The 56,691-nt window shown below is 63.6% G+C and carries 51 protein-coding genes and 3 tRNA genes (2 of these 54 running past the window's edge); 29 read left to right on the top strand and 25 right to left on the bottom strand.

All coding sequences use genetic code 11. The features are described from left to right. Both rph and rdgB read left to right on the top strand, forming a co-directional pair. On the top strand, positions 1-718 hold the 3' portion of the coding sequence (rph, locus tag LRQ04_RS17495; RefSeq protein WP_011775233.1) for a ribonuclease PH. The gene continues 41 nt to the left of window position 1, outside the view; 718 of the gene's 759 nt are visible here — the last part of the coding sequence; its start codon lies off the left edge, out of view; its stop codon occupies positions 716-718. Further along, on the top strand, positions 715-1,374 hold the full coding sequence (gene rdgB / locus LRQ04_RS17490) for an RdgB/HAM1 family non-canonical purine NTP pyrophosphatase (RefSeq protein ID WP_235521582.1): 660 nt from the start codon (positions 715-717) through the stop codon (positions 1,372-1,374). Before rph ends, rdgB begins: the two co-directional genes overlap by 4 nt. Positions 1,375-1,458: 84 nt before the next feature. Here rdgB and LRQ04_RS17485 read toward each other — a convergent pair whose 3' ends face one another. Beyond that, positions 1,459-2,220 carry a DedA family protein gene (locus tag LRQ04_RS17485; protein WP_235521629.1) on the bottom strand — a complete coding sequence of 254 codons (762 nt, stop codon included), beginning with the start codon at positions 2,218-2,220 and terminating at the stop codon, positions 1,459-1,461. 153 nt (positions 2,221-2,373) lie between these two features. Between LRQ04_RS17485 and LRQ04_RS17480 the strand changes: the two genes are divergently transcribed. Beyond that, the gene (locus LRQ04_RS17480; RefSeq protein WP_235521581.1) at positions 2,374-3,384 is read left to right on the top strand and encodes an exonuclease domain-containing protein; all 1,011 of its coding nucleotides are present in this window, start codon (positions 2,374-2,376) and stop codon (positions 3,382-3,384) included. A 66-nt stretch (positions 3,385-3,450) separates the two neighbouring features. After that, positions 3,451-4,002, top strand: a complete 552-nt coding sequence (locus LRQ04_RS17475; RefSeq protein ID WP_235521580.1) for a DUF4395 domain-containing protein — start codon at positions 3,451-3,453, stop codon at positions 4,000-4,002. A gap of 9 nt (positions 4,003-4,011) precedes the next feature. Here LRQ04_RS17475 and LRQ04_RS17470 read toward each other — a convergent pair whose 3' ends face one another. Continuing rightward, positions 4,012-5,082, bottom strand: a complete 1,071-nt coding sequence (locus tag LRQ04_RS17470; RefSeq protein ID WP_235521579.1) for an ADP-ribosylglycohydrolase family protein — start codon at positions 5,080-5,082, stop codon at positions 4,012-4,014. A gap of 81 nt (positions 5,083-5,163) precedes the next feature. On the opposite strand from LRQ04_RS17470, the gene LRQ04_RS17465 reads away from it, so the two are divergent. From LRQ04_RS17465 to LRQ04_RS17440, 6 genes are all read left to right on the top strand, one after another. Then, on the top strand, positions 5,164-5,520 hold the full coding sequence (locus LRQ04_RS17465; RefSeq protein WP_308194992.1) for a DUF202 domain-containing protein: 357 nt from the start codon (positions 5,164-5,166) through the stop codon (positions 5,518-5,520). Between the two features lie 28 nt (positions 5,521-5,548). Continuing rightward, a complete protein-coding gene (locus LRQ04_RS17460) occupies positions 5,549-5,899 on the top strand; it encodes a DUF202 domain-containing protein (protein WP_235521577.1) in 351 nt (116 codons plus the stop codon). 152 nt (positions 5,900-6,051) lie between these two features. Next, complete coding sequence (locus LRQ04_RS17455; protein WP_374198976.1) at positions 6,052-6,993, top strand: MIP/aquaporin family protein; 942 nt, start codon at positions 6,052-6,054, stop codon at positions 6,991-6,993. Positions 6,994-7,064: 71 nt separating this feature from the next. After that, positions 7,065-8,243: an exonuclease SbcCD subunit D gene (locus tag LRQ04_RS17450; RefSeq protein ID WP_235521575.1), complete on the top strand. Its 1,179-nt coding sequence runs from the start codon at positions 7,065-7,067 to the stop codon at positions 8,241-8,243. Beyond that, positions 8,240-11,296: an AAA family ATPase gene (locus LRQ04_RS17445; protein WP_235521574.1), complete on the top strand. Its 3,057-nt coding sequence runs from the start codon at positions 8,240-8,242 to the stop codon at positions 11,294-11,296. The genes LRQ04_RS17450 and LRQ04_RS17445 overlap by 4 nt, the downstream gene beginning before the upstream one ends. An 86-nt stretch (positions 11,297-11,382) precedes the next feature. Further along, positions 11,383-12,747, top strand: a complete 1,365-nt coding sequence (locus LRQ04_RS17440; RefSeq protein WP_235521573.1) for an MFS transporter — start codon at positions 11,383-11,385, stop codon at positions 12,745-12,747. A 27-nt stretch (positions 12,748-12,774) separates the two neighbouring features. Here the strand turns inward: LRQ04_RS17440 and LRQ04_RS17435 are convergent, their stop codons facing one another. Continuing rightward, on the bottom strand, positions 12,775-13,737 hold the full coding sequence (locus tag LRQ04_RS17435; RefSeq protein ID WP_235521572.1) for a helix-turn-helix domain-containing protein: 963 nt from the start codon (positions 13,735-13,737) through the stop codon (positions 12,775-12,777). 236 nt (positions 13,738-13,973) lie between these two features. Between LRQ04_RS17435 and LRQ04_RS17430 the strand changes: the two genes are divergently transcribed. Beyond that, the gene (locus tag LRQ04_RS17430) at positions 13,974-15,449 is read left to right on the top strand and encodes an APC family permease (protein WP_235521571.1); all 1,476 of its coding nucleotides are present in this window, start codon (positions 13,974-13,976) and stop codon (positions 15,447-15,449) included. 72 nt (positions 15,450-15,521) lie between these two features. Here the strand turns inward: LRQ04_RS17430 and LRQ04_RS17425 are convergent, their stop codons facing one another. Together LRQ04_RS17425 and LRQ04_RS17420 are read right to left on the bottom strand one after the other, a co-directional pair. After that, the gene (locus LRQ04_RS17425; protein ID WP_235521570.1) at positions 15,522-16,322 is read right to left on the bottom strand and encodes a MoaF C-terminal domain-containing protein; all 801 of its coding nucleotides are present in this window, start codon (positions 16,320-16,322) and stop codon (positions 15,522-15,524) included. Between the two features lie 122 nt (positions 16,323-16,444). Then, the gene (locus tag LRQ04_RS17420) at positions 16,445-17,191 is read right to left on the bottom strand and encodes an IclR family transcriptional regulator (RefSeq protein WP_235521569.1); all 747 of its coding nucleotides are present in this window, start codon (positions 17,189-17,191) and stop codon (positions 16,445-16,447) included. Between the two features lie 131 nt (positions 17,192-17,322). On the opposite strand from LRQ04_RS17420, the gene LRQ04_RS17415 reads away from it, so the two are divergent. Beyond that, positions 17,323-18,657, top strand: coding sequence for an MFS transporter (locus tag LRQ04_RS17415; RefSeq protein ID WP_235521568.1), 1,335 nt, complete (start codon positions 17,323-17,325; stop codon positions 18,655-18,657). A gap of 91 nt (positions 18,658-18,748) precedes the next feature. Here LRQ04_RS17415 and LRQ04_RS17410 read toward each other — a convergent pair whose 3' ends face one another. Beyond that, positions 18,749-19,417 carry a phosphoribosyltransferase gene (locus tag LRQ04_RS17410; protein ID WP_235521628.1) on the bottom strand — a complete coding sequence of 223 codons (669 nt, stop codon included), beginning with the start codon at positions 19,415-19,417 and terminating at the stop codon, positions 18,749-18,751. 86 nt (positions 19,418-19,503) lie between these two features. On the opposite strand from LRQ04_RS17410, the gene LRQ04_RS17405 reads away from it, so the two are divergent. Further along, positions 19,504-19,917 (top strand): MarR family transcriptional regulator, encoded by a 414-nt coding sequence (locus LRQ04_RS17405; protein ID WP_235521567.1) that lies wholly within the window; start codon positions 19,504-19,506, stop codon positions 19,915-19,917. Positions 19,918-19,972: 55 nt separating this feature from the next. Here the strand turns inward: LRQ04_RS17405 and LRQ04_RS17400 are convergent, their stop codons facing one another. The 5 genes from LRQ04_RS17400 to LRQ04_RS17380 form a co-directional block, all read right to left on the bottom strand. Further along, positions 19,973-20,800: an alpha/beta fold hydrolase gene (locus LRQ04_RS17400; RefSeq protein ID WP_235521566.1), complete on the bottom strand. Its 828-nt coding sequence runs from the start codon at positions 20,798-20,800 to the stop codon at positions 19,973-19,975. Between the two features lie 4 nt (positions 20,801-20,804). Continuing rightward, a complete protein-coding gene (locus LRQ04_RS17395; RefSeq protein ID WP_211711587.1) occupies positions 20,805-21,134 on the bottom strand; it encodes a biotin/lipoyl-containing protein in 330 nt (109 codons plus the stop codon). Continuing rightward, positions 21,127-22,197 (bottom strand): alpha-ketoacid dehydrogenase subunit beta, encoded by a 1,071-nt coding sequence (locus LRQ04_RS17390; protein WP_235521565.1) that lies wholly within the window; start codon positions 22,195-22,197, stop codon positions 21,127-21,129. The genes LRQ04_RS17395 and LRQ04_RS17390 overlap by 8 nt, the downstream gene beginning before the upstream one ends. Continuing rightward, positions 22,190-23,236: a thiamine pyrophosphate-dependent enzyme gene (locus LRQ04_RS17385; RefSeq protein WP_235521564.1), complete on the bottom strand. Its 1,047-nt coding sequence runs from the start codon at positions 23,234-23,236 to the stop codon at positions 22,190-22,192. Before LRQ04_RS17385 ends, LRQ04_RS17390 begins: the two co-directional genes overlap by 8 nt. A gap of 141 nt (positions 23,237-23,377) precedes the next feature. Then, positions 23,378-24,760, bottom strand: a complete 1,383-nt coding sequence (locus LRQ04_RS17380; protein WP_235521563.1) for an amino acid permease — start codon at positions 24,758-24,760, stop codon at positions 23,378-23,380. A gap of 174 nt (positions 24,761-24,934) precedes the next feature. Between LRQ04_RS17380 and LRQ04_RS17375 the strand changes: the two genes are divergently transcribed. The 6 genes from LRQ04_RS17375 (at position 24,935) to LRQ04_RS17350 (ending at position 31,345) form a co-directional block, all read left to right on the top strand. Then, complete coding sequence (locus LRQ04_RS17375) at positions 24,935-25,408, top strand: Lrp/AsnC family transcriptional regulator (protein WP_211711590.1); 474 nt, start codon at positions 24,935-24,937, stop codon at positions 25,406-25,408. A 102-nt stretch (positions 25,409-25,510) separates the two neighbouring features. After that, positions 25,511-26,230, top strand: a complete 720-nt coding sequence (locus tag LRQ04_RS17370) for an NUDIX domain-containing protein (protein ID WP_235521627.1) — start codon at positions 25,511-25,513, stop codon at positions 26,228-26,230. Further along, complete coding sequence (nadA, locus tag LRQ04_RS17365) at positions 26,227-27,534, top strand: quinolinate synthase NadA (RefSeq protein WP_235521562.1); 1,308 nt, start codon at positions 26,227-26,229, stop codon at positions 27,532-27,534. The genes LRQ04_RS17370 and nadA overlap by 4 nt, the downstream gene beginning before the upstream one ends. A gap of 35 nt (positions 27,535-27,569) precedes the next feature. Then, positions 27,570-29,300, top strand: a complete 1,731-nt coding sequence (gene nadB, locus LRQ04_RS17360) for an L-aspartate oxidase (protein WP_235521561.1) — start codon at positions 27,570-27,572, stop codon at positions 29,298-29,300. Beyond that, positions 29,293-30,171, top strand: coding sequence for a carboxylating nicotinate-nucleotide diphosphorylase (nadC, locus tag LRQ04_RS17355; protein WP_235521560.1), 879 nt, complete (start codon positions 29,293-29,295; stop codon positions 30,169-30,171). The genes nadB and nadC overlap by 8 nt, the downstream gene beginning before the upstream one ends. A 16-nt stretch (positions 30,172-30,187) precedes the next feature. After that, on the top strand, positions 30,188-31,345 hold the full coding sequence (locus tag LRQ04_RS17350) for a cysteine desulfurase family protein (protein WP_235521559.1): 1,158 nt from the start codon (positions 30,188-30,190) through the stop codon (positions 31,343-31,345). Positions 31,346-31,354: 9 nt separating this feature from the next. Here the strand turns inward: LRQ04_RS17350 and LRQ04_RS17345 are convergent, their stop codons facing one another. Then, positions 31,355-31,840 (bottom strand): GtrA family protein, encoded by a 486-nt coding sequence (locus tag LRQ04_RS17345; RefSeq protein WP_235521558.1) that lies wholly within the window; start codon positions 31,838-31,840, stop codon positions 31,355-31,357. A gap of 17 nt (positions 31,841-31,857) precedes the next feature. Continuing rightward, positions 31,858-32,721, bottom strand: a complete 864-nt coding sequence (locus LRQ04_RS17340) for a fumarylacetoacetate hydrolase family protein (RefSeq protein ID WP_235521557.1) — start codon at positions 32,719-32,721, stop codon at positions 31,858-31,860. A 203-nt stretch (positions 32,722-32,924) separates the two neighbouring features. On the opposite strand from LRQ04_RS17340, the gene LRQ04_RS17335 reads away from it, so the two are divergent. Then, positions 32,925-34,121, top strand: coding sequence for an SLC13 family permease (locus LRQ04_RS17335; protein ID WP_235521556.1), 1,197 nt, complete (start codon positions 32,925-32,927; stop codon positions 34,119-34,121). On the opposite strand, the gene LRQ04_RS17330 is transcribed toward LRQ04_RS17335, so the two are convergent. After that, complete coding sequence (locus LRQ04_RS17330; RefSeq protein WP_235521555.1) at positions 34,118-34,786, bottom strand: DUF1684 domain-containing protein; 669 nt, start codon at positions 34,784-34,786, stop codon at positions 34,118-34,120. The genes LRQ04_RS17335 and LRQ04_RS17330 overlap by 4 nt on opposite strands. Positions 34,787-34,840: 54 nt before the next feature. Here LRQ04_RS17330 and LRQ04_RS17325 point away from each other — a divergent pair, with 54 nt between their 5' ends. Both LRQ04_RS17325 and LRQ04_RS17320 read left to right on the top strand, forming a co-directional pair. Next, complete coding sequence (locus LRQ04_RS17325) at positions 34,841-35,692, top strand: hypothetical protein (RefSeq protein WP_235521554.1); 852 nt, start codon at positions 34,841-34,843, stop codon at positions 35,690-35,692. Positions 35,693-35,760: 68 nt separating this feature from the next. Further along, entirely contained in the window at positions 35,761-36,567 is an 807-nt protein-coding gene (locus tag LRQ04_RS17320; protein ID WP_235521553.1) for a transglutaminase family protein, read from the top strand. Here the strand turns inward: LRQ04_RS17320 and LRQ04_RS17315 are convergent. From LRQ04_RS17315 to bcp, 7 genes are all read right to left on the bottom strand, one after another. Continuing rightward, positions 36,564-37,031 (bottom strand): MarR family winged helix-turn-helix transcriptional regulator, encoded by a 468-nt coding sequence (locus LRQ04_RS17315; RefSeq protein WP_235521552.1) that lies wholly within the window; start codon positions 37,029-37,031, stop codon positions 36,564-36,566. The two genes, LRQ04_RS17320 and LRQ04_RS17315, sit on opposite strands and share 4 nt — an antisense overlap. Then, complete coding sequence (locus LRQ04_RS17310; RefSeq protein ID WP_235521551.1) at positions 37,031-38,155, bottom strand: LLM class flavin-dependent oxidoreductase; 1,125 nt, start codon at positions 38,153-38,155, stop codon at positions 37,031-37,033. Before LRQ04_RS17310 ends, LRQ04_RS17315 begins: the two co-directional genes overlap by 1 nt. Positions 38,156-38,293: 138 nt before the next feature. Continuing rightward, on the bottom strand, positions 38,294-41,503 hold the full coding sequence (locus LRQ04_RS17305) for an efflux RND transporter permease subunit (protein ID WP_235521550.1): 3,210 nt from the start codon (positions 41,501-41,503) through the stop codon (positions 38,294-38,296). Between the two features lie 67 nt (positions 41,504-41,570). Continuing rightward, positions 41,571-43,076 (bottom strand): malate:quinone oxidoreductase, encoded by a 1,506-nt coding sequence (locus LRQ04_RS17300; RefSeq protein ID WP_235521549.1) that lies wholly within the window; start codon positions 43,074-43,076, stop codon positions 41,571-41,573. Between the two features lie 79 nt (positions 43,077-43,155). Continuing rightward, the gene (locus LRQ04_RS17295) at positions 43,156-44,817 is read right to left on the bottom strand and encodes an ABC transporter substrate-binding protein (protein WP_235521548.1); all 1,662 of its coding nucleotides are present in this window, start codon (positions 44,815-44,817) and stop codon (positions 43,156-43,158) included. Positions 44,818-45,027: 210 nt separating this feature from the next. Next, positions 45,028-45,109, bottom strand: a tRNA-Leu gene (locus LRQ04_RS17290). A gap of 53 nt (positions 45,110-45,162) precedes the next feature. Continuing rightward, positions 45,163-45,636 carry a thioredoxin-dependent thiol peroxidase gene (bcp, locus tag LRQ04_RS17285; RefSeq protein ID WP_235521547.1) on the bottom strand — a complete coding sequence of 158 codons (474 nt, stop codon included), beginning with the start codon at positions 45,634-45,636 and terminating at the stop codon, positions 45,163-45,165. A gap of 85 nt (positions 45,637-45,721) precedes the next feature. On the opposite strand from bcp, the gene LRQ04_RS17280 reads away from it, so the two are divergent. Continuing rightward, a complete protein-coding gene (locus tag LRQ04_RS17280) occupies positions 45,722-46,189 on the top strand; it encodes a MarR family winged helix-turn-helix transcriptional regulator (protein WP_235521546.1) in 468 nt (155 codons plus the stop codon). Positions 46,190-46,290: 101 nt separating this feature from the next. On the opposite strand, the gene LRQ04_RS17275 is transcribed toward LRQ04_RS17280, so the two are convergent. From LRQ04_RS17275 to LRQ04_RS17260, 4 genes are all read right to left on the bottom strand, one after another. Then, positions 46,291-46,366, bottom strand: a tRNA-Lys gene (locus LRQ04_RS17275). 194 nt (positions 46,367-46,560) lie between these two features. Beyond that, positions 46,561-46,636: transfer RNA gene (locus LRQ04_RS17270), tRNA-Lys, on the bottom strand. A gap of 121 nt (positions 46,637-46,757) precedes the next feature. After that, positions 46,758-47,891, bottom strand: a complete 1,134-nt coding sequence (locus LRQ04_RS17265) for a sorbosone dehydrogenase family protein (protein WP_235521545.1) — start codon at positions 47,889-47,891, stop codon at positions 46,758-46,760. Positions 47,892-47,906: 15 nt separating this feature from the next. Beyond that, a complete protein-coding gene (locus tag LRQ04_RS17260) occupies positions 47,907-48,851 on the bottom strand; it encodes a hypothetical protein (RefSeq protein ID WP_235521544.1) in 945 nt (314 codons plus the stop codon). Between the two features lie 177 nt (positions 48,852-49,028). Here LRQ04_RS17260 and LRQ04_RS17255 point away from each other — a divergent pair, with 177 nt between their 5' ends. From LRQ04_RS17255 to serA, 6 genes are all read left to right on the top strand, one after another. After that, a complete protein-coding gene (locus LRQ04_RS17255; RefSeq protein ID WP_235521543.1) occupies positions 49,029-49,979 on the top strand; it encodes a LysR family transcriptional regulator in 951 nt (316 codons plus the stop codon). An 88-nt stretch (positions 49,980-50,067) separates the two neighbouring features. Continuing rightward, a complete protein-coding gene (gene ilvD, locus LRQ04_RS17250) occupies positions 50,068-51,789 on the top strand; it encodes a dihydroxy-acid dehydratase (protein WP_235521542.1) in 1,722 nt (573 codons plus the stop codon). 287 nt (positions 51,790-52,076) lie between these two features. Next, a complete protein-coding gene (locus LRQ04_RS17245) occupies positions 52,077-53,981 on the top strand; it encodes an acetolactate synthase large subunit (RefSeq protein WP_235521541.1) in 1,905 nt (634 codons plus the stop codon). A 2-nt stretch (positions 53,982-53,983) separates the two neighbouring features. Next, on the top strand, positions 53,984-54,496 hold the full coding sequence (ilvN, locus tag LRQ04_RS17240; protein WP_021470923.1) for an acetolactate synthase small subunit: 513 nt from the start codon (positions 53,984-53,986) through the stop codon (positions 54,494-54,496). A 65-nt stretch (positions 54,497-54,561) separates the two neighbouring features. Beyond that, a complete protein-coding gene (gene ilvC / locus LRQ04_RS17235; RefSeq protein ID WP_235521540.1) occupies positions 54,562-55,587 on the top strand; it encodes a ketol-acid reductoisomerase in 1,026 nt (341 codons plus the stop codon). Positions 55,588-55,876: 289 nt separating this feature from the next. After that, a protein-coding gene (gene serA / locus LRQ04_RS17230; protein WP_235521539.1) for a phosphoglycerate dehydrogenase crosses the window boundary here: on the top strand, positions 55,877-56,691 show its 5' portion. Its footprint extends 781 nt past the window's final position; 815 of the gene's 1,596 nt are visible here — the first part of the coding sequence; it begins with the start codon at positions 55,877-55,879; its stop codon lies off the right edge, out of view.

Genomic DNA, 56,691 nt, shown 5'->3' with positions numbered 1-56,691 from the left:
TGGCCGGACCCCCGACCAACTGCGCCCCATCAGCATCACCCGCGGCTGGTCCAAGCAGGCCGAGGGATCGGCGCTGATCGAGTTCGGCAACACCCGGGTCCTGTGCACCGCTTCGCTCACTGAGGGCGTGCCGCGCTGGCTCAAAGGAGAAGGCCGTGGCTGGGTTACGGCCGAGTACGCCATGCTTCCCCGTGCCACCAACACCCGATCCGACCGCGAGTCCGTGAAGGGCAAGATTGGTGGACGCACCCACGAGATCTCGCGCCTCATTGGCCGTTCGCTGCGCTCCATCATCGACACCAAGGCCCTGGGCGAGAACACCATCGTCCTGGACTGCGACGTCCTCCAGGCCGACGGCGGTACCCGTACGGCTGCGATCACCGGCGCCTACGTGGCCCTCGCGGAAGCCATCCGCTTCGCCCGGGAGAACAAGCTCATTGCCCGCAACGCCGAGCCCCTGGTGGACACCATCGCGGCCGTTTCTGTCGGCATCATCGACGGCGTCCCCATGCTGGACCTGCCCTACGTTGAAGACGTCCGCGCTGAGACCGACATGAATGTGGTGGTGACCGGTTCCGGCAAATTCGTTGAAGTGCAGGGCACCGCTGAGGGCGCACCTTTCGATCGCGACGAACTCAACGCCCTCCTGGACCTCGCCCTGCTGGGCACCACGCAGCTCTCGGCCATCCAGCGTGAAACGCTGGCGGAGGCTCCGTGAGCGCCGTAGAGCCAGGCGGACCCCGGCTGGTGCTGGCCACCCACAACAAGGGCAAACTGAAGGAACTGCGCGAACTCCTTCGGGGCCAGGTGCCAGGGCTCGACGTCGACACCCAGGTGGTGGACGCCGCTGCGGCGGGTGCCCCGGACGTCGCCGAAACAGGTGTCACCTTTGCGGAGAACTCCCTGTTGAAGGCCCGCGCGGTGGCGGAAGCGACCGGCCTGGTGGCCATTGCCGATGATTCCGGCCTGGCAGTGGACGTACTGGGCGGCGCCCCCGGGATCTTCTCTGCACGCTGGTCCGGGCGGCACGGCGATGACATTGCCAACCTGAACCTGTTGTTGGCGCAGCTCTCGGACGTTCCCGATTCCTTCCGTGGTGCGGCCTTTGTCTGCGCTGCTGCGTTGGCGGTACCCGGCGCGGAGGGAATCGACCACGAAACCGTGGAGTACGGCCAGCTTGAGGGCACGCTGCTGCGGGAACCCCGGGGCCAGGGCGGATTCGGTTACGACCCCGTGCTGCAACCCGCCGGAATGGACCGCAGCTGCGCCGAACTCAGCTCCGAGGAAAAGAACGCCATCAGCCACCGGGGCCAGGCGTTCCGGGCATTGCTGCCTGCCATCGTGGACGCATTGTCGGAGCCGCAACTGAAGTAAGCCTGTACACACGAAAACGAATGGCACCCCGCGCGGCGGGGTGCCATTCGTTTTTTGCTTGCTTGAGCGGAACGCCGGGCGGCCTTACAGCTCGCCGGTCTTGCCGCCGTCGTGCTCGTCGATGAATTCCTCCACCGGATCGGTACCCTGGGCGGCCGCCTTGCGTTTGGCGACGAATCCGCGGCCCACCTCGATCAGGATCGGAATCACGGAGATCAGGACGATGACTATGAAGATAATGTCGATGTTCTTGCCGACCCACTCGAACTGGCCAAGCCATGCACCGAGCAGGGTAACTCCGCCACCCCACAGGACGGCGCCAATGACGTTGAAGAGGAAGAACTTGCGCTTGTCCATCTGGGCCACGCCCACGATGACCGGCACGAAGGTGCGGATAATCGGCACGAACCTGGCCAGGATCAACGCCTTGCCGCCGTGCTTCTCGAAGAATGCGTGGGCGCTTTCGACGTTTTCCCTCTTGAACAGCCTGGAATCGGGCTTGTTGAAGATCGCGGGGCCGGCTTTCGCTCCGATGAGGTAGCCGGTCTGGTTACCCAGGATGGCCGCGACGATGATCAGGCCACACATGCCCCACAGGTTGAACTCAATGGCGCCTGTGGACACCAGCAACCCGGCTGTGAAGAGCATGGAGTCGCCGGGCAGGAAGAAGCCCACCAGCAACCCGGTCTCGGCGAAGACGATGGCGCAGACCAGCAGAACCACCCAGGGTCCCAGCGGTGAATCGCGCAGGAAGACGTCGGGGTTCAACCAGTCCGGCAGGAACGACGCCATGGCCGGCTGCACTGGGCCCGCGCCCCCGAAAGTGGATACGGCCATATCGCTTATCGCAGAAAAGATCACCCATTAAGCCTACTTGAAGCCAGTCCGCGGAAATTTCCGTAGGCAGGAACGGCTGCATGTCACCACAATCACCCATGCAATGGCCGCCCCGCCGCCCAAATCGGCGGGGGCGGACTTTTCCCGCTGTAATCTTGACCAGTGGCATTGGACTTTACGGCGATCGACTTTGAAACAGCCAACGGCTTCAGGGGCTCCCCGTGTTCAGTTGGACTCAGTAAGGTCCGCAACGGAGTTGTGGTGGAAGAAGCCTCATGGCTGATGCGCCCTCCGGAGAACCACGATCATTTCGAGTTCCACAACACGCGGATCCACGGTATCCGTGCTGAAGACGTCGCCGGGCGCCCACGGTTCGGGGACCTCTTTCCCGAAATTGGGGCATTCATCGGTGGGGACGTACTTGCCGCCCACAACGCGGCCTTTGACCTCGGTGTGATCCGCTCGGGCTTGGAGGTCTCCGGGCTGCCCGGGCCCGCCTACCACTACGTCTGCACCGTCATGCTGTCGCGTCGATGCTATTCCCTGGTGTCCAATTCCCTGCCGTACGCGGCAGAGGAAGCCGGGGTCCCCCTGGTAAACCACCACGACGCAGCCGAGGACGCCCGCGCGTGCGCCGGCATCCTGGTGGACATTGCCCGGCGCAACAATGCCAACAGTATCGCCGAACTCTATCTTTCCCTGGGCCTGAACCTGCCCCATCAACCGGCTTTCGATCCCGCGTTGGGCTTATCAAAAGCCACAGTCTCGGCGTTGGCCGCCAAGAACGGCAGTTCCCTGGAACGTGCTCTGGAAGGGGCCCTGGGCGGTCCAAGCGGCTGGTCGGCATGGCCGGAGGAGGGTCCCAACCCGCTGCCCAACCCCGCGGCCGAGCCGGGACACCCCCTTTTCGGCCAAACAGTGGTTTTCACCGGTGATCTTGCCATTACACGGCCGGAAGCCAAGTCCCGGGCCGCAGACATGGGGGCCCGCCCCGAAAGCCGTGTGACTGCTCGGACCACGGTGCTCATTGTCGGAGACGGTTTCGTTGCCGGGGACCTCCGCGCCGGCCGGCTCACGGGCAAGGCAAAGCGGGTCCTTGAACTCCACGCCAAGGGCCAACAGATCGAGGTAGTCTCCGAGGGCGAGTTCCTGCAGATGGTGGGCGGAGCCTGACCGCCAAACGGTCACACTGCGCAACATTGCTTCCCGCCGCTCCGGCAGCGCTCCTAGCCTTGGGTCATGACCAAACCAAGCTTTGCCCAAGCGCCGGCCCGCCAAGCAGCGGACACTTCCGTTGCCGGCCGAATTGATTGGCGTGCCGTGTTTGCCTTTCCCAATCCCGTCAACGAGTACGCCGCCCGGATTACGGCTGGGCTTGTTGTGGTGCTCGCTGTCGTGACTTTGGTGACCGGCTGGGGCTGGGGGTTGGTTGCCCTCGCCGCAGGTTTCTGGCTCCGCGTGCTTTTTGGTCCGCGGATTTCCCCGTTGGCCCTGTTGTCCGTCAAGGTCCTGGCTCCGCGGATTGGTCATGCCAAGCTGGTTGCCGGTCCTCCCAAGAGGTTCGCCCAAGGCATCGGGGCCGCCTTGACCAGTGCCGCCGTCGTGCTGTTCTTCACTGGCTTCCAGCCGGCTGCATGGATTCTGCTTGCTCTGCTGATCGTTGCGGCCTCGCTGGAGGCATTCGCCGGTTTCTGCCTGGGGTGTGCAATCTTCGGTTTCCTGCAGCGCCGTGGCCTCATTCCGGAGGACGTGTGCGAGGCCTGCAACAACATCACGCTTCGCAGAACCTAGCCCCGGCCTTCAGCCGGTGGTGACGGCCAGGAGACGGTCGGCCATTCCGCGGATGACCTCCGGTGCTTCCAAAGCCTCCAGCCAATCCGCGGGAAGGCACTTCTCGCCGTAGTATGCGCCGAGGATATTGCCCGCGATCGACCCGGTTGAGTCACTGTCGCCGCTGTGATTGATGGCGACGGCGATTGCGTTGCGGAAATGTTCTGCCGGTTCACTGCCACCCGTGGACAGGACGGCGTACAGCCCGACGGCGAGTGCTTCCTCAGCCACCCATCCCTCACCGAGTGCCGCGGTCAGTTCTTCCGGGCCGAGCGTGGTGGATTCCGCGGACAGTCGCAGGGCCGCGTTAAGCCTTTCACCGAGCTCGGGTGCCTTGGTGGGAACGGCGCTGACGTACTCAAGGGCGTCGACGGCGGCAGTATGGATGTCGCTGCCTGCCACGATGTTGTGGATCAGCAGGCTGAAGGCGGCCGCACTGAGCCGTGCCGAGGGGTGTCCATGGGTCAACGAGGCGGCGTCGGAGCTGAGCTTGTAGACCGCTTCACGGGAGATGTGGGGGATGAGCCCGAACGGGGCTGAGCGCATCACTGTGCCGCATCCTTTGGAGTCCGGGTTGACGGGCCGGGCTACTGTTCCCATGTCGCCGGTCGCCAAGCCGCTGAGGCAGGCGTTGCCGGGCGCGCGGCGATGCTTCAGCACGTCCTGGGAGTCAATCCACCGGGGCTGCGGCGCTGGAGCGGAGGACGAAACGGCGACATCCTGGGTCGCAAGCCAACGCAGGTAGGCGAGCCAGAGACAGGCGATCTCGTCCGCAGCTACACCGTCGTTCGCCCATTCGAGGGCTTCTACGAGCCCGTCAACCGTATACAGCGTCATCTGGGTGTCGTCCGAAAAGTGGCTGCCGCCGTCGAGCTGGGCAAACGAGGTCAGGCCGGCGGGCCCGAACCGTGCGCGAATGGCGGCAAGGGAATCGAACTCCACCTCGTAGCCCAGGGAATCACCCAGCGCCCCTCCCAAAAGTGACCCGTAAACCCGGGATTCGAAGGACGGAACGGCGGGGGAGGAAGCGTCAACACTCATGCCAGTAACTTACCGTGCCCGCAGGCCCCCGCTGATATGGTGGGGAAGCTGCCGGCACCGATGAAACCCTGGAGAGACAACGTGCGTGAACCTGCTTGGCGACGGACGGGCAAGACACCTGACTACAGGTTTTCGCTGGCCAACGAACGTACCTTCCTGGCATGGATCCGCACATCCCTGGCGTTGCTCGCGGGTGCGGTGGCGGTTGACCAACTGGCCCCCAATATCGCGCCAACACCGGTGCGCTTGGTTCTGTGTGTACTGTTGGCGCTCGTCGGGGCCGGGCTGGCCGCCTTGTCGTACCGTCGCTGGGGTCAGATGGAAGCCGCGATGCGTAATGACCGGGCCCTTCCTTTCTCCCGGGTGATGTTGGTCATGACCATCGTGGTGGCCGTGGCTGCCTTCGCCTTCGCCGTGTTGATCCTCGTGGCGCGTTGAGTATGGTCGCATTGAACAGGACGGAACCGTGAGCGTGGAAGCCCGGGATCCTGGCCTGCAACCCGAACGAACCACCTTGGCATGGCGACGCACACTGATTTCGCTGGTGGTGGTGGACCTTTTCATCTGGCGAAGCTGGCTGACATCGGAGCCTGCCGCCGGCAACGTCGTCCCCGGCGTGCCAGGGCTGGACTACCAGGGGCTTTGCGCTCTTATGGCCGCAGCGGCCACGGTAGTGCTCGCCGCCGTGGTGTGGGTCCGCTCACGCCAGCTCCAGGTCGGCAGCCACGCAGCATCGGCCCGGTTGGTCCTGGTCAGTACGCTTGCGGTGATGGGCCTTGGGGGCACCGCCATCGCAGCGATAGCCCTGGGCGGATAAGCTCGGAGGCGGGATTCAGCAACTGCCCAGATTCGGCTGGCAAAATGCTCAAGGACTCCGGACGTTCCGGCGAACCATGGGCACGCCACCGTGCAGCGCGATCCGCGGCAGGCCATACCGGCCTGCGCACCAACCGTAAGGACAACTTCTTCATGACCTCTCCTGTGCACGCCACCTCCGATCCCCAGCCGGGACTCATCGCCAGGCTGTCGGCTGAAGCTTTGGGCTCCATGTTCGTCGTGCTGGTTGCGGTCGGTGTCTCGATTTTCTCCAACCCTTCCGGTGCCCCGCTGCCTGCAGCACTGGCAACCGGCCTGACGGTTACCGTGGCGATGCTGGCTTTCGGATACGTTTCCGGCGGCCACTTCAACCCGGTGATCACCTTGGGCAATCTGATTGCGGGCCGCATCCGCGCCGTGGCCGCGATCGCATACATCGTGGCCCAGGTGATTGGCAGCGTCGTGGGTGCCGCCCTTGCATACTGCGTGGTGCTGACAGTTCCCGTGCTGACGGACGCCCGTGGAGCCTTCGGCTCTGTGGCTGCCGGTTATGGCGAACACGCCGCTGCACAAACCCAGATGGCCGGGGTCCTGCTTGTAGAGGTTATCGGTTCGGCACTGCTGGTCGCCGTGTTCCTTGGCGCTACTTCGGGCCGCCGCGCACTGCCTGCAGTGGCACCTTTCGCAGTAGGCCTTGCCACTGCGGTCCTGCTCCAGTTCGGACAGGTCCTGGGCAACCTTCCGTTCAACCCTGCACGCGCCACGGGGCAGGCGTTCTTCAGCCCGTCCTGGGCCTTGGATGGTTTGTGGCTCTTCTGGGTGGCTCCCTTGATGGGTGCCGCGCTCGCAGGTCTGGCATTCAGGGGCTTCCAGGGTTTCTCTGCCGGCAACCGGGGTGCCGAGGCAAGCTCCGTGCTGGCGGATGGCGGGGTCAACGATTCCTTCGACGCTGAGGCCGACCCCACCGAGGACGTTGCAGTGACCCGTGATGCGAAGGGCAGCGAGGATGAAGGCAGCACACCGGCCCGTCCGGCTCCGGCTGCTCCCGTCGCCGACGATGACGCACGCGACTTTTTCGAGGGCAAGAAAGGCTAGCGGCCGGACAGGATCGACGGCGGTCGGCTCGCCTCCGCTTTAATGTCGGTGCTCCCGGATAACTTGAGAATATGCGGTTACTCCATACTTCCGATTGGCATCTTGGCCGGTCTTTCCACGGCGTTGGCATGCTTGAAGCCCAGCGCAACTTCGTGGACCAGCTGGTGTCTTTCGTCGAAGCCAGGTCCGTTGACGTTGTCCTGATTGCCGGTGACGTCTATGACCGCGCGCTGCCTGGATTGGATGTCGTCAAGCTGCTTGATGAGGCTTTGGTGCGCATTACCCAGGCGGGGGCCAAGGTTGTGCTGACCAGCGGCAACCACGACTCCGCGATCAGGCTGGGCTTCGCCTCACGGTTGTTGGAACGTGGGGGAGTGCATTTGCGGACCCGGATCGAGGACCTGGACGTACCTGTCATGTTGCCTGCAGGTCCGGACGGCCAAGGAAACCCTGCGACAGTGGCCATTTACGGCATTCCGTTCCTTGAACCGCGGCTCGTGGCTGAGCGGTTGGAGGCCCCCAGCGCCACCCACTTCGAGGTCACGCTCGCTGCGGTGGAGCGCATCAAGGACGACGTTGCACAACGCCGCGTTTCCGGGCCTGTTCATCCGGTGGTGCTGGCCCATACTTTCGCCAGCGGCGGTATCACCTCGGAGAGTGAGCGGGACCTGAGTATCGGCGGCCTGGGCGCCGTCCCGCTGGATCTCTTCGAGGACTTTTCGTATACCGCGCTCGGTCATCTCCATGGCCGCCAGGAGCTGGCACCCCACGTCCGTTACTCCGGTTCACCCTTGGCCTACTCGTTCTCGGAGGCCAGGCACCACAAAGGCGCCTGGCTGGTGGAGATCGGTGCCGATGGCGTGCCGGACATCCAGGAAGTCCTATGGGAGGCCCCCCGGACACTCGCCGTGTTGAGGGGAAAGCTCGAAGACCTGCTGGGGTCCGCGGAGCATGCGTGGGCGGAAGCTGCGTACTGCCACATCACGTTGACGGACGCCCAGCGGCCCGCCCAAGCCATGGAGACGCTGCGCAGCCGTTTTCCAGACACCCTGGTCCTGGCATTCGACCCCGAAGGCGCCGAAGCCCGGTCCAAGACCAGCTACAGCACCCGGCTTGCCGAGGCTGAGGACGACCTCGGAGTATGTTGCGGCTTCCTGGACCATGTCCGCGGCCGTACCGCAGGCGAGGCCGAAGAAACTGCGCTGCGGGAAGCCCTTGAGGCCGTTCGGTTGGAGGAAGCGGAGCTGTGAGAATCCACCGCCTGGACATCGAAGCGTTCGGTCCTTTTGCGACCCCGCAACACATCGACTTCGACCAGTTGAGCTCCCAAGGACTCTTCCTGCTCAATGGCCCCACAGGAGCCGGCAAGACGAGCATCCTGGATGCCATCTGTTTCGCCCTGTACGGATCTGTGCCCGGCGCCCGCCAGGAAGGTAAGCGGCTTCGCAGCGACCACGCGGCACCGGGGGCCGAACCGCGCGTGGTCTGCGAATTCACAGCCCGCGGCAGGCGTTTCGAGGTAAGCCGTTCTCCGGCATGGGAACGACCCAGCGCCCGTGGCCGCAAGGGGTACACAACCCAGCAGGCCAAGACACTTCTCCGGGAACGCATCGGGGGCACGTGGGAGGAAAAGTCATCCAGGAATGACGAGGTAGGTGCCGAGCTCTCCGACGTCCTGGGGATGGACCGGGACCAGTTCACCCGTGTAGTGATGCTCCCCCAAGGGGACTTTGCAGCCTTCTTGAGGTCAAAGGCCGGCGACCGCCTGGACCTCCTCCAGAAACTCTTCGGCACTCAGCGGTTCGAGGCCGTCGAACAGCAACTCGCCCAGCAAGCGGCGGCAGCAGCCAAAGAGGTTGGGGAGAACGCATCGGGGCTCCAGATGCTGCTGGACAGGATTGCCTCAGAACAGGCACAGTTGGGTGTTTCCGGCGCCACGGGGGAGGATGCACCGGGTGACCACGACGGGCCTGTCCTTACCGCTGGAGAGACACCCCAGGCGGACAACGAGGACCCTGAGGCTTGGCTCCAAGCTGTCGAAGAAGACGTTGAGGCCGAACGGAAACGCCGGGAGGCCGCCGCCACCGAAGCGGAAACGCGATCCGTCCGGTACGCCGAGGAATTCAAGGAAGGCGAGGAGAAGTCACTGCGGCATGCCCGCCTCGCTGCCGCCTTGCAGCGGAAGATCGTGGCTGAATTGGCGGCACCCCGGGCGCTTGAGAACAGGGAAGCGCTGGCAAAGCACCGTCGTGCTGCCGTTCTCAGCGGCCAGCTCGACGCTGTTGGATCTGCGATCCGAAAGGTCGATGCCGCTGTTGAACGGGTGGCAAAGGCTCGCGGCAAACTGGCTGCGGCGGGCGTCGCGACCGAAGATCCCACAGTGGCCCTGGATAAAGCGAAGGCGTCGCACGCGGTACTCCAGGCCCGGCTGCCGGACGAGCAACGCATGGAGGAAATCGCCGGACGCCTCGCTGCCAAGGGGACTGAAGAGACAACCCATCTGGCTGCGGCGGCGAAAGCAACGTTCTTGCTGGCTCAATTACGCGAAGAAGCCTCGACGTTGGAGTCAAGGATTGAGCCGCTGGAACCTCTCGCTGCCCACCTCGCAGACCGGGAACGGGATGCCGCGTCAGCAGCCGAATTGGTAGGCATCGTAGCCCGCTATTCCACCGCAGCCCACGAACTCGACACCCTCAACGGCCAACACCTCCAAGCACGGTCAGCGTCGCAGGATCTTCGTCAGCGCTGGCTTGATCTCCGCGAGCTCCGCCTCGCCAACGCCGCAGGGGAGCTTGCCGCGGCGTTGGAGAACGGGAAGCCGTGCGCCGTCTGCGGCAGTGCGGACCATCCGCAGCCTGCAGCAGCTGCGCGCTCGGCCCTGTCTCTGGCCCAGGACGAGGAAGAAGCCAGGCAGCTTTTTGAGGGCAGCGAGAAAGCCCTGGCAGAGTTGGCCGGGCACGTTTCCGCTGCGGCCCAGGTTGTCGCCGGTTTGGCGGCCCAAGGCGGTTCACTTGACCTCGCCGAGGCTAAGGCCAGCCTTGTGGCGGCTGAGGCTGCTGCGCTGGAAGCCCGGATGGCGTCCACCTTGCTGGCGGAGCTGCGGGGCGAGCATGAGACCCTCAGCAAACGAGTGGCACAAGTGCAGGAAGAACATTCCGCGTCAGTCGGCGCGGCAGCGCAGGCGGCCTCGAGTGTCCAGCTTCTTCAGGAGCAATACGATGCCCTGACAGCCGAGCTGGCAGGTCTAAGGGGGGATTTCCCCAGCCTGCGTGAACGTCTGGAAGCGCTGTCCAGGGAAAGTGCCCTCCTCCAGGAGGCTGTCGAAGGGGATCAGGAGCTGGAGGGTGCCCGGCGTGTCATGAGCGAGGCCGCAACCGCTCTGGAACGCGCGCTGCCCGAATCAGGGTTTGCCTCCGCTGAAGAAGCCCGTCGTGAGTTGTTGTCCCCTGCCGACGTCGTTGGACTTGAGCAGGACCTCGCCGATTTCGACGCCGAAACAGCGAAGCTGGACGAGCTGTTTGCCAGCGAAGAACTGGTCCTGGCCGGCAAGGAAGCCAGCATCGGCGAACTGCCCATGCCTGAATCCGAACGCGCGGAAACACGGCTCCGTGCTGCCAAGGCCGCAGAGGATGCACGGTCTGCTGCCCTGGCTGCAGGGCTCGCGGGCAAGTCGGTTGAGGCCATTCGCCGCTATCGGGCGGAATACCGTTCCCTTGCCCAGGCCGCTGAAGAACCGCGCAGGAAGGCCCGGGTGCTTGCCGGGCTGGCTGAAACAGTGCGGGGAGCCGGGGACAACAGTTACCGGATGAGCTTGAACACCTATGTTCTTGCTGCTCGTTTGGAGCAGGTGGCCGCCGCCGCCTCCGAAAGGCTCGTTGCCATGAGCGATGGCCGCTATACCTTGCAGCACACCGATGCCAAGGCTGCGCGGGGCGCGAAGTCCGGCCTTGGATTGGAAGTAGTCGACGAATGGACCGGCCAACATCGTGACACGTCCACGCTTTCGGGCGGTGAATCCTTCATGGCCTCGCTGTCCCTGGCGTTGGGGCTCGCGGATGTCGTCCACCACGAGGCAGGTGGAGTGGACATTGAAACGCTCTTCGTCGACGAAGGCTTCGGCAGCCTCGACGAGCAAGCGCTCGAGCAGGTCATGGACGCTTTGGAGGGACTACGCGACGGCGGCCGGGTCGTCGGACTGGTCAGCCACGTTGCGGAGATGAAGCAGCGCATCACCAGCCAGCTCCAGGTGGTCAAGGGGCGCCATGGTTCCAGCGTGCGGATCGCCGAGGTAGTTCCCACATGACCCATATCCGATAGACTTAACCCGTTACACCGGGTCGCGCGCATCGGGAGGAGGGACGATGCGCACCTTTTAGCGAACCCGGATTAATGGAAAAATCTTCTGTGGCCTCCGAGCCCTTGTCATTGGCGCCAGCACGTCCCTCACGCCTGCCAGGCCGTTTCGCCCGGCTTCCCGAACTGGCTGGACCCGGCTTCCTGCCTTTGGGTCTTTTCGCCCGGCTCCCCTTGGCCATGCTTACCGTGGGTACCTTGACCTTGGTGACAGCCGTCAGCCATTCGTACGCGATCGGCGGGATGGCAGCCGGAGCCGTCGGCATCGGCTCTGCACTGGGTGCTCCGGTCCTGGGCTCCCTGGCTGACCGCGCTGGCCAACGCATCGTGCTTGTCGTTGCGGCCATCGTCAACACCTTGGCCGTTGCCGGACTGCTTGCCGCGGCCTACTTCACTCCCGGCTACGAATCGGCGGCTGACGCGATCGCCGTCCTTGTCGCCGCGTTCCTGGCTGGCGCGAGCTGTCCCCAGGTAGGTCCCATGGCAAGGGTCCGATGGATGGCGCTGACCACACGGAATCTTTCGCCTGCGGCAGGCAGCGGGGGCAGGTGCGTCGCGGCCAACCGAACCGATCTTGATACTGCCCTGTCCTACGAGGGCACCGCGGACGAAATCACCTTCGTCCTTGGTCCCGCCTTGGTGGGCGTCCTGGCGAGCATCGTAGCCCCTTGGCTGCCCCTTGCCCTGGCTGCTGTCATGACCATCACCCTCGTTCCTGCTTTTGCCGTCCATCCCAGCCAACAAGCTGTGGTGCCGGCCCCACGAAAGGCGCGTACCGGCGTCGTACCCGCCGCAGGGCAAAGCGGCGGAGACCAAGTTCCACAGCGGCGTAACCGCTGGGCCGGTGCCGTGGTTGCCGTTCCGGTCCTGGCCATGGTCTGCATGGGCACCTTTTTCGGCGCGACCCAGAACGCTTTGAGCGCGTTCTCGGCGCAATACGCGACAGCCGAGATCGCCGGGCTTCTGTACGCGGTCATGGGCATGAGCTCAGCGGTTGCGGCGTTGTCTGTCGCTTTCTGGCCGCAACGGTTCAGCTTGGCTGCGCGCTGGGTAGCCGCCGCCCTGGCGATGTCGGTGTTGTCGTTGCTGTTGCTGCTCCCGGCCGGAATCTGGCCCATGGTCCTGGTGCTGCTGGTCCTTGGCATTCCTGTGGGACCGGTCATGGTCACCGTCTTCAGCATCGGTGGTGTGGTGGCACCTCCCGGCCGGATGGCGACAGTGATGACGGCGCTCGCCAGCGGAATCGTGGCGGGCACCGCACTTGGCTCCTACCTGGCCGGGCAATTGGCCCAAACCCAGGGCTACGGGGCGGCGTTCGTGGTTTCCATGGGCGCAGCAGCAGGTCTTTTCATGCTGGGCGTCGTCACGTTCCTGGTGATGAAGCGTCGGCCCCAGGGTTGACCTTCCAAGCCCCGACGTTAGGGCTGGTCACGCTCCGGCATTGCGGTACCCGGTGGGCGAGTTGCCGAAAGCTGCCCTGAAGATGCGGCTGAAATGGGCTGCGTCAGTGAACCCCCACCGCGCTGCGATGGCCGTGACAGGGCGTTCTGCCAGCACCGGATCCATCAGGTCGCGGCGGCACCGCTCAAGACGCCGTTGCCGGATCGACGAAGCCACCGTAGTGCCGATCTCCTGGAAGAGGTCGTGCAGGTGGCGGGTGGAGATGTAGTGGGCTGCGGCGATGGTTCCGGGGGAGAGTCCGGGATCGCCGAGGTTGGCTTCGATGTAGTCGTGGATGCGGCCCAGCAACAGCAGGTGGGGATCGCGGCCCGTCTCGATCATTTGGTCGAGTTCGCCGTTAAAGAGCGTTGTCACCAGGTCCAGGGCATTGCGGACCAGCCGCAGGCCGTTGGTGCCGGACAGGGCTTCAAGGTTGTCGGCCAGTTTCACCAGGAAGGGGCTGATGAGTTCGCCGAGCCCCTCGTCACCGGGAATCCGCAAAGCTGTCACATGGCCCATGGCTTCGGCCGGCAAGTCCAGCAGGACGTGAGGGAACATCAGCACCAAAGTGCGGAAGTCGTCGTCGAACGTTAGCTGGTACGGGCGTGAGGTGTCGTAAATGGAGAGGTCGCCGGGGCGCAACACGGCTTCGCGTTCGTCCTGCACCAGGCGACCGGACCCACTGAGCTGGATGCTGAGTTTGAAGAAGCGGCCGGTGGACTTGGCTATCAGCTCAGGAGTGCGGAGGACAGCATGGGGTCCGGCGGTGACTTCAACTACGGAGATCTGGCCAAGGACACGTGCCCGCATGGTTCCGTGGAAGGCTGAGTTGCGTGGGCCTTGGGCCAGCAACGGTACGAAGGAGGCGGAGATTGCCCTGCTCCACTCCTGGAACGACTCCGCCACGATGGTTTCCACGGTTGCGGGGCCGGTTTCGGCCGCGACGGTCATCAAACTCCCTTTCAGAGGCCCGCGGTGACGCTGCGAGTGGGCCGGTAAAGCCGGCATTGCGGGACGTGAGCTTGCCCACGATTCTACACCGGGGAACATATGGCCCTGTGCCTGCGTCCAGCGACAAACACCTTGCCGTGTGAGACAAGTCACGCAGCGGCGCGGCGGTGGAAGATTGCGGAATGACAGACACCGTGCCGCGCTCTCTCCCCGCGGCACCGAGGCAGGAGCACACTATGAGCGTGGACAACCCCGTCAAGGGCAGGACCCCCGCAGCCGCCGTCACCAAGAAGCGGCTGGGCGTACCAGCAGTGACCTTTATGATCATCGCGGCCTCCGCGCCGCTGACCGTCCTGGCGGGCGGAGTAACCACCACGTTCGCCGTCACGGGGGTGACCGGCGTCCCGCTGTCCTTCCTGCTCCTCGGCGGAATCCTGGCGTTGTTCGCTGTGGGCTACGCCGCTATGAGCCGCTACGTCACCAACGCCGGCGCGTTCTACGCGTACATAGCGCAAGGCATTTCCAGGCCGGCCGGAGTGGGCGCTTCCCTGGTTGCCCTGATGGCCTACAACCTGATGCAAGTGGGGATCTACGGACTCTTCGGCTTCACAGTTTCATCACTCCTGTCCGCGCGGCTGGGCATCAGCGTTCCTTGGTGGGTGCCCGTACTGGTGTGCATCGCGATCGTGGGCTGGCTGGGCGTGAACAGGGTGGACTTGTCGGCCAAGGTCCTTGGTGTCCTGGTGGCCCTCGAGTTCCTGGTGGTGATCGTGTACGACATCATCAGCCTCGCCGTGGCCCCTGAGGGCATCAGCGCAGCGACCTTCAGCCCTGAGAGCCTGTTCGTTCCCGGCATCGGCGCGGTACTGTCCTTCGGCATCGCCGCCTTCATGGGTTTTGAATCGGCAGCTATCTACGGCGAGGAATCCAAGGACCCCCAGCGGACCGTCGCCCGTGCCACCTTTGCCGCCGTGGGCATCATCGCCGTCTTCTACGCGGTATCTGCCTGGGCGATGACCGTAGGAACGGGGCCTTCAGCTGTCATTGAGAACGCGGCAACCTCCGGCCCTGACATGATCTTTGCCTTCCTGGGCGCGAATGGCGGCGTGCTGCTCAGCGACATCGCCCAGGTCCTGTTTGTCACAAGCCTTTTTGCCGCGCTCGTCAGTTTCCACAATGCAGTGGCGCGCTACTTCTTCTCCCTGGGCCGCGAACGGGTCCTTCCGGCCGCGCTGGCCAAGGTTCGCACGCAGAGCGGGGCACCGTTCGCCGGTTCCTTGGCGCAAACGGTGATTGCCGTCGTCGTGACCGTTGGGTTTGCCATCGCGGGATCGGGCTCCGAGCTGGGCGAGCTGTACCCCGTGCTGACCATGTTCACGTGGTTGACCAACAGCGGCGCCATGGGCCTGGTGCTGCTCATGACCGTGGTCTCTGTTGCCGTGATAGGTTTCTTCCGCCGGCAGCAGCATGGGGCAAGCCTGTGGGTCAGGGTTGTCGCCCCGGGCCTGGGTTTCGTTCTCCTGGCTGTGGTCTTTGTGCTGATCGCCACCAACTTCAACGTCCTGCTGGGCCAAACCGAGTCGACACCAGCCACGTTTGTCCTGCCCGCGCTGGTCCTGCTGCCCGGCGTCGTGGGCATCGTCTGGGGCCTGCGCCTCAGGCGCTCGCAACCGGCACTCTACGCCCGGATCGGCCACGGCGCCGAAGACTGACCCTGATCTGCCAAGAAAGCCCCGGCGCGCATTCCGCGCCGGGGCTTTCTTGTGCCGTGGCTGTTCCTGGGGTTAGAGCCCCTTGGCCGGGTCCAGTTCGGGGCTGTGCCGGGTCATGCTGATCAGGCGGCCGTGCGCGCCGAACGTGAAGTGCACGGGGGTGGTTCCTGCCTCATCCCAGCCGAACAGGCTTCCATGGGAGCGGATGGCGTTCGGGTCGCGGTGGTCGGCAATGGTGACCGAGCCGCACGGAATGACCTTTTCCCGCCACGTGAACACAAAAATGCCGGGGCGGATTTCGAAGACGGTGTTGGAATCGGTGTCTGCCAAACCGCGCTCCGGCCCTGCCAGGCATTGCCAGGTGTACCAGGTGGGGCTGAGGTAAATGTGCTCGTAGGCGTGCGATCCGCTGTAGACCCATTCAACGCGGCGGCCGATGAGCCCGGTGCTTTCAGCAATGTCATTGCCGGTTACCTGGTATCCGCCGAGGGTTCCGGGCCGGAAGTCGTGACGGACATCAACACTGGAGGCGGTGGCGGTGCCAAGTGCGGCGCCGATGTAGAGTGCGCGGCCGTGGGAAAGGTCCAGGATGAGGGAAACGGCGAGTTCCGGGTCCCCGGCATCCTGCCATTGGGCGTAATACAGTTCCTCTGCCACGGCGAAGGCCTCGTACGCGGATGTGCTGTTGTGCCCCGCGGCTGACCATTGCACCTCTTTGTCGTCGAAGCTGAACGACATGGATCCGCCGGTGCTGTGCACGGAGAACTGTTGTCCCGCAAGGTCCTGGACGGTGGGGGCTTTGTTGGCGTCGAAGCCGGGTGCCAAACCCTCCAGCGGCAGCCAGTTGGAGGTGTCAAGAAGATTCAGGCTCATGGTTCCTTCTCAGTCTCGGAAGAAGGACGGGACACTGTGTCCGGTCCTTCTTCGAGTATTCGGTCCGGTCCCGGCTGCCGTCTTGTGCTGCCCGGCACGCTGCTTGGCGTGGAAGGAATGGTTCAGGCGAGTTGGCTTTCGATGCGCGCTGCGCTCGCCGCCAGTGCCTGGCCCACGGCGTCCGGATCCTGGTCCAGGCGGATGTAGACGACGGCGATCGCGGCCGGCCGTCCGCCGGGAACCCGGATGGGAGCGGCAATGGAGGACAGTCCGGCGATGACTTCGTCGTGGCTGGTGGCATAGCCCAAGCGGTGTGCCTCCCGGGCTTCTTCCCGGTAGGGGATGCCGGCTCCCACCTGCTGCCACCGTTCCTCGGTCATGGTGGATTGGATGGCGATCCCTGGGGCGCCCGTGCCAACGGGGTGCCGGCTGCCGGGATGCTGGGCGAGTGCCGCACCGGAGTGACGGGGCTCCACCGTTACCAGAGTGACGCATTCCTGGTGGTCCCAGACCGCCACGAACGCGGTCATGTGCAGTTCGTTTGCCACCTGTGTCAGTTCGGGTAGCGCTGCCGCTTGCAGGTTCCGTGACACGCCCCGGGCCAGCACGGCCAATCCCGGCCCGGGCTGGACCCGTCCGGAGTCGTCGCGGACCAGCAGTGAATGGTCCTCGAGGGTCCGCAGGATGCGGTAGGCCACCGAGCGGTGCACTCCCAGGGCCTCGGTCAGTTCCGCGATGCTGAGGGGACGCTCTGCTGCTGCCAGTATTTCCAGCGCACGGATCCCCCGGGAGAGGGTTTGCGACGGCGGCGCCTGGGTGGACGCGTCGGTGGTGCCCTGGGTGCCGCTGCGGGGATTCATGCGAACCATCCTATGTTGGACCGGCTTCGGCGCGTGCCTGTGCCTTGCGTCACAGCATGTAGTATCCTTTCCTAACTGACCGTTCTGTCGGTTTATGTACGTCACTCGCTGACCGCACCCTCACCCCACATGGAGTTCCAATGACCGCAACTTCCACTGTCGACTCACCGTCAGGCCCCAGCAGCAAGCGCGAAGAGCGCCGGGTGCTTGCCGGGACGCTGGTAGGCACCACTATCGAGTGGTACGACTTCTTCATCTTCGCCCAGCTCACGGCCACCTTGCTGGCTCCGTTGTTTCTTTCTCCTTTGGAAAAATCCAACCCGGGTGTAGCCCAGCTCCTGTCCTTCGCCACGATTGGCATCAGCTTCCTGTTCCGTCCGCTCGGGGCGTTCGTTGCCGGGCACTTGGGCGACAGGATGGGACGCAAGGCGGTGCTGGTCATGACGCTGGTCATGATGGGTGCAGCAACCGCCCTGATCGGTGTCCTCCCGACCTACGACACCATCGGGCTCTGGGCGCCGGTACTGCTCATCTTCCTGCGTGTCCTCCAGGGTTTCTCGGCTGGTGGCGAGTGGGGTGGAGCAGCCCTGATGGCCGTGGAGCACGCGCCTATCCAGAAGCGCGGCCTCTTTGGTGCCTACCCCCAGATTGGCGTGCCCATCGGCATGATCCTCGCTACCGGGCTGCTGTTCTTCCTGCAGTCGGGGATGTCCAAGGAGGCTTTCGCGGCCTGGGGCTGGCGCGTGCCGTTCCTGTTGTCGGTGGTCCTGATCGTGGTGGGGTACCTGATCCGCCGCGCCGTTGGCGAGAGCCCCGTGTTCAAGGAGCTTGCCCAGCGCAAGGCAGAAAGCAAAGCACCTCTTGGTGAACTCTTCCGCAGGAACAAGAAGGAAGTCGTCCTCGCCGCGCTGATCTTCATTGCCAACAACGCCGCCGGCTACCTGCTGATTGCATTCTTCATCTCCTACGCCACCAAGACCTTGAAGATGCCCGCACCCCAGGTCCTCCTGGCGACAACCATTGCTTCCTTCGGCTGGCTCATTTTCACCATGGTGGGCGGCTGGCTTTCGGACAGGATCGGACGCGTGAAGACCTTCCTCATCGGCTACGGCCTTGTCTTCGCCTGGATGATCCCCATGTTCGTGCTCATCGATTCAAAGGACATCCTGCTCTACGGGACGGCCCTGTTTGTCCTGACCATCGGACTCGGACTCTCCTACGGCCCGATGTCTGCGATGTACGCCGAGATGTTCCCGGCACAGGTCCGTTACTCAGGCATCTCCATCGGTTACGCGCTCGGCGCCATCCTTGGTGGTGCTTTCGCACCGCTGATTGCCCAAGCACTCCTGGATTCCACGAAGTGGTCGGGCTCAGTGGGCCTGTACATCATGGGTCTTTGCATCATCTCCTCGGTAGGCGTCATCCTCGCCAAGGAGACCAAGGGACGGCCCCTGGGTTACAGCGTCCACCACTAGGCTCTTCCGCTATCAGGCGAATCAAAAGGGTGCGGTCCTCTGGGCCGCACCCTTTTGATACGCCTCAGGTCTTGCAGCGTCACGACGGCGGTCAGCGGCGACCGCTGGCACCGGCAGCTTCCAGCTGGCTCACGACGTCGGCGTCGGAGAGCTGATCGAATCTCTCGTAGAAGGCGCCGACTGCATGGAACTTACCGGGGGTATGCAGGGCAAACACGAAGTCGCACACCCTGCCCAAAGACGTTGACGCCTCCAGTGATGCCACCGGAACGGCGGCCACCACCGTTTTGGCACCCCCGGCCCGGACGGCTTCCACTGCAGCGCGCATGGTGGCGCCGGTGGCGAGTCCGTCGTCTGCCAGGACCACGGTCTTGTCGCGGAGGTCATGGCTTGTGCCCGGGTACTGCTTGGCGCGTCGAAGGAGCTCAGAGCGCTCGTGGGCTTCCACGGCGTCCAGGGCGGATTGGGAAATGCCGCGGGAAAGAATGAGTTCCTTGAGCGGCTTGTTGACGATCCGGAGGACGTCGCCCCGGGACCATGCCAGGGCGCCGAATGCGGTCTCGTCCCGGCCCGGAATGCCGAGTTTACGGACCAGTACGGCTCCGAAGGGCAGGTAAAGTTCGGCGGCCGCGGCGGCGGCCACGGGAATCCCCCCGCGGGCGAGGCCCAGGACGATGGTGTCAGGGCGTTCCCTGAGCTGGGGGAGACCTTCGGCCAGGCGGCGACCGGCTTCCGCACGGTCCTTGAAACGCATGCCCATCTGCTCCACTTCCACGAAATTCGTTGCATTCCCAAGCCTACCGTCCATGCCTTGCCGGGCGAGGCCTCCACTGAAAGCATGGCAGTGTGAACAAGCCCATCGGATACTGGATCAAGAGGCTCGACGCCGCGTTGGATGTCCAGTTGGACAGGACGTTGGCGCGGATCAAGCTCAGCAAACGTCAGTGGCATGCCTTGGGAACCCTCTCGGGGGGTGCCATGCTTCCTGACGAACTCGAGGAAGGCCTGCGACCGTTGTGGGGCAGCGATATCCGTTTGCGTGAGCGGGAGCTCGCTGCCTTGGTGGGCCGCGGTTTGATCACCATGGTCGATGACCGGCTGACGCTCAGTGAGCGGGGCCGGGAAACGTACCACGAGGCCCAACGGCTCGTCGAAGATGCCCGCCAGGACTTGTCCATGGGCATCGGCATCGACGAGTACGCCATGGCGCTCAGCGTCCTGGAGCGCATGAGTCTCAATGCAGAGCGGCTGGCCCGCTGACCTCAGCCAGCAGCACCAGCCGCCTTCCACCAGCCGCCTGCAAGGGGAGTCGGGCCTACACTCCCAGGAACTCGAGGGCAGCTTCCTTGAAGGCCCGGCTGGTTACTACATTGGTGTGCGTCCGGCCCGGAATCACCAGAGTCTCAACCATGCCACCGTGCTTGCCAGCAATGGAGGCCAGTTCCGGCATCGTCGCAGCACGTTCGTCCTTCTCGCCGGCAACCAGCAGGAGAGGCATGTGCGGGGCCGCCTCGGCCGGATCGAAAGGTTCCCCCTTGATGGCCTCGATGAGTGAGAGCAAGGCGAACAGGTTGTTGCTCGGCAGCATTTGCGCCATCTTCAGCAGTCCGGCCGTCGATTCGTCCGCGATGGGCGTGCCGTCGGCCAGGTGCCGTTGCGCGGCTGCGAGGTCGAAAGCGGCCAAAGGATCAGCCGAACTGGGCCCACCCAGGACGATCCGATGGACCAGGTCCGGCTGGGTCGCGCCGAACTCCCACGCCAGGCGGGACCCCAGCGAATAGCCGATGATGTCCAGCCCGGTGGACGGGTCGCCGTCGCGCAGCGGCCGGGCGCCGACGTCGGTGACTATCTGAAGGAGGTCCGCCCGGATGCGGCTGGGCGTGTACGAGTCCAGGTCCTCGGGGGAGTGGCTTCGGCCGTGGCCTGGAAGGTCCACGGTGATCGCCCTGCGGCCGGCATCCTGGAGGGCTGCAAGCCATCCGCTGTCCACCCAGTTCAGCTTACTGGAGGACGAGAACCCGTGAATCAGCAGCACCGGGCGTAGTCCGGCGTCGGCACTTGGCTCATGGACTTCCACGAACAGTCCCGGGTCTGTGCCCTCCACGGTGTGCCTGCTGTGTTCCACGGTGTGCCTGCCGGTCATGGTGTCAGTCCTCATCGAGTACGGCGCTCAGGCGGACCCGGCGCTTGGGTGCTTCGTCCTTCGGAACAGTGCCCACGATTCCGGCGGTGTCATCCGGAACCTCGAACACGATCAGCGGTTCGCCAACGTTGATGGTCTCACCGGGCGCCCCGTGAATACGCACCACTTTACCTGCCTGCGGGCTGGGCAATTCGAGGGCTGACTTGCTGGTTTCGAGCTCGACGATCGCCTGGTTGCGTTCGACCTGCTGGCCGGGTTCGACCAGCCATTCGAGCACGGTTGCTTCGATGAGGCCTTCACCGAGATCGGGAAGCGGGAAGGAAATTTCAGCCACGGCGGTACTCCAGTACTCGTTGGATCCCAAAGAGGATGCGATCGATGTTGGGGATGTATTCGTCCTCCAGGTCACCGGAGGGATAAGGGACGTCGAAGCCCGTCACGCGCTCCACCGGCGCCTTGAGCGTCGCGAAACAGCTTTGCGTAATCAGTTGCGCAACTTCGGCCCCAAGGCCGGAGGTGAGCGGCGCTTCATGGACGACGACGGCGCGCCGCGTCTTCCCCACGGATGTCGCCAGTGCTTCGGCATCGATGGGCTTGAGCCAGCGCAGGTCCAGCACTTCGATGTCGATGCCATCTTCGGCCGCCAGTTCAGCAACCTGAAGGCAGCGGGAGACCATGGCACCCCAGGCCACCAGCGTCAGGTGCCGGCCTTCCCTGGCCACGCGGGCGCCAGTGAGGCTTCCGGCGTCGTCCGTTCCGCCGTCGTGCGCGGCTGTGTCCTGGTCGGCGGACCCGACGTCCACCGGTCCCTTCTGCCAGTACCGGGACTTTGGTTCCATGAAGATGACCGGGTCCGGACGGCTGGCAGCGTACTTGAGGAGATGGTAGGCGTCGTGCGGGTTCGACGGCGAAACCACCTTCAGGCCGGGCACATGGGCGAACAGTGCTTCAAGGCTTTCGCCATGGTGCTCGGGGGCGCGGATGCCACCGAAGCTGGGGACGCGCAGCGTGATCGGCATGGGGAGCGTGCCGCGGCTTCGGTAGTTCATCCGGGCGATCTGGCAGACGATCTGGTTGATCGCCGGGTACGCGAAACCGTCAAACTGGACCTCCGGGATGGGGTGGAAGCCGGCCATGGCCAAACCAACGGACATGCCCAGGATGCCCGACTCGGCGAGCGGGGTGTCGAAAACGCGCGCCTCGCCGTGTTTGGCCTGGAGGCCGTCGGTGATGCGGAAAACTCCGCCGAGTTGGCCGCAGTCCTCTCCAAAGATCACCGTCTTGGGGTTCTCGTTAAGGATTTCGTCGAGGGCCCGGTTCAGGGCCTGCTGCATGGAAAGCTGTTGAATGCCGACGGCGGTGGTTGCCGTGGCCTCAGTGATGGTGGTCTCAGGCATGTTCGGACTCCTCGCGCCACGCGGTGGCCTGGGATTGAAGGGCGGGCGTTGGCTCCTGGAAGACCAGGCTGAACATCTCAGCGCCTGGGCGCGGGCCGAGGTCTGCGATCCCGGCCCGGATGGTTTCCTCTTCCTCGGCTGCCTTGCGCTGAGCCTCGGCGAAGAAGGCCTCGTCGGCCACCCCGTCCGCGAGCAGGCGCTGCTTGAAGCGTTCCAGCGGGTCCTCGCCCGCGCCGAGCCGTTCCTCATCGAGCGTGCGGTACCTGCCGGGATCGTCTGCGGTGGAGTGCGGGCCGCGGCGGTAGGTCATGGCTTCGATCACCACGGGGCCGTTGCCGGAGCGGCAATGTGCGAGGGCCGAACGGGTGGCTTCGAAGACTGCCACCACGTCGTTGCCGTCCACTTGGAGTGACGGGATGCCGTATCCGGCGGCGCGGGCGGCGACGGAACCGCCGGCAACCTGCCGTTCGGTCGGGACGGAGATGGCCCAGCCGTTGTTCTGGATGAAGAACACCACCGGGGCCTTCATAACGGCTGCGAAGTTCATGGCTTCATGGACGTCACCCTGGGATGAGGCGCCGTCCCCGAAGTACGTCACGGCAACCCCCGTCTCTTGTGCTCCGGCAAGGGTTTGGCCATGCGCCCATCCGACGGCGTGCAGGACGGAACCCGCAACCACTGCCTGGATGGGTGCGAACCTGGATTCCAGCGGGTTGTACATGCCGCCGTGCCAGGTTGCCTTGTGTGTGGACATGTAGCCCACCATGTCCACGCCCATGGCGCGGGCAACGCCCATTTCGCGGTAGGTGGGGAAAACGAAGTCGCGGGCGCGGTCCACGGCGTATCCGCTGCCCACCTGCGCGGCCTCCTGGCCAAGCTCGGGGGCGTAGCCGGGAATGATGCCCTGGCGCTGCCAGGCGACTGCGGCAGTGTCGAGGTGGCGGACGGCAGCCATCAGGGTGTACAGCTCACGGAGTTGATGGTGGGTGAGCGGGGCCGCATCATCATCGAGTGCGGCCAGCACAGGTTTGAGAGTCATGGCTGTGACCCTAGTCACCGCGCTCGACTGTGCGCAATCAGCTCACTTCAAACGGAACATTTTGTACAATTTGGGCACACGCAAAAGCCCTGCACAGTACAAACTGTGCAGGGCTTCTGGATGCTTGTTAGCAGGGGGCTTTTAGGCGCCCGCTGCGGCCTTGGCGGCTTTTGCCCTCGCGTTGAGGAAGCAGCCGGCAGCAATGGCCAGGATCAGCAGGAAGGTGCCCACCAGTTGGCCAGCGCTTTCGGGGTTGGCGAAGCCCACCACAAGGATGAGGCCCAGCAGGACCAGGCCAATGATGGTGAGGTAGGGGAAGCCTTTCATCCGAAGCGGCAATTCGGTTCCCTCCCGGTCCGCCCTGCGGCGCAGGATGAACTGGGACACCAGTGCGGTGCCCCAGACCACCAGGCAGGTGGAGCCGACCAGGTTCAGGAGCGCCGGCAGGATCTTGTCCGGGAACAGCAGTTCCAGGATGGTTGCGATGAAGCCGAAGGCAACTGAAACGCCGACGGCGGCTACCGGAACCTTCGAAGCGCTCAGGCGGGACAGGAGCCGGGGAGCTTCCCCGCGCTCGGAGAGGGAGAAGATCATCCGCGAGGCACCGTAGAGGTTGGCGTTCAGTGCCGAGAGCAACGCCACAACAGCTACCAGGGTGATTGCTGCGCCTGCGCCGGGAATCCCTGCGAGGTCCAGGACTCCGGCGAACGGGGACTTCAGGCCTTCTGAACCTACGGGGAGGACGGCTGCGATGACGAAGACCGAACCGATGTAGAAAACAAGGATGCGCCATACGACAGTGCGGATCGCCTTGCCGACGCTGTGGGCGGGGTTTTCGGTTTCCGCGGCGGCAACGCTGACAATCTCGGTTCCACCGAAGGCGAAGATCACTACGAACAGTGCGGCGGCAATGCCACCAATACCGTGGGGAGCGAAATCCCCGAACGCGGAGAGGCCCGGTGAGGGTACGTTCGGCAGCCAACCAAACAGCAGCGCTGCGCCGATGAGCAGGAAGATGACAATTGCGGCGACTTTGAGGATGGCGAACCAGAATTCGAACTCGCCGAAGTTGCGGACGCCTACGAGGTTGATCCCGGTGAAGGCCACCATGAAGACCAGGGCCAGTATCCATATTGGGATGACTGGCCAGACGGAGAACAGCAACCCTGCCGCCCCGAGGGCTTCAGCGGCGATGACCACCACTAGCTGGAGCCACCAGAGCCAGCCGATGGTGCCGCCGGCCGTTTTGCCGAGGGCCTTTTCGGCGTAGACCGAGAATGCCCCGCTGTTGGGGTTCGCAGCTGCCATCTCACCCAGCGCCCACATGACGAGGATGATGAGCGTTCCGGCGACGAGGTAGGAAATCAGGACAGCCGGCCCGGCGGCCTGGACTCCCGCCCCTGACCCAAGGAAGAGGCCGGCGCCGATGGCGCTGCCCAGTCCCATCATGGTCAGCTGGCGCGGTTTGAGTGAGTGGCCGAGGCCGGCCGTTGATGCAGGAGCCGCGATGGACTTCGTTGTCATACGTGTCTACCTTCTATGGATTTCATGCTGGTTTGGCGTGCCGGCTTCATAGGCTTGGCACGCGGGCGTCGACGACGCAGCAAGAGCCGTGGAATAATTCTCGCAGTTTGTATGATACATCACTTTTTGCCGTGGCGATGTGATGGGTATGAAACCCAGGGGACAGGAACTTTGATGCTGGTCGATGCGCTTGATGCAAAAATTGTACGTTTCTTCACCGATTCGCCGCGATCTTCGGTGCTGGAGGCGTCGCGGGTGCTGAAGGTCGCGAGGGCTACGGTGCAGTCCCGGATCGACCGGATGATCGAAAACGGGGTCATAGGCTCTTGGGTGCCGCAGCCGGATCCGGCAAACTTCGGGTTCCCTGTAGTGGCCTTCTGTTCGGTGACCATCACGCAGGAAATCGGCCATGATGCGATCATCGAAAGCCTGGGCGCGATTCCGGAGATCATCGAGGTCCACACGGTCACGGGGAACTCGGACCTTATGGTCCGCATAGCCGCGAGGTCCAATCCCGACATGCAGAGGGTGCTCGATGCCATGATCGCCACGAAGTCGGTGGTCCGCTGTTCCTCGGTCATTGTGCTGAACAGCCACATTCAGGGGCGGACCCTTCCCCTGATGGAGGCGGCGGCCAAGTCAGTGTGACGCAAAGCATTTTGCGGGACTGCGGATTGAGTCGTACCATTAGTTCTAGTCAACATGACTTTAACTAAGATCCGATCAGGATTGCAGCGGCGACGAAGCGAGGTGAACGCCGTGAACACCAGCTCAGCCAATGTCGCCGAACGGCGGCTCGCGCCGCCGTCGTTGGCCATCTCAACGGTGATTTTCGCCCTCCGCCCCAGCGAGACGTCCGGCCGCCCGACGCTGTGGCTGCCGCTCGTCCGCCGGATCCGTGAACCGTACCGGGACATGTGGGCATTGCCCGGCGGCCCTCTGGCGCATGATGAGTCCCTGCAGGATGCAGCCTCCCGGAATCTGCGGGACACCACGGGACTAACCCCGCATTACCTTGAGCAGCTCTACGCCTTTGGCGGACTCCATCGATCACCGACCCAGCGCGTCGTGTCCATCGTTTACTGGGCCTTGGTGCAACCCACCGAGGCCGCACTGGCGGACGAGTCGGAGAATGTCCGGTGGTTCCGTGCCGACAAACTCGGCGAGCTGGCATTCGACCACAACGCCATCGTGGACTACGCGCTGTGGCGGCTTCGGAACAAGATGGCCTACGGGCCCATTGCCTACCACCTGCTGGGAGAGTTCTTCACCCTCGCCCAGGTCCGGGAAGTCTACGAAGCCGTGCTGGACCGCCAGCTGGATCCCGCCAACTTCCGCCGACACATCAAAGCCACACCGGAGATCGAAGAAACCGGTGAATACCTGCAAGGCGGAAAACACCGTCCGCCACGCCTCTACCGCTTCACCGGCACGCCCGGCCTCGGGCCAGATAACAGGAGTACACCATGAGCAGCGTCAACACTGCCGTCCAACTGATCACTCGCGAAGAAGCCGAGGAAGGGCTCTCCCGCGCAGGGTCCACGTGCAGCCCGGCATTGGCCAGGGGCCCATGGGAATACGACCTTGCCGAGGCACTCGCAGGCGAGCCGGCCTACGGCCCGGGTGCCTCCAGCAATGATGTCGCGCCCAAGGCCACGCCACGCCAGGGCCAGCTGCCGGAAGAGTACAAGAAAGCCTCCGACGCCGAACTTGACGCCCGCATCCGGGCCGCCAAGGCCGCGCTCGGGGATCGGGCGGTCATCCTTGGCCACTTCTACCAGCGCGATGAAGTCATCCAGTACGCGGACTTTGTGGGCGACTCCTTCCAACTGGCCAACGCCGCGCTGACCAAGCCCGATGCCGAAGCCATCATCTTCTGCGGCGTCCACTTCATGGCCGAGACTGCGGACATCCTCTCTACACCCGAGCAGGCCGTCATCCTGCCCAACCTGGCAGCCGGCTGCTCCATGGCAGACATGGCAGATGAGGACTCCGTGGAGGAATGCTGGGAGCAGCTGGAGGAAATCTTCGGCACCGGGCCGGATGCTGATGGCCGGGTACCGGTCATCCCCGTCACCTACATGAATTCCTCTGCCGCGCTCAAGGCCTTCTGTGGCCGGAACGGCGGTATTGTCTGCACGTCCTCCAACGCCAAAGTGGTCCTGGAATGGGCTTTCGAACGCGGACAGCGCGTCCTCTTCTTCCCCGATCAGCACCTCGGGCGCAACACAGCCAAAGCCCTTGGCGTCCCGTTGGAGCAGATGCCCATGTGGAACCCGCGCAAGGAACTCGGCGGCAACGATGAGCAGGCACTGCTCGATTCCCGGGTGATCCTCTGGCACGGTTTCTGCTCGGTGCACAAGCGGTTCAACGTAGGCCAGATCGAGAAAGCCCGCCAGGACTTCCCGGGCGTCAACGTGATCGTGCACCCCGAATGCCCCATGGAGGTAGTGGACGCAGCTGACTCCGCCGGGTCCACCGACTTCATCAAGAAGGCCATAGCCGCCGCCACCGAACCCACCACGTTCGCCATCGGCACCGAAATCAACATGGTCAACAGGCTTGCCGCGGAAAACCCGCAGCACACCATCTTCTGCCTCGACCCCGTCATTTGCCCTTGTTCCACCATGTACCGCATCCACCCCGGCTACCTCGCCTGGGTGCTGGAGGAACTCGTCGAAGGACGCATCGTCAACCGCATCACTGTGGACGACGCCGTACAGGACAACGCAAAGGTTGCCCTGGAACGCATGCTGGCCGCCAAGCCTGCCTAGCACCAGGCATTACCCCTAGCTGAAGAGAGCCTCGCATGACCACAGAGAGCGTTGCTGGAGGGCCCCGGCCCAAGCGGCTGATCGTCGTCGGAAGCGGTATCGCGGGACTGTACTCCGCGTTGCTGGCCGCGGAAGCGGGCGCTGAGGTGGTGTTGCTGACCAAGGGGGCCCTTGCGGACAGCAACACCTATTACGCCCAAGGTGGCATCTCAGCGGTCCTGGACGAGCCGGCGCCCGGGGATACGGTCGCCGCCCACATCGCTGACACCCTCAAAGCGGGCGCCGGGCACTGCAACGAAGAAGCCGTGCGGGTGCTGTGCACCGAGGCAAGGCTGGACATCGCCGGGCTGGAACGGTTCGGGGTCCGCTTCGACGTTGACGACGACGGCGACCCCGCCCTGGGCCTGGAAGCCGCCCACTCAGCGCCACGCATCCTTCACGCAGGCGGCGACGCCACCGGGGCCGGGGTTGCCGCCGCACTGATCCGGACTGTCCTGGACTTCCAGGCCGCCGGCAGGATCCGGGTGATCAGCCATGCGTTTGTCACGTCCCTGACCCAGGGCGTCGGCTTCGCTGGCGAGGTTCGCATCTCGGGTGCCGATTATATCCAGGACGGACGCCACCACAGCATCCAGGGCGACGCCGTACTGCTCGCCACAGGAGGCGCTGGGCAGCTGTTCGCGCAGACCACCAATCCTTCCGTGGCCACGGCTGACGGACTGGCGCTGGCGTGGCGCGTCGGCGCTGCTGTGTCCGATCTGGAGTTCTTCCAATTCCACCCCACGTGCATGGTCCGTGTCGGCATCGGCTGGGACTCATCGGGCAGCCAGAGCAGCACCGCCCCTTTGCTGATCTCCGAAGCAGTCCGCGGTGAAGGGGCCACCCTGGTGGACGCCACTGGCCACCGCTTCATGCCCGACTACCATCCGGATGCCGAACTCGCCCCCAGGGACGTGGTCTCACGCAGCATCGCCCTGCACCTGGCAAAACTCAACGACCCCAACGGCCACGTCTTCCTGGACGCCACCGTGGTCGAAGAGGCACGAGGGCAGGGATTTCTGGAAAAGCGATTCCCGACCCTCAGCAAACACACCCGGCAAGCCGGTATCGACTGGACCCGGGAACCCGTTCCCGTAGCGCCAGCCGCGCACTACTGGATGGGTGGGGTGGTGACCGACCTGCACGGCCGGAGCTCTGTTCCCGGTTTGCTCGCTGCCGGCGAAGTCGCTTGTGCCGGCGTGCAGGGTGCCAACCGCTTGGCCAGTAATTCGTTGCTTGAGGGACTGGTGTTCGGGCGGCGGGCTGTGAGTGCTTTCATTGGTTCGGCTGACGCGGTCCCTCTGCGTGCTAACTCGGCCGCTGGCGGCCTCGCTTTTACGCACGCTGCCGGGACCCCGTCAGCCGACGACGGCACGTCACCCGGACAAGCTTCGCGCTCCGCGTTCTCCAGGAGTGCGCTCCAGAAACTCATGACTGCCAAGGCCGGGGTCCTGCGTAACGGGGTTTTGTTGGCTGAGGCTGCCGAGGCTCTGGGTGAGTGGGAGAGTGGAGTGCTTCCACTGACTGTTCCTGACTCCCTTGAGGTGCGGGAGCATGAGGATGCGAACCTGCTGCTCGCTGGGCAGTTGCTGGTGCAGGCTGCCCGGGAGCGGCGTGGGTCCCTGGGGGCGCACTACCGCAGCGACAGCGTGACCGAACCGGCCGCCGTCGTACATTTTGACCAGACTTACACCATGAGCCGGAAAGCGAGCCTCGTCCATGACTAACCTGACCCTCCCCGCAGCCCCAGTCCGGGAAATTCTTGAACGGGCGTTCGCGGAGGACGCGCCGAGCGGCGACATCACCTCCCAGCTGCTGATTCCCGCCGAGGCCAGGGCCACGGCGGTGCTGAACGCGCGCGTGCCTGGCGTGTTCAGCGGTGGCACGGTATTCCGCGACGCCATGAAGCTGGTGGACCCGGACACCGACGTTGAGCTGCTGCTCGCCGACGGTGAAGCGTTCGACGCCGGCGCGCACCTTGCGCGGGTCAGCGGCAGCGCCCGCTCCGTGCTGCTGGCTGAACGCGTAGGGCTCAACCTGGTGCAGCGAATGAGCGCGATAGCCACCAAGACGGCCGAGTTCGTCAGGCTGGTTGAAGGCACCCGCGCCCGTATTACGGATACGCGGAAAACCACCCCTGGACTTCGGGTGCTCGAACGCTACGCCGTGCGTTGTGGCGGGGGAGCGAACCACCGGTACAGCCTCTCCGATGCTGTCCTGGCCAAGGACAACCACCTGGCCGTCATGACAGGCGGTGACACCACCAAACTCACCGAGTTGTTGGCAGCGGCTAAGGCCCAGCTGGGCCACACCACGCACTTCGAAGTCGAAGTGGACAGCGCCGAACAGATCGAACCGGTACTGGCGGCCGGCGTTGACACCATCATGCTGGATAACTTCTCCGTTGAAGAACTCCGCGCCGGTGTCAAGCAGGTGGACGGCCGTGCCATCGTCGAAGCCAGCGGCAACGTGAACATCAACACCGTCACCGGGATCGCAGCGGCCGGCGTGGATGTCATTTCCGTCGGCGCACTGACCCACAGCGTGAACGCTTTGGACCTGGGCCTCGACATCGAACTCACCACATCGCAGCCCTAGGAACAACGTCATTCCCATGATCTTCCTCGATGCCGCAGCCACCACTCCGATCCGTCGCGAAGCCCTGGATGCCATGTGGCCGTACCTGAGCGGCGAGTTCGGCAACCCCTCCAGCCACCACAGCCTGGGCGAGGCCGCTGCCACTGCGCTCGCAGAGGCGCGCACCGGCGTCGCGAAGGTATTGAACTGCCGCGCCGGCGAGGTGACGTTCACCTCGGGAGGAACAGAAGCGGACAACCTGGCAGTCAAGGGCATTGCATTGGCCAGGCGGGCGACGGATCCGTCGCTGAGCCGTGTGGTCATCAGCGCGATCGAACACCCGGCTGTTGAAGAATCGGCCCGCTACCTCCAGCGCGTACACGGTTTCGACGTCGATGTCGTCCCGGTCGATAGCGAAGGAATGGTCACTGTGGCGGCGCTGCGGGCAGTGCTGCGTCCGGACACCGCCTTGGTGAGCATCATGTATGCGAACAACGAGATCGGGACCGTCCAACCGGTCGCCGAACTTGCTGCCGTGGCCAGGGAGTACAACGTGCCGTTCCATACGGACGCCGTGCAGGCTGCAGGGTGGCTCCCCGTGGACGTCAAGGCCCTCGGCGTGGACGCGATGAGTATCTCAGGGCACAAGCTGGGAGCACCCAAGGGATCCGGCGTGCTGTTCACCAGGGGTCGCTTGCGGGTTGAGCCCCTGGTCCATGGCGGAGGCCAGGAACGGGGCAGGCGTTCGGGCACCGAAAACGTGGCCGGGGCCGTTGCCCTGTCCTCAGCACTGAGGCTCTCGCACGCCGATCAACAGGAACAGGCAGCCAGGGTGTCGGTGCTGCGCGACGGGTTCATCAACCGGGTACTTCAGGCCGTGCCCGACTCCATGCTCACAGGCCACCGAAGCCTGCGGTTGCCCTCGGTTGCGTCGTTCTGCTTCCCTGGAACCAGCGGCGAATCGGTGCTGCTCGAGCTTGAGCGGCTGGGTGTGGTGTGCTCCAGTGGCTCGGCGTGCGCGGCCGGTTCCGATGCGCCGTCGCCCGTTCTGCTGGCCCTCGGCATTGCCCCCGAAACTGCGCAAACCGCCGTGCGCTTCAGCTTCACGTCAGCTGTTACGGACGCCGAACTGGAGCAGGCCGCCGCAGCCGTGGAAACCGCCGTCGGACGTGTCCGTAAGTTGGCCCCTCAGTAGCCGGCCCGGCTACACATGGCGGGCGCGCCGAAAAATCCAGTGCCGCAGCAGGGTGAAACGAACTGCCGTGGCCACGAACCCGGACAATGTGGTGGTCCAGAGCTCCTCGGTTACTGTGGCTCCGGGCTTGAACAGATGCAGAAGCCCCAAGCTGCCGCCCGTGATGATCAGCGCAATGCCGATGACGATGGCGCCGCTGAGGTGGTCCTTGGCCCGCTTCTTTTTGCCTGTGATCTTGAAGGTGAGCCGCCGGTTCAACGCAGTGTTCATCAAGGACGTCACGATCAGGGCAACAGCGTTGGCCAGTTGTGGGTCAATCACGGGACGCAGCAACGCATAAAGGGCCAACGAACTGGCTGTGCATACGATACCGACGCCCGTGAATCGCACCAGTTGGCGCACCACCGGGTACTTCAGGACGCCGCGATGCCGCTTTTTGGGCGGCTTGCGTGGGGGAGAGGAGCGAAGCTCAGTGGCTTCCGCGGCGATCTCCATGGGTTAAGCCTGACACACTAAGCCGGGTGCTCCTCCCAGGATGCGCCGGTGACGGGGTTGTGCAGTTCGCCGATGCCTTCCACCCGGCACACCACAGTGTCCCCGGGATGGATGCGCGCGGACTCTGCCGGGAATCCCGTGAGCACAAGGTCGCCGGGTTGCAGGGTCATGAACGAGGTCAGGTAAACCAGGATCTCATCCACTTTCCAGCCGAGGTCCGCCGAACTGGCGGTCTTCAGCTCGGTGCCGTTGTGGACAATGCCAATGGAGAGGGCTGAGTCGTCCAGCTCCGTGACGATCCAGGGGCCCGCCGGGGTGAAGGTGTCCTGGCTCTTGGCGCTGATCCACAGTTCGTCAGATTTCTGGAGCTCGCGGGCAGAGACATCATTGCCTATGGTGTAGCCCAGGATTGCCGATCTCGCCGTTTCGAGGGCCAGGCCCCGCGCCTTACGGCCCACGACGACGGTCAACTCGGCTTCGGGGTCCACGTGGCCCACCGTCGAGCCCAGCTGGATCGCCTCGCCCGGGCCGATCACGCTGGACGCCGCTTTGTGGAATGCCTGGGGCGGCAGGGCGCGGCCTGGTTGGCCGGTGTTGTGGGCCATCCCGAAGACATTGACCGGTACGGAGGGCGCCAGGAAGTGGAAGCTGTCTGCACTGACCTCGGCGCCCAATTCCCACCCTTCGCGGCTGGAGCTTGACGCATTGGCCCGCGATGCAGGGAAGGGTGAATCGATGATCGTCCACGTACTGCCCTCAGCGGAGTCAAAGTCAGCGGCATCGTTGGCCACGAAGAATTGTTCGTCCGGAGCGTGGCCCGTGGAGGACTCTGTGGCAACAGGGCGAACACGGGCGATACGACGGGGAAGGCGTGATGTCATGAAGACATCCTACGTCCTGTGTGAAGGTCCACTGCGTTGTGAGGCCCGGTTGACGCCCCACATCCCATCCGATCCGCGCAGAGCGGGCCTCGCAACGCTCATCCGGTGAGCAGCTCGGGCCCGTCGGGGTTAACTGGCCCGCAGGCGGCTGTGGGGCCGTGCCGCGCAGAAAGAACACAGAACGCGGGCTTAGAATCCGTTCCATGCGTCTGGCGATAATTGGTTTGATCCTCCTTGTGGCGGGCGGGGTCACCGTTGCCACCGGTATCCTGCCGTGGCACGAAGTGACCGTTCTGGTCGAGAGGGTAGCCCCGATCCTGGCCTTCGTCGTCGCCATGACGGTGGTGACCGAGCTCGTCAGCGAAGGCGGTGCCTTCCAGTGGATCGCCCGGCATTTGCGCGGGTGGGGACGTGGCCGCGCCGTCCTGCTGTGGTTGCTGCTGGCCCTGTTCGCCACGCTCAGCACAGTCTTCCTTTCCCTGGACACCACGGCCGTGCTCCTCACTCCGGTGGTTGTCACTGTGGCACGCCAGGCGGGCCTGCCTGTCCTGCCCTACGCCCTGACGACGGTGTGGCTGGCGAACACGGCCAGCCTCCTGCTTCCCATCTCCAACCTGACCAATCTCCTGGCGCAGCACAATCTGGGCGGAATCAGCCCGGCACAGTTCGCCCAGCTGATGTGGGCGCCATCATTGGCCGCGGTTGTGGTCCCACTGGCTTTCATAGCAGTTGTCTTCAGACGCGATCTGCGCAGGACCTATGCGCGGGATTCCACACGGCCGGCAGTCCCGGCCCAGTCCAAGGCGTCGCAGGACAAGACCCTGCTGCTGGTCAGCGCGATTGTGCTGGCACTTCTCTTGCCGGCGCTGGTTTCCGGCGTGGCTATCTGGATTCCCGCAACTGCAGCGGCCGCGATCCTGGTAGTGGCGTTCGCCGTCCGGCGACCCAAGGTGCTGACGATAACCCTGATCCCGTGGTCGTTGCTGCTGTTTACCTGCGGGCTGTTCCTGGTGGTGGAAGCCGCCCAGTACATTGGCGCATCAGCGCTGCTGGGGCAAGCAGCGGGCGAAGGCAATGGCTTCATTGAACTGTTGCGGTTGGCCATGACAGGTGCCCTGGGTTCCAACGTCGTCAATAACCTGCCCGCCTACCTGCTGGCCGAGCCCCTGGCTGGAACCCCGGAAAGGATGGCCGCGTTGCTGATGGGCGTCAACGCCGGACCGCTGGTGGCGCCGTGGGCGTCGTTGGCCACACTCCTGTGGCACGATCGGCTGGTCCGCATGAACGTCCTGATCAAATGGAAAGGGTATGCACTGCTCGGCCTGATCGTGGCCCCATTAACCATCGTCGCCGCGGTGGCTGCTCTCGCCGGGGTAAGCCCGGGCGGGCTTTTTGGCTAGCCCAGATACAGTTCGCCTACTGGAATGTCCGCGGCCAGCCGATTGGCCGGTCCTGCCAGCGGGCAAGCCCAGGCTTCGTTGTAGGCGCACGACGGGTTATAGGCGAAGTTGAAGTCGAGAATAAACTCCTGCTCCCCTCCAGAGCCCCTCGTTCCGTGGAAGGATCCCTTGACCGTATCCAACAGGTACCTGCCAGCACCGTAACTTCCGCCTGGTTTTCCGGCGGTGGCGTCACGGAAGGGAACGAATATTCCTCCGCCGTAGCTCCTCAGCCGCCATACGGCCAGGGAACCGAGCCCGGGAAGTTCGAAGGTGCCGATCCTGGTGAAGGGCACCACGCCGTCCGTGCCCGTTTCGACGTTCATCTCCTGGCCGGTACCTTCAGGCGAGAGCGCAGCGTACATCCGGAAGGAGGGGTCGTAGTCGGCGGTGCGCAATCCGGAAAAGCGCGCCTTCATGTCCGCAGTGAGCGCCGATGCCGGGTGAGTGGCGAACATCAGATCCCGTTCCTGGCGCCAGAACACATGGGCGTCGAACGGGTTGGTGGCTGCGAGTTGCCGTACCTTGTCGTAGAGGGCGAAGGTCCGCAACCGCCAGTCGGCAATATCGACCGCCGACATGGTGGGCAGGGTGTCCTCAAATTCGTCGTACTGGTCAGGAGACATACCATCAGCCTAGCCCTGTGCGTGTCGCACTATCCCCGCCGATAGGCTGGGTCCATGAAGGGCTTGATGATCCCGACCCGGCCGGCAATGCGGCCTGTTGCCGCGGCGGTACTGGCGTGCGGCGTGCTTTTGGCTGGCGCGGCCTGTTCGGCCGACAACAAGGGCCCTCAGGTCAGCCCCACCATCAGTTCCAAACCCAACAGCTCGGAATCCGGGACAGCAACGCCGGAGAGCACGACGACGGCCGCCGAGTCCGCGTCCAGCTCGCCTTCCGTGTCGGCTGGTCAGGGTGAATCGCCCAGCGCAGGGGCCAGCCCCGTGGCGACAGCGTTGTCCTGGAAGACCTTTAGCGACCCCGCGAAGACGGTCAGCTTCGAGTTGCCCGAAGACTGGATAGCCCAGTCCCTCACGCCGGAGGCAGATTCCCTGCCAGGCGCGGTGAAGGTCGAGGTGAAGGACGGGGCCGGGAAGTACATCGCTACACTCCAGACAGGCCTGCCGGCACAGGCCCCCTCTGCCTGCCCTGCCGGGCAGTCGCGACCCTACGTGGTGATCAGCAGCGTTCCCTTGGACCTCCCGCATTCCGAAGGTCCCGAAACCATCGATCCCAGGGTTGTTTTCCGCGTGATCCAGGGCTACAAGTTCTTTGGATCCTATGGCGTCACCAATGTGGTGGCAGGAAGTGACGGGCAGTCCTGCGAACTCCGGAACCGGGTCCAGGGGCCGGCCGGCAAGGGCGATTATTCCTTCGCGGACGTTCCAGCCATCCATGCGTATGCCGCAGACGAGAAAGTGGCTCCCGCCAAGGCATTCGATACCTTGGACCTGGCCGCCAAATACGCAGTCCACGGCTCCGATTTTGCGAACGTCCAGCGGATGCTACTGTCACTGAAGGTCAATTTGTAGCCCAGCGATTTGGCTGATTCACGAAACGGCGGCACGGGCCTGCCTGCCGCAACCCACTCCGGAGATTAATGGAACGCAACGTAGCTGCCACGCTCGTTTTCAAGACCGCAGCCAGCACGAAAGTGGCCATGGCCATTGCCGTGGCCAGCAACGCAGGCTACGACTCGGTCACGGAGAGCCTCTCCATTACCGCCGCCGGCAACGAGGTTCCGTATGCCGAACTCAGCGACCACCACGGGGGCCGCTTCCACTACCTGGAATTCGCTGAACCCACGGAAGTCACGGTGGATTACCGGGCCACTGTCCTCGGGGTAGGGCAGCCCACTACCTCGGATCCCATGGAACTGATCAGGTACGTCAGGCCGAGCCGTTACGCGGAGTCCGACAGGTTGCTGCCGACCTCCTACGCCGAGTTCGGCGGACTGCAGGGTGTAGAGCTGCTCCAGGCCGTCCGCGATTGGGTCAACGGTGAGCTGCGCTACGTCAGTGGCTCATCACGGGGAACCGACGGGGCAGTGGAGACCCTGCTCCACCGCAAGGGTGTTTGCCGGGACTTTGCCCATCTGGCCATCGCACTGCTGCGATCCAAGGATGTTCCGGCGCGCTTGGCAGCTGTCTACGCACCCGGCCTGAGCCCCATGGATTTCCATGCGGTGGCTGAGGCCTTCATCGACGGTGCCTGGCACGTCATCGACCCCACTGGCCTGGCACCGCGCGGATCCATGCTGCGCATCACCGCGGGACGCGACTCCTCGGACACGGCGTTCCTGTCCACGGTGGGCGGCAGCCTGTCCTTGAAGACACTCAAAGTCAGCGCATCCGTTAACGGGATGCTCCCGGAGGAGAACCCCCGGGAGCTTGTCAGCCTGCGCTAGTGGCCCGCAACCGAAGCCCTGAGCTTTTCGGTCAGCCGCAACAACTCGCGTTGCTCCTCCGGCGTTAGCGCGGGAGCCACCAAGTGGGCTATGTCTCGCACATGCTCCCGGCCGATGGTTTTCTGTAACTCGCGCCCTGATTCGGTGAGTGAGAGCAGGACTCCACGGCCGTCGTCGGGCGCTGCGGTCCGCTCCACCAAACCACGCTTCTCCAAACGGTCAACCAAACGGCTCAAGCTGGATTGGCTCAGCAGGACCTTGTCGTTGATCTCGTTGAGGCGAAGCTGCCCTGACGGGCACCTGGACAGCGTGAACAGGACGTCGTACTCCTTGACGGGGAGCGTCTTGAAGGCCGGTCCGGACTGAAGCTTCCGCATCACCGCCACCTGGGAGCGGAACAACGACTCCCAGGTTTCGGCGGCGAGGCGAACAGCGGAAGAGGCAGTACCTGTTGGGGCGGACATCAGGCGTCCTGACCCGCGGCCCCGGCAGCAGCGGACTCGCTGACCTTGGCCTCCAGCGCTGCCGCAACACGGGAAGCGTGCGTGGGTGCGTCGGGTACATTGGCCGGCTTCATGGCCGCGTACTCCTTGCGGAGGACCGGCAGCACCTCTTCACCGAAGAGGTCCAACTGCTCCAGTACGGTCTTCAGCGGAAGGCCGGCGTGGTCGATCAGGAACAGCTGGCGCTGGTAGTCCCCGAATGCTTCGCGGAACGTCAGCGTCTTTTCGATCACTTCCTGCGGGCTGCCCACTGTCAGCGGCGTCTGGGAGGTGAAGTCCTCCAAGGACGGTCCGTGGCCGTACACCGGAGCGTTGTCGAAGTACGGCCGGAATTCCTTGACCGCATCCTGCGAGTTCTTCCTCATGAAGAACTGACCGCCCAGGCCCACGATCGCCTGCTCCGGAGTCCCGTGGCCGTAGTGTGCGTAGCGTTCGCGGTACAAGCCGATCAGCTGCTGGTAGTGCTCCTTCGGCCAGAAGATGTTGTTGGCGAAGAATCCGTCACCGTAGTAGGCGGCAACTTCTGCGATCTGGGGAGTCCTGATGGAACCGTGCCACACAAAGGGAGCGACGTCATCCAGCGGCCGCGGCGTGGAGGTGAAGTTCTGCAGCGGGGTGCGGAACTTGCCCGACCAGTTCACGGTATCTTCATCCCACAGCTTGCGCAGCAGGCTGTAGTTTTCGATGGCCAGCTCAATGCCGTCCTGGATGTTCTTCCCGAACCACGGGTAGACCGGCGCGGTGTTGCCCCGTCCGAGAACCAGGTCCACACGGCCATCGGAGAGGTGCTGGAGCATGGCGAAGTCTTCAGCGATCTTGACCGGATCGTTGGTGGTGATCAGGGTGGTGGCAGTTGAGAGCGTAATGCGCTCAGTCTGTGCCGCGATGTAGGCCAGGGTGGTGGTGGGGGAGGAGGAGAAGAAGGGGCGGTTGTGGTGCTCGCCCAAGGCGTAGACATCCATGCCGATTTCTTCGACCTTCTTGGCGATGGCCACCGAGGCTTTGATGCGCTCGTTTTCCGTGGGCGTGCGGCCCGTGGTGGGGTCAGTCGTGATGTCGCTGACGCTGAATACACCGATCTGCATGATGTGCCTTTCTCCCTGCCCGTGGTCCCGGGCGTTGTAAACAGTGTACCTCAAACTAGATGCATTTGCATGTATCGCTGTCTGTAACAGGGCAGGGCCGGGAAATGTTCCCGGCCCTGCCTGATGGGTTGTCTGCGGTTACTCCGCGGGATTGTGGGCCGCGCGGCGGCCCTTCACCCGGGGAATCATGCCCGTGGTCCAGTCCTGGAATTCCTCGGTTCCGCCCGCGCCCTCTTGGGGATGCGGAGTTGGCTTATCCTGAAGGTCCTTCAGCAGCTGCCTTTTCTCACGCCGCCCTTCGACCAGCTTGTAGAGCACCGGAACCAGGATCAAGGTCAGTGCGGTAGAGGAGACCAGGCCACCGATGACCACAATGGCCAGGGGTTGCGAGATGAAGCCGCCGCCCCCGGTCAGGCCCAGCGCCATGGGAGTCAACGCAAACACGGTGGCAAGGGCAGTCATCAGGATCGGGCGCAGGCGTTGGCGTGCCCCGTGCGTGATGGCGTCGGCCACGTTCATGCCGGCACGGCCATCCTGTGGCTTGCGGTACTGGTTGATGAGGTCGATGAGCACGATCGCGTTGGTGACCACGATGCCTACCAGCATCAACATACCGATCAATGAGGGCAGGCCCAGGGGAACGCCGGTCAGCAGCAGCAGGCCAACGGCGCCGGTGGCGGCGAAGGGGACCGAAACCAGCAGAATCAACGGCTGGATCAGGGACTTGAAGGCCGCCACCATGATGACGTAGACAATCGCGATCGCAGCAAGCAATGCCAGGCCGAGTTGCCGGAAGGATTCAGCCTGCTGCGTGGTGGCACCACCGATCGTGGCGGTGACGCCCGAGGGCAATTCGACAGAAGCCAGCCGCTGCTGGACTGCGCTGCTGACGCTGCCAAGGTTGGAACCCGACGGCGTCACGGTCACTTTCGCGGTCCGTTGACCGTTGCTGCTGGTAACGGACACTGGCGTGTCCACCAGTTCGACGGCGGCGATACTTTCCAGCGCCACGGGACCACGCGCCGTCGGCAATTGCAGGGAGCGCACGGCCGCGATGCTGGTAAAGCGGGTTCCCTCGCCGATCTGCACCGGATAGTCATTGGTGGCTATGCGTACCGTGCCGGCGGGGATGGGGCTGACGGTGGAAGCAAGGAAAGCACCCACCTGCTCCTCCGTCAGCCCGGCAGCTACGGCCTTGGCGCGGTCCACGCGGACCTGGACGACCGCCTGGGTAGAGGCAAGGTTGGTAGCCACCTCGGTGCTTCCCGGGACGCCCGTCATTGCCTGGACCATGGCGTCGCTGGCTGTCCGAAGGTCCGCGGAGTTTGCGGCCTTGATGGTGATGTCCACCGTGGAGGAAGTACCGAAGCCGCCCTGCTGGGATCCGACGGTGACCTTGCCGGCTGCCCCTTCGAGCTTGGCGCGGACTGCGTCCTGGAGCTTGGCCTGGTTCACCTTTTCGTCTGTGACGATCGTGAACGTGGAATTCGAGGATCCCGTGGACGTCAGTGCTGTAAAGCCAGTCTGGGCATTCCCCGACGTAACCTGCACGTCCTTGATGCCGTCCATGCCCTTGAGGGCGTCCTCGATCTTCGCCGCTTCATCGCTGGTGGCTTGGAGGCTCGTTCCGGCGGGCAGGACCTGCCGCACCGTCATGCTGTTTTCGCCTGAGCGGCCCAGCAGGTCCGTGGACAGCAGCGGTGAAACCGCGATGGTAGCAACGAGGACGACTGCCGCCGCGGACAACGTCAGGACCGGGTGCCTCTGCGTCTTTTCAAGAATGGGCAAGTACCCGCGTTGGAGGCGGCTTCGCTGCTCCGCTTCCCGAGCCTTTTCCGCGGATTCCCTGGCAGAAGAACGATCCTCCACTCCCTTGCCTTTGGAAGACAGGAACCAGTAAGCCAGGACGGGGACAATGGTCAACGAGACCAGCAGCGACGACAACAAGGCGATGGTCACCGTCAAAGCGAAGGGGCGGAACAACTCTCCGGCAAGGTCCCCGACGAACGCTATGGGCAGGAACACTGCAACAGTGGTGAGCGTGGACGCGGTGATAGCCCCGGCCACCTCCCGAATGGATGTCAGGATTGCCGTCAGCTTGTCTTCGCCATAGCTGAGGTGCCGTTTGATGTTCTCGATCACCACGATGGAATCGTCCACGACGCGCCCGATCGCGATGGTGAGTGCGCCAAGCGTCAGGATGTTCAGCGAGTAGCCGGTGGCGGAAATGCCGATGAACGTAATCAACAGCGACAACGGGATCGACACGGCCGTGACCAGCGTGGACCGCACGGACATCAGGAACACCAGGATGACGGCCACAGCAAAGCCCAAGCCAAGGAGGCCCTCAGTAGTGAGGTCCTTGATGGATTTCTCGATGAACGGAGCCTGGTCAAAGACCGGGGTGAACGCCGCATTGTTGCCCAGCTCGTCCTGCATGGGTCCGATGGCATCCCGCACGGCATGGGAGATGGCCACGGTATCGCCGTCGGGTTTCTTGGTGACCGACAACGCCAGCGTGGGTTTACCGTTGGTGCGGGTGATGGACGTCGCGGCATCATCCTGGATGCTGACATCGGCCACAGCGCCAATCGTTGCGGCGTTCTTGGCGCCAGCCAAGGGAAGTCCCTTGATGATCTCCAGGGAGTCCACCGGGCTGCCCAACTGCAGTGACAACGTCTTGCCCTGGTCCTCGATGGTGCCCACGGGGACAAGGGTGCCGTTGTTCTTCAGCGCGCTGCTGATGGACTGGACCGACGCCCCTGTGCTGGCAAGATCGGCCGGCCGGGGCTGGATCAGGACGTGCTGGCTCGCGCCACCGGTCACATCGGCGCCGCGTACGCCGTCGATCTTTTGGAGCCTGGGAACGCTGAGCCGCAGCAGGTCGGCATTGAGTTCGCTGAGCGGCTTGTCCGAGGAAACCGCCAGGAAGACGATCGGGAAATCGCTGATGTTCCCGGCGATGGACTGGGGTTCCACATTGGCGGGCAACGCCCGCTTGGTGTTGGAAATTGCCCGGTCAATCTGGTTCCTGGCCCGGTCCAGATTCGAACCGTAGGTGAACACCATGGTGATCTGGGAAACGCCGTTGCGGGACGTTGAGGTAGTGGACTCAAGGCCCTCGACGCTGTTCAGCGCAGTCTCAAGCGGCTGGCTGAGCTGCTTGTCCACTACTTCCGGGGAGGCGCCCGGCATGGAGGTCACCACGGTGATCTGCGGGAACTCGATCGAAGGAATGAGTTCCTGTTTCAACGATCCCATGGTGATCACGCCGAACACCGCCGCAAAGACGGTGATCAGCGCGATCAGGGCCCGGTTTCCCAGAGAAAGCTTGGCCAGGCGGAACATTGCATTGACTCCCAGGGTCTACGTAACGATTCGTCTGACGGGAACCGGCCGCAGCCCCGGGTATGGCCTAGCTTTGGATGGCGTTGGCCACTTCCAGCTGCAAGGAACGTGCGGTGCTTGCTTCCAGCTCGGCAGCCAATTCAGGGTTCTCGTTGAGCTTGACACCGTAACCCGGCATCATGTCCTTGAGCTTGGACTGCCAGCCCTTGAAGTTCTTGGGGAAGGACTTCTGCAGCAGTTCGATCATGATCGGCACGGCAGTGGAAGCTCCCGGGGATGCGCCAAGGAGGGCGCCGATCGATCCATCGCGGGAGGCGATGACTTCGGTGCCGAACTGGAGCACGCCGCCCTTTTGCGGGTGCTTCTTGATGATCTGCACACGCTGGCCGGCAGTAATCAGTTCCCAATTGCCGCCGGAAGCCTCCGGATAGTATTCGCGCAGGGACTCGACCTTGGCTTCGTGCCGCTTGGCAACTTCCTTGATGAGGTAGGCCGTGAGGTCCATGTTGTCCTTGGCCACTGCCAGCATCGGAATGATGTTCCCGGGGCGGATGGACAGCGGAAGGTCCAGGTAGCTGGAGGTCTTCAGGAAGTTCGTGGAGAAACCAGCGTACGGGCCGAACAGGAGGGAGCGCTTCCCATCCACGAACCGGGTGTCCAGGTGGGGGACGGACATCGGAGGGGCGCCAACGGATGCCTGGCCGTAGACCTTCGCGCTGTGCTGGGAGGTGATGGCGTCATCTGTGCAGCGGAAGAACTGGCCCGAGACCGGGAATCCACCGTAGCCCTTGCTTTCCGGAATGCCGGAGGCCTGGAGCAGGTGGAGCGCACCGCCGCCGGCGCCAACAAAGACGAAGTTCGCGTGGATACGCCCGTGCTCGCCCGACTTGGCGTGCTTGAGGGAAAGGTCCCAGCCGCCGTCGGCTGCTCGGTTGATGTTGGTGACATCGTGCCCGTAATTGACTTCGGCGCCGGTGGCTTGCAGGTAGCCGGTCAGTTCGCGAGTCAGGGCACCGAAGTCGACGTCGGTGCCTTCAGCCGCGCGGGTGGCGGCGACGCGCTGCTTGGGGTCACGTCCCTTGACGATCAAGGGCGCCCACTTGGCGATCTGGGCCTGGTCCTCGGTGTACTCCATGCTGCGGAACAGCGTGTTGGGCTTAAGGGCCTCGTAACGGGTCTTCAGGAAGTTCGCGTGGTCATCGCCGATGACGAAGCTCATGTGCGGAACGGTGTTGATGAAGCCCTTGGGGGAGCCAATGACGTTGCTGTCCACCAAGTGGGACCAGAACTGCCGGGACAGCTGGAACTGCTCGTTGATGTGCAGCGCCTTGGACGGGTCCACGGAGCCGTCCTTGGCTGCCGGGGAGTAGTTGAGCTCACACAGCGCGGCGTGTCCGGTGCCTGCGTTGTTCCATGGTCCGGAACTCTCAAGCCCCACTTCGTCGAGTCGTTCGAACATGGAGATGGTCCAGGAGGGTTCAAGCTGCTTGATGAACGCACCCAGGGTGGCACTCATGATTCCGCCGCCAATAAGGACGACGTCGGCATGTTGAGTCTTGGAAATGAAGGTCACAATCAATCTCCGTTAGCGGCGGCACTGGCTGCTACAGAATATCCCCGCGAAGTCCCAATACTGAAATTACGGCCAATCGTCAAGGCTTTAGCCGGACGTTCGTGAAAACTTCGTTGAGCACGGGGGAGGCCGGGTAGCTTTCGACCTTGTCGGACAAAGCCAGCGCCGAGATGGGGAAAGCGATCGGGACAGCCGGCACGGACGCAGCGATGGCAGCGTTGATGGCCTGGTACTGCGCGTTGCGCTCATCGCCGTCGGGCAGTGCGCGTGCCCGCTCGATCCTGTGGAACACGTCCGAATCGCTGTATCCGAACTCGGCGCGGGTTTCCCCAAACAGGGGCCCAAGGAAGTTGTCGGCATCGGCATTGGAGCCGTTCCAGCCGAGCAGGTGCAGGGCGCGGTCTCCGGGTGACTGCACCTTCTGGAGGTAGCCATCCTCCCAGTCCACGGGCACAGGCTTGATGTTGAAGCCCACGGCAACCAGTTGACGGCTGATTTCGGCGTAGATCTTCTCCGGCGTGGGCATATAGGCCCTGGTGGCGTTCAACGGATAGTAGAACTTCAACTCTTCGCCTTTATAGCCCGCCTTCGACAACAGGTCCTTGGCTTTGTCCGGGTTGTACCCCAGAGATGGGGCATTGTTGTTGAAGCCGCTGAGCTTGGGCGGAACGAACTGTGACGCCTGCGTGGTGTTGTCGATGAAGAACTTCCGGATCAGCGATTCCTTGTCGATGGCCATTTCGATCGCCTGGCGGATCTCCGGCTTGTCCAAGGGCGCGACAGCCTGGTTGATACCGAGGTACATCACCGAGAAGGGGTCCCGCTGGATGATCTGGACACCCTTTTTGACCAATTGGTCGAAGGTCCCGGACGTCACGAGGTCGTAGGCGTCGATTTTTCCATCCAGCAAAGCCTGCTGTCGGGTCTCGGCGCGGTCGTAAGGGATGAAGTTGATGGTGGCTATCTGGCCCCGGTTACCCCAGTAGTTCCTGTAACTCTTGAGGGTGACGTGCTTGTCGTCCCAGGCGCTGAATTCGTAAGGGCCGGTTCCTACAGGGTGGCTTGCGTAGGTGGAGATCGCTTCGCCGTTGCGGATCTGGTCCAGGACGTTTGCTTTTTGGGCTGCCAAAGCTGCCGGAGAGGAGATCGCGAATGCCGGCAACGTGAGGGCCTTCAGGAATCCGGTGAAGGGACGCGTCAGGTTGATCTGGACGTTGTTGGCTGAAACTGCCTTGCAGTCCTTGAAGATGGAGAAGACCGGGGAGTCCGAGTACGCCTTGAAGACGCTCTGGAAGGAAATCCCCGGGGCTTGTTTCCGGAGGTCCGGGGAGAAGGTGAACCAGCGGTCGAAGTTGGCGCAGACAGCGGCCGCATCCAGCGGGGTGCCATCGTGAAAGGTGACCTGGGATCGGAGCGTGAAATCGTAACTGAGGCCATTGTTGCTGTCTTTCCATTCCGTCGCCAGCAACGGGGTGGTCTGCCCGGTCTCGCCGTCGACGCCTACCAGGCCTTCGAGGACCTGGCGCGTGATGCGGTAGGACTCGGAATCGGAGGTCAAGGCCGGATCGAGGCCCAACGGCATGGAGGATGTTCCGAAGTTGAACGTGGCGGTGGGCTCAGCGGTGGTGGTGCTGCTGGGGGTAGGCGAGGGGCCCGTTAATCCAGTACATGCTGAGAGCCCCAGTGCCACAACCACGGCTCCGAACTGTACGGTCAGGCGCCGCCTTTTGCTGCTTGCCACTGTTGTCCCCTCAAGCCGGTTGGAAGTGCTGTGGCCGGCTTCGGCCAGACCGCATTCCAGTGTAAATGAACGTCCTGAGCGCGCTCCCCAGCGCGTCTTCAGGAAGCTCCCCGGCTGCTGGAGGAGAGTGCCCCCGGATGTCTCGCCAGGGGGCACTCCTGCGGCCAGAAGCCGCTGTGCTTCTTCACTGCATCTGTTTCACTGCATCTGTGCGCAAGGGGGGACTTGAACCCCCACGCCCGAAGGCACAGGAACCTAAATCCTGCGTGTCTGCCAATTTCACCACTCGCGCCGGCGGCAGCCTGGCAGCACTGGGCTGCCGTCTACCGGCCTCCAGTGTACCCGCTACTTATCCAGCTTCAGATCGCGCCGGAGCTTGGCAACATGCCCTGTGGCCCGTACGTTGTACTGCGCCAGCGACACTTTTCCGTCCTCGTCGACCACGACGGTGGAACGGATCAGCCCCATGTAAGTCTTGCCATAGTTCTTCTTCTCTCCCCAGGCAGCGTACGCATCTGCCACCGCGTGGTCAGCATCCGAGAGCAGCGGAAATGTCAGGGCCTCCGCTTCCGCGAACGTGGCCAGGTCCTTGACCGTGTCGGGGGAGATGCCAACAACCCCGTAGCCGGCGGCCTGCAGTGAAGCCAGCGTGTCGCGGAAATCACAGGCCTCCTTGGTGCACCCGGGCGTGGAGGCCGCCGGGTAGAAATAGACGATGGTCTTTCGCCCACGGAAGTCCGACAATCCCACGTTATTGCCGGTTTGGTCCTGAAGGGTGAAGTCCGGTGCGGTGTCGCCCGGCATAAGTCGTTCAGCCACAATAATCTCCTTGCTAACGATCGCGATTTACCAGTTTAGTGGGGAAAAGGCACGTCCTGGGCTCTTGCGCGCATATACTGTCGGCATGCCAGATATGGAGAGATGGCCCACTACCCGATTGCTTTCAACGGCTGCGCGCCTGGTGGAAATCTCGTGGAACGAAAAATTGAAGTCCATCGGCCTTACCCACGCCGGCGTCATTGCCATGCAGGTGCTTGCCGCCAAGGGCGCCATAACCCAGGCCGCACTTGCCGAGGTTGCAAGGGTTAAGGCCCAGACCATGGGAACTACCCTCGCGAGGCTCGAGCTGCACGGTCACGTCACGCGCCACCGCAGTGACTCCGACCGCAGGAGCCACGTGGTGACACTGACGGAGGCCGGCACGGCAGCCCTTGCGGAAGCCGTGAAGCTTGAACAGGATGTCCTGTCGCCCGTAGCAGTGGACACCGCCAGGTTGCGTGAAGAACTCAGGATTGTGGTCCGGGGACTTGCCGGTATCCCGGCGCCTGAGCAGCAGGTCCATGACGACGACGCCGAGCCGTCCCAAGGCTGAGCCCGTACGGCCCCTTGTAACAACACGCCCCCCGCCGGGTTCAGCCTGTGCGGGAAACAGAAAGGCTCCGGATCGTCATAACGATCCGGAGCCTTTCCTTGTGGTGCACCCCCCGGGACTCGAACCCGGAACCCATTGATTAAGAGTCAATTGCTCTGCCAGTTGAGCTAGAGGTGCAGCAATTACAAAGATCAATTCGAAGAATTCGCATTCCTCGTTGACCTCCGCAACGACAAATAACTCTACACTACTTTTTGAGCGCTAATGACCATCGGCCTGGTGGCCTGTCCCACTTTGGGGATGGCTATTCTTACCGCAATACTTAAAAAGAAAAGGCCTTGGAGATCTTTGATCTCCAAGGCCTTTTCCAATGGTGCACCCCCCGGGACTCGAACCCGGAACCCATTGATTAAGAGTCAATTGCTCTGCCAGTTGAGCTAGAGGTGCATCTGTTGTCTTCGATCGCGCTGGGCTTTGTTTTCCCCGGCGATCTCCGCAACGACAAGTAACTCTACACGACTTGCCCGTCAGTGTGAAATCGAGGCCCACGTGGAGGTTTGTCCCGGGGTCAAGGCCTCAAAATCAGCGCAAAATCGGGGTTCTTGTTGTTGCTGATGACCCACAATGTCCCATCCGGAGCGCCGGCGACGTCCCTCAAGCGCCCGTATTCGCCTGTGAAATAGGCCACAGGCGCGCCCGTCGCTTCGCCTTCGAGGGGAATGGCCCATAACCGCTGCCCGCGGAGTGCGCCCGTGTACGCGACGTCGTCCAGTATCTCCAACCCGCTGGGTGAGGCATCCGACGTTGACGGCCAGACCACCTTGGCGTCGATGAAGCCTTTCCGTCCTGGTGCTCCGGTTACTGTCGGCCATCCGTAGTTGCCGCCAGGGGTAATCAGGTTTAGCTCGTCGTCCACATCGGGCCCAAACTCGCTGGCCCAGAGCCTCCCTCCGCTGTCCCACGCCAGGCCCTGGACGTTTCTGTGTCCGTAGCTGTAGACGGGGTTGTCATCGCCGAAAGGGTTTCCGTGTGCCGGCCGGCCATCCGGTGTCAGGCGAAGGATCTTTCCCCCGAGGGTGCTGGGATCCTGTGGCTGGTCACGTCGCTGGGAGTCACCGGTGCCCACGTACAGGAGCCCGTCCGGGCCGAACCGGATACGGCCGCCGTTATGTGTGGATGCCTTGGGGATCCCGGAGAAAATCACCTCTGTTTCGCCCAGGGCCAGGCTGCCGTCCGCATCGCCGTTGAGCCGGACCCGGACAATCCGGTTGTCGCTGGCGGCTGTCAGGTAGGCGTACAGCCAGTGATCGGATGCGAACGTCGGGGACAACGCAAGGCCCAGAAGTCCGCCCTCCCCGCCGGGGACCACGCCCGGTAACTGGCCAATGGTGGCTGCTTTGCCTTGGCGGATGCTCTTGATCATGCCCGAATCGCGTTCGGAGACCAGAGCTGTGCCGTCCGGCAGGAAGATGACCGACCACGGCAGCTGCAACCCGACGTCGAGCTTTTGCTCCACCCGGAGGCCCCTTGGAGCTTCGTGCGACACCGGGCCGCCGCTGCCACCGGGAGTCGCAGCCGAACCGGGCGACGACGGGTTGCCGGTGCAGGCGGTCAGGACAAGGACCGTGGCGATGGCACACGCCAGTCCCGCCCGCCCGCCTGCTGGTGGACGGTCCTGTCCTGCCCGCTGCCGCCGGAACAAGGCCGGGAGCGCCCGCTATTGCCGGCTTCGCCGGGGAGGCCGGAAGCCTGCCGCTTCTGCATGTGCCGCGGATTCGAACCAGACATCCGCGGCAACGTCTTCGTAGCCAGCCGTATCTTCATCGTGATAGGTCATGGCAGAAGCGCTCGCCTTCACGGGGTAGCCGTCGTTCGGCGAGCTCGAGGAACCCGTACCGTAGGGATGCTCAACTGCCAGGTGCCCTGAAGGAACCGCTTCTTCGGCTGCTGCACTTTCGGCGCCCGGCAGGGTCGGGGAGTGGGAGTCCGTGTATTCGTGGTGATGCACGGGCGCCCCGCTCTCATCCGTCCACGATGATTCCCACTCGGCGTTGTCGGCTTCTTTGTCGGCGTGGCTGCCGCCGGCCACGGAAGGATCGACTGCCGGGTCCGTATTCACCGCTGCGTCTGTATCAACTACGGCGTCCGTATCCACTTGAACGTCCGTATCCACCACCGGTTCGATGTCCACCGTGGGTTCGATGTCCACCCTGGGTTCGCTCACCGTGGGCTCATCCACAACAGGCGCGGCAACAACCGGCTCCTCCACTGTGAGGCCGGGAGTCTGGTCCTGCTGGATGTCCGACGAACCGGCGGAGGACGAGTCCTCGATGACCACAGCTTCCTCGGCCACCTCAGGTTCCGCCATGACGTCAGGTTCCGCCACGACGTCAGGTTCCTCGGCCGTAGGTTCCTCGCGGGTAGGCCCGCTGCCCTCGGCAGCTGTGGTGCCCAGGTTCGTTACGCCTGCCAAACCCGCCACGCCCGCTGCTGCTGCTGCGGTATCGGGGATGGCCCCCCGGTTTCCCGGCTCCATGGCCGCTGGGGCTGTTGTTGCCCCGGTCCTGGTGGGGGTTGAATCCGGCGCCTTGTTGCGGCTCATGAGCCACCAAATAATCGCGACGACCAAAACAATGACAATGACCCAAATTAACCAATCCATGGCGGGTGCCCTTCTGCTCACAGGGGTGCAGCTCGTGGTATTTCCGACGTTACGTGTCCGCCTTTGGGCTGTCCAGCGTTTGACCTGCTGGTTTACCCAAATTTGTCAGTCTGCTTAGTGATTATGGCCTTTATGTTCACGGTCTCCGAATTCCCGCAGGTCGCCTAGTCTGGCTGCATGGACTTCAAAAGGCTGCAGATTTTGCGTGAATTGGCGGACCGGCAAAGTGTTGGCGCCACAGCGGACGCCATGAATGTCACGGCTTCGGCGGTCTCGCAGCAGTTGAAGACATTGCAGGCCGAAATCGGGGTTGTCCTCGTGGAGAAAGTCGGGCGCGGTGTGCAACTGACCGAAGCGGGACAAGCCATGGCCGCCGCTGCCGCTGATATAGCCACGGCCATGGCCAGGGCGGAGTCCACCGTGGACAGTTACAGGAAGGGCTGGCAGGCACGGGTGTCCGTTGCCTTCTTCCCCAGTGCCGCCGAGATGCTGCTGCCTGGTGTGCTTCACCGGGTGGCGGCGGTGGAAGGGCTGGCCTTCGATGCCCACTTCGAGGACCCCGGGACGGCCCACTTCGCCCCCTTGGTGGCTGACTACGATATTGTGCTTGCCCACAGCGTGGATGGTCCGGACGTGTTCGCCCGGAGCGGGCTCACCGTAGTGCCGCTCCTGGAAGAGGCCCTGGACGTGGCCATGCCTGCCGGACATCCCTTGGCTGCCAGGAACGAGCTGCGTCCGGACGATGTCATAGATTTTCCCTGGATAGGCGTACCTGAAGGATTTCCCTTCGATACGGTCCTTCGCCAGATCGAGCTGCATGCGGGGCGACCTGCCCAAAGGGGTCAGCGCTATCCTGACCTCCGGGTCCTGGAGGCGTTGGTGGGCGCAGGCCACGGAATCTGCCTCCTGCCGCGGTACACGGCCAGGGCGAGCGCCCGCAGGGGCCTGGTGCTCCGCCCGCTCGCGGATGTCAAGGCGAGCAGGAGCATTGTGGCGTTGGCGCGCCAGGAAGTTGCTGCCCGCACCACCATCAGGGGCGTCCTCGACATGCTCGAAAGTGAAGCGGCCGCTCTTGCCAGGGAACTCGACGGGTCCGGTCCCGTCGCCCCGGGAGCGGGTGGGGCCTGACGGCGGACGTCCGCAACAATTGGACGGTGGCGCTTAACCCGGGAGCGAACGGCGTGCTGCGGCACCGGGTGCACATAGACTTTGCTCCATGAGTGACACCACCCACAACGCGACAGATAGCACTCCGGACATCAAGCCCCGTAGCCGGGTCGTCACCGACGGCATCCATGCGGCGCCCGCCCGCGGCATGTTCCGCGCGGTCGGCATGGGCGACGACGACTTCGCCAAACCGCAAATTGGTGTCGCCAGTTCCTGGAACGAAATCACCCCCTGCAACCTCTCGTTGAACCGCCTGGCGCAGGGCGCCAAGGAAGGCGTCCACGCAGGTGGCGGATTCCCCATGCAGTTCGGCACCATCTCCGTTTCCGACGGCATTTCAATGGGGCATGAAGGTATGCACTTCTCCCTCGTCTCCCGCGAAGTCATTGCCGACTCCGTGGAGACCGTTATGCAGGCCGAGCGCATTGACGGCTCCGTGCTGCTGGCCGGCTGCGACAAGTCCCTTCCGGGAATGCTCATGGCTGCCGCCCGCCTGGACCTCGCCTCGGTCTTCCTTTACGCCGGGTCCATCATGCCCGGCTGGGTGAAGCTGGAGGACGGCTCCGAAAAGGAGGTCACCCTCATCGATGCTTTCGAAGCGGTGGGTGCCTGCGCGGCCGGCAAGATGAGCATGGAAGACCTCACCCGCATCGAAAAGGCCATCTGTCCCGGCGAGGGTGCGTGTGGCGGCATGTATACAGCGAACACCATGGCTTGCATCGGCGAAGCCCTCGGCATGTCACTCCCGGGTTCCGCGGCCCCGCCCTCGGCAGACCGCCGTCGTGACGACTTTGCCCGGAAATCAGGCGAGGCTGTGGTCAACCTGTTGCGCCTGGGCATTACCGCCCGCGACATCATGACCAAGAAGGCCTTCGAAAATGCGATTGCGGTGACCATGGCCTTTGGCGGTTCCACCAACGCGGTGTTGCACCTGCTGGCCATCGCCCGCGAGGCCGAGGTCGAGCTGACACTGGACGATTTCAACCGCATTGGTGACAAAATCCCGCACCTGGGCGACCTCAAGCCCTTCGGCCGCTACGTGATGACCGATGTGGACAAGATCGGTGGCGTGCCGGTCATCATGAAGGCACTGCTCGACGCCGGGCTGCTGCACGGTGACTGCCTCACGGTCACTGGCAAGACGCTGGCCGAAAACCTCGCCTCGATCAATCCGCCGGACCTCGACGGCAAAATCCTCCGCGCCCTGGACAACCCGATCCACAAGACCGGTGGCATCACCATCCTCCACGGTTCGATGGCCCCGGAAGGTGCCGTCGTGAAAAGCGCAGGCTTCGACGCGGATGTCTTTGAAGGCACGGCCCGCGTGTTCGAGCGCGAACAGGGTGCCCTGAATGCCTTGGACAACGGGGAAATCAACAAGGGCGACGTTGTGGTCATCCGTTACGAGGGTCCCAAGGGTGGTCCGGGCATGCGCGAGATGCTGGCCATTACGGGAGCCATCAAGGGCGCTGGCTTGGGCAAGGATGTCCTGCTGCTCACCGATGGCCGCTTCTCGGGCGGTACCACCGGGCTGTGCATCGGCCACGTCGCACCGGAAGCGGTCGACGGCGGTCCCATCGCCTTTGTCCGTGACGGGGACCGGATCCGGGTCGATATCGCGGCCCGTTCATTCGACCTTTTGGTCGACGAAGCCGAGCTCGAAGCCCGCAAGGTCGGCTGGGAGCCCATGCCGGCCAAGTTCACCAAGGGTGTCCTCGCCAAGTACGCCAAGCTGGTCCACAGTGCCTCCACTGGGGCTTACTGCGGCTGATCCCTGCCGGTGACTCCGACTGTTTTGAGACAGTCGGAGTCCGGCAGGCGGACATCGCTGTCCAAATAGTGAGATACGATAGTCGTCAATTGACACGTATCTCCCTAAGAGGGAACACTGAACGCATGATCACATTCGCTACCGTCGGCGTCGTCGTCCTTACCAAGCGCGTGGCTTAGCCCGACTGGTAACGAACCGTCACGCGCAAACCCCTCGAAGAGCCGGAAGGCTGAGGGGTTTTTTTATTCCCAAGTCCCACCAATGAAGATCCACTAAGGAAGAGTCCGATGAGCAAAGGATCGCCGATCAGCCCCTCGCTGATGGCTGCAAAGTCCGCTGGAGCCCACAAAGCTCCGGAAAAGGTCGACCGTACGGCTGAGGCCGTCGTCGTCGACGCTGCTGCACCTCTCTCTCCTGTACTTGGGCCGAACAACGTTGTACCCCCAACGGTGATGACCGGCTCGCAAGCAATTGTCCGTTCGCTCGAAGAACTCGGCGTGGATGATATTTTCGGTTTGCCCGGTGGCGCGATCCTGCCCACCTATGACCCCTTGATGGCCTCCAGCATGAACCACATCCTGGTCCGTCACGAACAGGGAGCCGGCCACGCCGCGCAAGGCTACGCCATGGTTACCGGACGGGTTGGCGTTTGCATCGCCACCTCAGGCCCGGGCGCCACCAACCTCGTTACCGCCATCATGGATGCCCACATGGACTCCGTGCCGATGGTGGCCATCACCGGCCAGGTCTCCAGTGGAGTCATCGGCACCGATGCCTTCCAGGAAGCGGACATCGTGGGCATCACGATGCCCATCACCAAACACTCGTTCCTGGTCACCGATCCCAACGACATTCCCCATGTCATGGCCGAGGCGTTCCACCTCGCTTCCACGGGCCGTCCCGGCCCTGTGCTGGTGGACATCGCCAAGGACGCCCAAGTTGGCCAGATGACGTTCTCCTGGCCGCCGAAGGTGGACCTGCCGGGCTACCGTCCGGTGGTCCGCGGACACAACAAGCAGGTTCGCGAAGCTGCCAAGCTGATCGCCGCAGCACGCAAGCCTGTCCTCTACGTCGGTGGCGGCGTCGTCAAGGGCCACGCCTCGGCGGAGCTCATGGAGCTTGCCCTGGCAACTGGCGCTCCCGTCGTCACCACTCTCATGGCACGCGGTGCATTCCCGGACTCGCACCCGCAGCACGTGGGCATGCCAGGCATGCACGGATCCGTGTCCGCGGTTACCGCGCTCCAGCAGGCCGATCTGCTGATCACGCTCGGTGCCAGGTTTGATGACCGGGTGACCGGCGTGCTGAAGACGTTCGCGCCGTTCGCCAAGGTCATCCACGCCGACATCGACCCTGCGGAAATCTCCAAGAACCGCACCGCCGACGTGCCGATTGTGGGATCGGTCAAGGAAATCATTCCGGAACTGACCGAGGCCGTGAAGACGCAGTTCGAGCTGAGCGGAACCCCCGACCTGGATTCCTGGTGGGCTTTCCTGGGCAACCTCCGGGACACTTACCCGCTGGGCTGGACCGAGCCCGAGGACGGCCTGACTGCACCCCAGCGCGTGATCAAGCGCATTGGCGAGCTGACCGGTCCGGACGGCATTTACGTCGCAGGCGTCGGCCAGCACCAGATGTGGGCGGCACAGTTCATCAAGTATGAGCGCCCCCACGCCTGGCTGAATTCCGGCGGTGCAGGAACCATGGGATACTCGGTTCCGGCTGCGATGGGCGCCAAGGTTGGTGAGCCGGACCGCGTGGTCTGGGCCATCGATGGCGACGGCTGCTTCCAGATGACCAATCAGGAGCTGGCCACCTGCGCCATCAACAACATCCCCATCAAGGTCGCCATTATCAACAACTCCTCGCTGGGCATGGTCCGCCAATGGCAGACACTGTTCTACGAAGGCCGCTACTCAAACACGGACCTGAACACAGGCCACGACACCATCCGGATTCCGGACTTCGTCAAGCTGGCCGACGCTTACGGCTGCGCAGCCCTGCGCTGCGAGCGTGACGAGGACATCGACGCCACCATCCAGAAGGCCCTCGAAATCAATGACCGCCCAGTGGTGATCGATTTCGTCGTCAGCCCCAACTCGATGGTCTGGCCCATGGTGCCCTCGGGGGTCAGCAATGACCAGATCCAGGTTGCCCGCAACATGACCCCCGAATGGGAAGAGGAGGACTAGGCATGACCCGCCACACACTGTCGGTTCTGGTAGAAGACAAGCCCGGCGTGCTGACCCGCGTGGCCAGCCTGTTCGCCCGGCGCGCGTTCAACATCAACTCCCTTGCTGTGGGACCCACTGAGGTTCCCGGCATGTCCCGCATGACTGTCGTCGTCGACGCCGACGGCGACCTGATCGAGCAGGTCACCAAGCAGCTCAACAAGTTGGTCAACGTGATCAAGATTGTGGAGCTCACTTCTGAATCTTCCGTACAACGCGACCACATCCTGGTTAAGGTACGTGCGGATGCCGCGACACGTCTGCAGGTTACCCAGGCTGCAGACCTGTTCCGTGCCGCCGTCGTCGACGTGTCCACAGACTCGTTGGTGATTGAGGCAACCGGTACCCCCGAGAAGCTCGCAGCGCTGCTTTCAGTGCTGGAGCCGTTCGGCATCCGTGAAATAGTGCAGTCCGGCACCTTGGCCGTTGGACGGGGATCCCGCTCCATGAGTGACAGGGCGCTCCGCTCCGCGTGAGCACGCGCCCAGTACCGCAGCACCACCATCAATATCCAAGAAACCACTCAAGAGGAGTTACGCAAGTGACTGAAATGTTCTACGACGACGACGCAGACCTGTCGATCATCCAGGGCCGCAAGGTAGCCATCGTCGGCTACGGTTCCCAGGGCCACGCCCACGCCCTCAACCTGCGCGATTCCGGCGTCGAGGTAGTCATCGCACTCAAGGACGGCTCAAAGTCGGCCGCCAAGGCAGAGGACGCAGGCTTCACGGTCAAGAACGTTGCCGACGCCGCCGAATGGGCAGACGTCATCATGATCCTGGCTCCGGACCAGCACCAGCGTTCGATCTTCAACGACTCCATCAAGGACAAGCTGACCGAAGGCAAGGCGCTTGCCTTCGCACACGGTTTCAACATCCGCTTCGGCTACATCGAGGCTCCTGCCGGCGTCGACGTCATCCTGATCGCCCCGAAGGCTCCGGGCCACACCGTCCGCCGCGAATTCGAAGCCGGCCGCGGTATCCCGGACATCATCGCTGTCGAGCAGGACGCTTCAGGTGCCGCTTGGGACTTGGCCAAGTCCTACGCCAAGGCCATCGGCGGCACCCGCGCCGGCGTCATCAAGACCACCTTCACCGAAGAAACCGAAACCGACCTGTTCGGTGAGCAGTCCGTTCTTTGCGGTGGTGTTTCCCAGCTCGTCCAGTACGGCTTCGAAACCCTGACCGAAGCCGGCTACCAGCCGCAGATCGCCTACTTCGAGGTACTTCACGAGCTCAAGCTCATCGTGGACCTCATGTGGGAAGGCGGCATCGCCAAGCAGCGCTGGAGCGTTTCCGACACCGCTGAGTACGGCGACTACGTCTCCGGCCCGCGCGTCATCACCCCAGAGGTGAAGGAAAACATGAAGGCTGTCCTCGCCGACATCCAGAGCGGCGCTTTCGCCAAGCGCTTCATCGATGACCAGGACAACGGCGGTGTCGAGTTCAAGGAACTGCGTGCCAAGGCCGAGCAGCACCCGATCGAGGAAGTTGGACGTGAACTGCGTTCGCTCTTCTCCTGGCAGCAGCAGGACGCCGACTACGTCGAAGGTTCCGCAGCCCGCTGATTTCCGGTTGATTGGACCCTAGGGCCCAAGAACTGCAGCAGACGCCCGTCCGGCCTACACAACCGGGCGGGCGTCGTTGTTTCCTCACACTTTTTCCTTCCAGATACTCAGCAGCCTTGGCTGTGAACTTCTTCACAGCAACGGTCCGGCCGGCCGTAACATCCCTCCCCGGCACCGGAAACAGAGCCCGGATTCGATATTCTGGGCTGGTCCCGGTGCCGTGCCCGGGCCACGCATCCGCTCCTTGTCCAGTTCTGTCCCAAAGTTGTCCAAAGTAAGGTGCCACCCCGTGTCAGCCAGCAAACCCGTCGTCCTCCTCGCCGAGGAACTTTCGCCCGCCACCGTCGAGGCATTGGGCCCGGACTTTGAAATCCGCCAGACCGACGGCGCCGACCGTTCCCAGCTGCTGTCCGCAATCGCCGACGTCGACGCCATCCTGGTTCGCTCGGCCACCCAGGTGGATGCCGAAGCGATCGCCGCTGCCAAGAACCTCAAGATCATCGCCCGTGCCGGCGTTGGACTGGATAACGTGGACATCAAGTCCGCAACACAGGCCGGCGTCATGGTGGTTAATGCCCCGACGTCGAACATCGTCTCGGCCGCTGAGCTTACTGTGGGCCACATCCTCAGCCTGGCCCGCCACATTCCTCAGGCCAGCGCGGCGTTGAAGAACGGCGAGTGGAAGCGTTCCAAGTACACCGGGATCGAACTCTTCGAGAAGAAGATCGGCATCATTGGCCTCGGACGTATTGGTGCCTTGGTCGCGGCACGTCTTCAGGGCTTCGAGACCGAGATCCTCGCGTACGACCCCTACATCACCTCGGCGCGCGCAGCCCAGCTCGGCGTCAAGCTGGTCACCCTGGATGAACTTTTGGAAAACGCCGACTTCATCACCATCCACATGCCCAAGACACCCGAGACGGTGGGGATGCTGGGAGCGGATGCGTTCGCGAAGATGAAGGAATCGGCGTACGTCATCAACGTTGCCCGCGGTGGCTTGGTGGATGAGGAAGCCCTCTACACCGCACTGAAGGAAGGCCAGATCGCTGGTGCCGGCGTGGACGTCTTCGTCAAGGAGCCGAGCACCGACCTGCCGTTCTTCGA

Source organism: Paenarthrobacter sp. AR 02 (assembly GCF_021538675.1).
In the GTDB taxonomy this organism is placed as follows: domain Bacteria; phylum Actinomycetota; class Actinomycetes; order Actinomycetales; family Micrococcaceae; genus Arthrobacter.
The sequence above is the reverse complement of the archived record's forward strand: the minus strand, read 5'-3'. Positions and strand labels throughout refer to the sequence as shown.

Bases quoted from the DNA above. Each gene is read 5' to 3' on its own strand.
- LRQ04_RS17350 (WP_235521559.1), top strand. From the start codon at position 30,188: ATGATCTTCCTCGATGCCGCAGCCACCACTCCGATCCGTCGCGAAGCC.
- LRQ04_RS17440 (WP_235521573.1), top strand. From the start codon at position 11,383: ATGGAAAAATCTTCTGTGGCCTCCGAGCCCTTGTCATTGGCGCCAGCA.
- LRQ04_RS17325 (WP_235521554.1), top strand. From the start codon at position 34,841: ATGAAGGGCTTGATGATCCCGACCCGGCCGGCAATGCGGCCTGTTGCC.
- LRQ04_RS17305 (WP_235521550.1), bottom strand. From the start codon at position 41,503: ATGTTCCGCCTGGCCAAGCTTTCTCTGGGAAACCGGGCCCTGATCGCG.
- LRQ04_RS17470 (WP_235521579.1), bottom strand. From the start codon at position 5,082: ATGAGTGTTGACGCTTCCTCCCCCGCCGTTCCGTCCTTCGAATCCCGG.
- LRQ04_RS17375 (WP_211711590.1), top strand. From the start codon at position 24,935: ATGCTGGTCGATGCGCTTGATGCAAAAATTGTACGTTTCTTCACCGAT.
- LRQ04_RS17335 (WP_235521556.1), top strand. From the start codon at position 32,925: ATGCGTCTGGCGATAATTGGTTTGATCCTCCTTGTGGCGGGCGGGGTC.
- nadA (WP_235521562.1), top strand. From the start codon at position 26,227: ATGAGCAGCGTCAACACTGCCGTCCAACTGATCACTCGCGAAGAAGCC.
- LRQ04_RS17315 (WP_235521552.1), bottom strand. From the start codon at position 37,031: ATGTCCGCCCCAACAGGTACTGCCTCTTCCGCTGTTCGCCTCGCCGCC.
- LRQ04_RS17410 (WP_235521628.1), bottom strand. From the start codon at position 19,417: ATGGGCATGCGTTTCAAGGACCGTGCGGAAGCCGGTCGCCGCCTGGCC.
- nadC (WP_235521560.1), top strand. From the start codon at position 29,293: ATGACTAACCTGACCCTCCCCGCAGCCCCAGTCCGGGAAATTCTTGAA.
- LRQ04_RS17415 (WP_235521568.1), top strand. From the start codon at position 17,323: ATGACCGCAACTTCCACTGTCGACTCACCGTCAGGCCCCAGCAGCAAG.
- LRQ04_RS17430 (WP_235521571.1), top strand. From the start codon at position 13,974: ATGAGCGTGGACAACCCCGTCAAGGGCAGGACCCCCGCAGCCGCCGTC.
- LRQ04_RS17385 (WP_235521564.1), bottom strand. From the start codon at position 23,236: ATGACTCTCAAACCTGTGCTGGCCGCACTCGATGATGATGCGGCCCCG.
- LRQ04_RS17260 (WP_235521544.1), bottom strand. From the start codon at position 48,851: ATGGATTGGTTAATTTGGGTCATTGTCATTGTTTTGGTCGTCGCGATT.
- LRQ04_RS17340 (WP_235521557.1), bottom strand. From the start codon at position 32,721: ATGACATCACGCCTTCCCCGTCGTATCGCCCGTGTTCGCCCTGTTGCC.
- LRQ04_RS17450 (WP_235521575.1), top strand. From the start codon at position 7,065: ATGCGGTTACTCCATACTTCCGATTGGCATCTTGGCCGGTCTTTCCAC.
- LRQ04_RS17400 (WP_235521566.1), bottom strand. From the start codon at position 20,800: ATGACCGGCAGGCACACCGTGGAACACAGCAGGCACACCGTGGAGGGC.
- ilvN (WP_021470923.1), top strand. From the start codon at position 53,984: ATGACCCGCCACACACTGTCGGTTCTGGTAGAAGACAAGCCCGGCGTG.
- LRQ04_RS17455 (WP_374198976.1), top strand. From the start codon at position 6,052: ATGACCTCTCCTGTGCACGCCACCTCCGATCCCCAGCCGGGACTCATC.
- LRQ04_RS17320 (WP_235521553.1), top strand. From the start codon at position 35,761: ATGGAACGCAACGTAGCTGCCACGCTCGTTTTCAAGACCGCAGCCAGC.
- LRQ04_RS17245 (WP_235521541.1), top strand. From the start codon at position 52,077: ATGAGCAAAGGATCGCCGATCAGCCCCTCGCTGATGGCTGCAAAGTCC.
- LRQ04_RS17310 (WP_235521551.1), bottom strand. From the start codon at position 38,155: ATGCAGATCGGTGTATTCAGCGTCAGCGACATCACGACTGACCCCACC.
- LRQ04_RS17255 (WP_235521543.1), top strand. From the start codon at position 49,029: ATGGACTTCAAAAGGCTGCAGATTTTGCGTGAATTGGCGGACCGGCAA.
- LRQ04_RS17280 (WP_235521546.1), top strand. From the start codon at position 45,722: ATGCCAGATATGGAGAGATGGCCCACTACCCGATTGCTTTCAACGGCT.
- ilvD (WP_235521542.1), top strand. From the start codon at position 50,068: ATGAGTGACACCACCCACAACGCGACAGATAGCACTCCGGACATCAAG.
- LRQ04_RS17345 (WP_235521558.1), bottom strand. From the start codon at position 31,840: ATGGAGATCGCCGCGGAAGCCACTGAGCTTCGCTCCTCTCCCCCACGC.
- LRQ04_RS17475 (WP_235521580.1), top strand. From the start codon at position 3,451: ATGACCAAACCAAGCTTTGCCCAAGCGCCGGCCCGCCAAGCAGCGGAC.
- LRQ04_RS17435 (WP_235521572.1), bottom strand. From the start codon at position 13,737: ATGACCGTCGCGGCCGAAACCGGCCCCGCAACCGTGGAAACCATCGTG.
- LRQ04_RS17330 (WP_235521555.1), bottom strand. From the start codon at position 34,786: ATGTCTCCTGACCAGTACGACGAATTTGAGGACACCCTGCCCACCATG.
- LRQ04_RS17390 (WP_235521565.1), bottom strand. From the start codon at position 22,197: ATGCCTGAGACCACCATCACTGAGGCCACGGCAACCACCGCCGTCGGC.
- LRQ04_RS17380 (WP_235521563.1), bottom strand. From the start codon at position 24,760: ATGACAACGAAGTCCATCGCGGCTCCTGCATCAACGGCCGGCCTCGGC.
- LRQ04_RS17425 (WP_235521570.1), bottom strand. From the start codon at position 16,322: ATGAGCCTGAATCTTCTTGACACCTCCAACTGGCTGCCGCTGGAGGGT.
- nadB (WP_235521561.1), top strand. From the start codon at position 27,570: ATGACCACAGAGAGCGTTGCTGGAGGGCCCCGGCCCAAGCGGCTGATC.
- LRQ04_RS17420 (WP_235521569.1), bottom strand. From the start codon at position 17,191: ATGGTTCGCATGAATCCCCGCAGCGGCACCCAGGGCACCACCGACGCG.